Annotated in this window: 57 protein-coding genes and 1 pseudogene (2 of these 58 cut by a window edge); 39 read left to right on the top strand and 19 right to left on the bottom strand. The window is 39.1% G+C overall.

Translation table 11 applies throughout. From position 1 onward, the window contains the following. The 4 genes and pseudogenes from P4S60_RS07890 to htpX all read left to right on the top strand — a co-directional run. Positions 1 to 816, top strand: the 3' portion of a protein-coding gene (locus P4S60_RS07890) for an aminotransferase class I/II-fold pyridoxal phosphate-dependent enzyme (RefSeq protein ID WP_337115572.1). The gene continues 318 nt to the left of window position 1, outside the view; 816 of the gene's 1134 nt are visible here — the last part of the coding sequence; the start codon falls outside the window, past its left edge; the stop codon is at positions 814 to 816. After that, a complete protein-coding gene (locus P4S60_RS07885; RefSeq protein ID WP_337115571.1) occupies positions 813 to 1604 on the top strand; it encodes a methyltransferase domain-containing protein in 792 nt (263 codons plus the stop codon). The genes P4S60_RS07890 and P4S60_RS07885 overlap by 4 nt, the downstream gene beginning before the upstream one ends. 13 nt (positions 1605 to 1617) lie before the next feature. Further along, positions 1618 to 2300, top strand: a pseudogene (gene bioD / locus P4S60_RS07880) (dethiobiotin synthase). Between the two features lie 174 nt (positions 2301 to 2474). Then, positions 2475 to 3335 (top strand): protease HtpX, encoded by an 861-nt coding sequence (htpX, locus tag P4S60_RS07875; protein WP_054561446.1) that lies wholly within the window; start codon positions 2475 to 2477, stop codon positions 3333 to 3335. A 37-nt stretch (positions 3336 to 3372) separates the two neighbouring features. Here the strand turns inward: htpX and P4S60_RS07870 are convergent, their stop codons facing one another. Next, positions 3373 to 3576, bottom strand: coding sequence for a hypothetical protein (locus P4S60_RS07870; protein ID WP_235372980.1), 204 nt, complete (start codon positions 3574 to 3576; stop codon positions 3373 to 3375). A gap of 80 nt (positions 3577 to 3656) precedes the next feature. Here P4S60_RS07870 and P4S60_RS07865 point away from each other — a divergent pair, with 80 nt between their 5' ends. The 11 genes from P4S60_RS07865 to P4S60_RS07815 all read left to right on the top strand — a co-directional run bounded on the left by P4S60_RS07865 (position 3657) and on the right by P4S60_RS07815 (position 10036). After that, positions 3657 to 4136: a GNAT family N-acetyltransferase gene (locus P4S60_RS07865; RefSeq protein ID WP_337115570.1), complete on the top strand. Its 480-nt coding sequence runs from the start codon at positions 3657 to 3659 to the stop codon at positions 4134 to 4136. Between the two features lie 82 nt (positions 4137 to 4218). Continuing rightward, a complete protein-coding gene (locus tag P4S60_RS07860; protein ID WP_337115569.1) occupies positions 4219 to 4650 on the top strand; it encodes a DUF3859 domain-containing protein in 432 nt (143 codons plus the stop codon). A gap of 21 nt (positions 4651 to 4671) precedes the next feature. Next, on the top strand, positions 4672 to 5145 hold the full coding sequence (locus tag P4S60_RS07855; protein ID WP_337115568.1) for a GFA family protein: 474 nt from the start codon (positions 4672 to 4674) through the stop codon (positions 5143 to 5145). Beyond that, complete coding sequence (locus P4S60_RS07850; protein WP_337115567.1) at positions 5084 to 5395, top strand: antibiotic biosynthesis monooxygenase family protein; 312 nt, start codon at positions 5084 to 5086, stop codon at positions 5393 to 5395. The genes P4S60_RS07855 and P4S60_RS07850 overlap by 62 nt, the downstream gene beginning before the upstream one ends. 297 nt (positions 5396 to 5692) lie before the next feature. Next, positions 5693 to 6052: a group I truncated hemoglobin gene (locus P4S60_RS07845; RefSeq protein WP_337115566.1), complete on the top strand. Its 360-nt coding sequence runs from the start codon at positions 5693 to 5695 to the stop codon at positions 6050 to 6052. Further along, complete coding sequence (locus tag P4S60_RS07840; protein ID WP_337115565.1) at positions 6043 to 6927, top strand: GGDEF domain-containing protein; 885 nt, start codon at positions 6043 to 6045, stop codon at positions 6925 to 6927. The genes P4S60_RS07845 and P4S60_RS07840 overlap by 10 nt, the downstream gene beginning before the upstream one ends. Before the next feature lie 337 nt (positions 6928 to 7264). Further along, positions 7265 to 7609, top strand: a complete 345-nt coding sequence (locus tag P4S60_RS07835) for a hypothetical protein (RefSeq protein ID WP_337115563.1) — start codon at positions 7265 to 7267, stop codon at positions 7607 to 7609. 182 nt (positions 7610 to 7791) lie between these two features. Continuing rightward, complete coding sequence (locus P4S60_RS07830) at positions 7792 to 8307, top strand: hypothetical protein (RefSeq protein WP_337115561.1); 516 nt, start codon at positions 7792 to 7794, stop codon at positions 8305 to 8307. Positions 8308 to 8411: 104 nt separating this feature from the next. Beyond that, positions 8412 to 8879, top strand: coding sequence for a hypothetical protein (locus tag P4S60_RS07825; RefSeq protein WP_337115560.1), 468 nt, complete (start codon positions 8412 to 8414; stop codon positions 8877 to 8879). Positions 8880 to 8990: 111 nt separating this feature from the next. Beyond that, positions 8991 to 9419 (top strand): hypothetical protein, encoded by a 429-nt coding sequence (locus tag P4S60_RS07820; RefSeq protein ID WP_337115559.1) that lies wholly within the window; start codon positions 8991 to 8993, stop codon positions 9417 to 9419. 233 nt (positions 9420 to 9652) lie between these two features. Beyond that, positions 9653 to 10036, top strand: coding sequence for a nuclear transport factor 2 family protein (locus P4S60_RS07815; protein ID WP_337115558.1), 384 nt, complete (start codon positions 9653 to 9655; stop codon positions 10034 to 10036). A gap of 511 nt (positions 10037 to 10547) precedes the next feature. Here P4S60_RS07815 and P4S60_RS07810 read toward each other — a convergent pair. Both P4S60_RS07810 and P4S60_RS07805 read right to left on the bottom strand, forming a co-directional pair. Beyond that, on the bottom strand, positions 10548 to 11756 hold the full coding sequence (locus P4S60_RS07810; protein WP_337115557.1) for a porin: 1209 nt from the start codon (positions 11754 to 11756) through the stop codon (positions 10548 to 10550). A gap of 452 nt (positions 11757 to 12208) precedes the next feature. Next, the gene (locus tag P4S60_RS07805) at positions 12209 to 12448 is read right to left on the bottom strand and encodes a TetR/AcrR family transcriptional regulator (RefSeq protein ID WP_337115556.1); all 240 of its coding nucleotides are present in this window, start codon (positions 12446 to 12448) and stop codon (positions 12209 to 12211) included. A 206-nt stretch (positions 12449 to 12654) separates the two neighbouring features. Here P4S60_RS07805 and P4S60_RS07800 point away from each other — a divergent pair, with 206 nt between their 5' ends. From P4S60_RS07800 to P4S60_RS07770, 7 genes are all read left to right on the top strand, one after another. Then, positions 12655 to 14241, top strand: coding sequence for an ABC-F family ATPase (locus tag P4S60_RS07800; protein WP_119851795.1), 1587 nt, complete (start codon positions 12655 to 12657; stop codon positions 14239 to 14241). A 412-nt stretch (positions 14242 to 14653) separates the two neighbouring features. After that, a complete protein-coding gene (gene purE / locus P4S60_RS07795) occupies positions 14654 to 15136 on the top strand; it encodes a 5-(carboxyamino)imidazole ribonucleotide mutase (protein ID WP_054553887.1) in 483 nt (160 codons plus the stop codon). A gap of 1 nt (position 15137) precedes the next feature. Further along, positions 15138 to 16286 (top strand): 5-(carboxyamino)imidazole ribonucleotide synthase, encoded by a 1149-nt coding sequence (locus P4S60_RS07790; protein WP_337115555.1) that lies wholly within the window; start codon positions 15138 to 15140, stop codon positions 16284 to 16286. 154 nt (positions 16287 to 16440) lie between these two features. After that, complete coding sequence (locus P4S60_RS07785; RefSeq protein ID WP_054561456.1) at positions 16441 to 16671, top strand: DUF2798 domain-containing protein; 231 nt, start codon at positions 16441 to 16443, stop codon at positions 16669 to 16671. Further along, positions 16668 to 17600, top strand: coding sequence for a YeiH family protein (locus P4S60_RS07780; RefSeq protein ID WP_105174143.1), 933 nt, complete (start codon positions 16668 to 16670; stop codon positions 17598 to 17600). The genes P4S60_RS07785 and P4S60_RS07780 overlap by 4 nt, the downstream gene beginning before the upstream one ends. A 35-nt stretch (positions 17601 to 17635) precedes the next feature. Continuing rightward, complete coding sequence (locus tag P4S60_RS07775) at positions 17636 to 18760, top strand: endonuclease/exonuclease/phosphatase family protein (RefSeq protein ID WP_442961502.1); 1125 nt, start codon at positions 17636 to 17638, stop codon at positions 18758 to 18760. 105 nt (positions 18761 to 18865) lie between these two features. Then, positions 18866 to 21358, top strand: coding sequence for a prolyl oligopeptidase family serine peptidase (locus tag P4S60_RS07770; protein ID WP_337115553.1), 2493 nt, complete (start codon positions 18866 to 18868; stop codon positions 21356 to 21358). Between the two features lie 73 nt (positions 21359 to 21431). Here the strand turns inward: P4S60_RS07770 and P4S60_RS07765 are convergent, their stop codons facing one another. Both P4S60_RS07765 and rrtA read right to left on the bottom strand, forming a co-directional pair. Continuing rightward, on the bottom strand, positions 21432 to 22025 hold the full coding sequence (locus P4S60_RS07765) for a hypothetical protein (protein WP_337115552.1): 594 nt from the start codon (positions 22023 to 22025) through the stop codon (positions 21432 to 21434). A gap of 51 nt (positions 22026 to 22076) precedes the next feature. Then, on the bottom strand, positions 22077 to 22661 hold the full coding sequence (gene rrtA, locus P4S60_RS07760; RefSeq protein ID WP_337115551.1) for a rhombosortase: 585 nt from the start codon (positions 22659 to 22661) through the stop codon (positions 22077 to 22079). Positions 22662 to 22746: 85 nt separating this feature from the next. Between rrtA and ggt the strand changes: the two genes are divergently transcribed. From ggt to P4S60_RS07745, 3 genes are all read left to right on the top strand, one after another. After that, positions 22747 to 24504 carry a gamma-glutamyltransferase gene (gene ggt, locus P4S60_RS07755; protein WP_337115550.1) on the top strand — a complete coding sequence of 586 codons (1758 nt, stop codon included), beginning with the start codon at positions 22747 to 22749 and terminating at the stop codon, positions 24502 to 24504. A gap of 174 nt (positions 24505 to 24678) precedes the next feature. Then, positions 24679 to 26373, top strand: a complete 1695-nt coding sequence (locus P4S60_RS07750) for an NAD-dependent malic enzyme (RefSeq protein WP_337116840.1) — start codon at positions 24679 to 24681, stop codon at positions 26371 to 26373. A gap of 141 nt (positions 26374 to 26514) precedes the next feature. After that, positions 26515 to 27231, top strand: coding sequence for an SIMPL domain-containing protein (locus P4S60_RS07745; protein WP_337115549.1), 717 nt, complete (start codon positions 26515 to 26517; stop codon positions 27229 to 27231). 6 nt (positions 27232 to 27237) lie between these two features. On the opposite strand, the gene P4S60_RS07740 is transcribed toward P4S60_RS07745, so the two are convergent. Next, the gene (locus tag P4S60_RS07740; protein WP_337115548.1) at positions 27238 to 28590 is read right to left on the bottom strand and encodes a DUF2254 domain-containing protein; all 1353 of its coding nucleotides are present in this window, start codon (positions 28588 to 28590) and stop codon (positions 27238 to 27240) included. 119 nt (positions 28591 to 28709) lie between these two features. Here P4S60_RS07740 and P4S60_RS07735 point away from each other — a divergent pair, with 119 nt between their 5' ends. The 5 genes from P4S60_RS07735 to P4S60_RS07715 all read left to right on the top strand — a co-directional run bounded on the left by P4S60_RS07735 (position 28710) and on the right by P4S60_RS07715 (position 31807). Then, complete coding sequence (locus P4S60_RS07735; protein WP_337115547.1) at positions 28710 to 29084, top strand: MAPEG family protein; 375 nt, start codon at positions 28710 to 28712, stop codon at positions 29082 to 29084. Between the two features lies 1 nt (position 29085). Beyond that, complete coding sequence (locus P4S60_RS07730; RefSeq protein ID WP_337115546.1) at positions 29086 to 29991, top strand: substrate-binding periplasmic protein; 906 nt, start codon at positions 29086 to 29088, stop codon at positions 29989 to 29991. Then, positions 29988 to 30620, top strand: a complete 633-nt coding sequence (locus P4S60_RS07725) for a sulfotransferase (RefSeq protein ID WP_337115545.1) — start codon at positions 29988 to 29990, stop codon at positions 30618 to 30620. Before P4S60_RS07730 ends, P4S60_RS07725 begins: the two co-directional genes overlap by 4 nt. Before the next feature lie 45 nt (positions 30621 to 30665). Then, on the top strand, positions 30666 to 31238 hold the full coding sequence (locus P4S60_RS07720; RefSeq protein ID WP_063705153.1) for a tRNA-(ms[2]io[6]A)-hydroxylase: 573 nt from the start codon (positions 30666 to 30668) through the stop codon (positions 31236 to 31238). Between the two features lie 197 nt (positions 31239 to 31435). Further along, positions 31436 to 31807: a hypothetical protein gene (locus tag P4S60_RS07715; RefSeq protein WP_337115544.1), complete on the top strand. Its 372-nt coding sequence runs from the start codon at positions 31436 to 31438 to the stop codon at positions 31805 to 31807. Here P4S60_RS07715 and P4S60_RS07710 read toward each other — a convergent pair. Next, on the bottom strand, positions 31799 to 32506 hold the full coding sequence (locus P4S60_RS07710) for a metallophosphoesterase (RefSeq protein WP_337115543.1): 708 nt from the start codon (positions 32504 to 32506) through the stop codon (positions 31799 to 31801). The two genes, P4S60_RS07715 and P4S60_RS07710, sit on opposite strands and share 9 nt — an antisense overlap. A 247-nt stretch (positions 32507 to 32753) precedes the next feature. On the opposite strand from P4S60_RS07710, the gene P4S60_RS07705 reads away from it, so the two are divergent. Continuing rightward, the gene (locus P4S60_RS07705; protein ID WP_337115542.1) at positions 32754 to 34331 is read left to right on the top strand and encodes an ATP-binding cassette domain-containing protein; all 1578 of its coding nucleotides are present in this window, start codon (positions 32754 to 32756) and stop codon (positions 34329 to 34331) included. A gap of 222 nt (positions 34332 to 34553) precedes the next feature. Then, positions 34554 to 34934: a hypothetical protein gene (locus tag P4S60_RS07700; protein ID WP_337115541.1), complete on the top strand. Its 381-nt coding sequence runs from the start codon at positions 34554 to 34556 to the stop codon at positions 34932 to 34934. Between the two features lie 514 nt (positions 34935 to 35448). Here the strand turns inward: P4S60_RS07700 and P4S60_RS07695 are convergent. Further along, positions 35449 to 36168, bottom strand: coding sequence for a hypothetical protein (locus P4S60_RS07695; RefSeq protein WP_337115540.1), 720 nt, complete (start codon positions 36166 to 36168; stop codon positions 35449 to 35451). A 206-nt stretch (positions 36169 to 36374) separates the two neighbouring features. After that, on the bottom strand, positions 36375 to 37142 hold the full coding sequence (locus tag P4S60_RS07690; protein WP_337115539.1) for a DUF2971 domain-containing protein: 768 nt from the start codon (positions 37140 to 37142) through the stop codon (positions 36375 to 36377). Between the two features lie 804 nt (positions 37143 to 37946). On the opposite strand from P4S60_RS07690, the gene P4S60_RS07685 reads away from it, so the two are divergent. From P4S60_RS07685 to P4S60_RS07665, 5 genes are read left to right on the top strand one after another with little or no spacing between them, the layout of a single operon-like run. Continuing rightward, the gene (locus P4S60_RS07685; protein WP_337115538.1) at positions 37947 to 38342 is read left to right on the top strand and encodes a response regulator; all 396 of its coding nucleotides are present in this window, start codon (positions 37947 to 37949) and stop codon (positions 38340 to 38342) included. Between the two features lie 7 nt (positions 38343 to 38349). Further along, a complete protein-coding gene (locus tag P4S60_RS07680; RefSeq protein WP_337115537.1) occupies positions 38350 to 39243 on the top strand; it encodes an AAA family ATPase in 894 nt (297 codons plus the stop codon). Between the two features lie 3 nt (positions 39244 to 39246). Next, positions 39247 to 40206, top strand: coding sequence for a DUF58 domain-containing protein (locus tag P4S60_RS07675; protein ID WP_337115536.1), 960 nt, complete (start codon positions 39247 to 39249; stop codon positions 40204 to 40206). Between the two features lie 2 nt (positions 40207 to 40208). Further along, complete coding sequence (locus P4S60_RS07670) at positions 40209 to 42149, top strand: transglutaminase family protein (protein ID WP_337115535.1); 1941 nt, start codon at positions 40209 to 40211, stop codon at positions 42147 to 42149. An 8-nt stretch (positions 42150 to 42157) separates the two neighbouring features. Beyond that, a complete protein-coding gene (locus P4S60_RS07665) occupies positions 42158 to 43480 on the top strand; it encodes a Na+/H+ antiporter family protein (RefSeq protein ID WP_337115534.1) in 1323 nt (440 codons plus the stop codon). Positions 43481 to 43519: 39 nt separating this feature from the next. Here P4S60_RS07665 and P4S60_RS07660 read toward each other — a convergent pair whose 3' ends face one another. Then, positions 43520 to 45493, bottom strand: coding sequence for a response regulator (locus P4S60_RS07660; protein WP_337115533.1), 1974 nt, complete (start codon positions 45491 to 45493; stop codon positions 43520 to 43522). Positions 45494 to 45664: 171 nt separating this feature from the next. Here P4S60_RS07660 and P4S60_RS07655 point away from each other — a divergent pair, with 171 nt between their 5' ends. After that, on the top strand, positions 45665 to 46570 hold the full coding sequence (locus P4S60_RS07655; protein ID WP_337115532.1) for a gluconeogenesis factor YvcK family protein: 906 nt from the start codon (positions 45665 to 45667) through the stop codon (positions 46568 to 46570). On the opposite strand, the gene P4S60_RS07650 is transcribed toward P4S60_RS07655, so the two are convergent. After that, a complete protein-coding gene (locus P4S60_RS07650; RefSeq protein WP_105180517.1) occupies positions 46535 to 46867 on the bottom strand; it encodes an Hpt domain-containing protein in 333 nt (110 codons plus the stop codon). The two genes, P4S60_RS07655 and P4S60_RS07650, sit on opposite strands and share 36 nt — an antisense overlap. 20 nt (positions 46868 to 46887) lie before the next feature. Here P4S60_RS07650 and P4S60_RS07645 point away from each other — a divergent pair, with 20 nt between their 5' ends. After that, complete coding sequence (locus tag P4S60_RS07645; protein ID WP_063705275.1) at positions 46888 to 47922, top strand: glycosyltransferase family 4 protein; 1035 nt, start codon at positions 46888 to 46890, stop codon at positions 47920 to 47922. Here P4S60_RS07645 and P4S60_RS07640 read toward each other — a convergent pair. The 8 genes from P4S60_RS07640 to P4S60_RS07605 form a co-directional block, all read right to left on the bottom strand. Beyond that, entirely contained in the window at positions 47891 to 49357 is a 1467-nt protein-coding gene (locus tag P4S60_RS07640) for a sigma-54-dependent transcriptional regulator (protein WP_337115531.1), read from the bottom strand. The two genes, P4S60_RS07645 and P4S60_RS07640, sit on opposite strands and share 32 nt — an antisense overlap. 103 nt (positions 49358 to 49460) lie before the next feature. Then, the gene (locus P4S60_RS07635; RefSeq protein ID WP_337115530.1) at positions 49461 to 50918 is read right to left on the bottom strand and encodes a SpoIIE family protein phosphatase; all 1458 of its coding nucleotides are present in this window, start codon (positions 50916 to 50918) and stop codon (positions 49461 to 49463) included. Between the two features lie 8 nt (positions 50919 to 50926). Next, positions 50927 to 51625, bottom strand: coding sequence for an AAA family ATPase (locus P4S60_RS07630; RefSeq protein WP_105174122.1), 699 nt, complete (start codon positions 51623 to 51625; stop codon positions 50927 to 50929). Then, positions 51622 to 53688 (bottom strand): SLBB domain-containing protein, encoded by a 2067-nt coding sequence (locus P4S60_RS07625; protein ID WP_337115529.1) that lies wholly within the window; start codon positions 53686 to 53688, stop codon positions 51622 to 51624. Before P4S60_RS07625 ends, P4S60_RS07630 begins: the two co-directional genes overlap by 4 nt. 21 nt (positions 53689 to 53709) lie before the next feature. Further along, complete coding sequence (locus P4S60_RS07620) at positions 53710 to 54546, bottom strand: OmpA family protein (protein WP_337115528.1); 837 nt, start codon at positions 54544 to 54546, stop codon at positions 53710 to 53712. An 8-nt stretch (positions 54547 to 54554) separates the two neighbouring features. Continuing rightward, entirely contained in the window at positions 54555 to 54875 is a 321-nt protein-coding gene (locus P4S60_RS07615) for an STAS domain-containing protein (RefSeq protein ID WP_105180513.1), read from the bottom strand. Positions 54876 to 55055: 180 nt separating this feature from the next. Beyond that, on the bottom strand, positions 55056 to 56843 hold the full coding sequence (locus P4S60_RS07610; RefSeq protein WP_337115527.1) for a sugar transferase: 1788 nt from the start codon (positions 56841 to 56843) through the stop codon (positions 55056 to 55058). A 31-nt stretch (positions 56844 to 56874) separates the two neighbouring features. Further along, on the bottom strand, positions 56875 to 57671 hold the 3' portion of the coding sequence (locus P4S60_RS07605; RefSeq protein WP_063705291.1) for a glycosyltransferase. It continues 283 nt past the right edge of the window; only the last 797 of its 1080 coding nucleotides appear in the window; the start codon falls outside the window, past its right edge — the gene reads right to left on this strand; the stop codon is at positions 56875 to 56877.

Raw genomic sequence — 57671 nt, 5'->3', positions numbered from 1 at the left:
GTGTTAAAAGCATTATTTCAAGATAAAACCGTGGCGCAATCATCGGCAATATTTCAAGATAAGCTCAATCATGCCAGCTTAATTGATGGCGGACTTCATTCTGCCGCTGCCATGGTGCGCTTTAATCATAACGACCTTAAGCATTTAGAATCTAGGTTACAAAAGTCGAAAGCAAAGCATAAGCTCATAGTGAGCGAAGGGGTGTTTTCGATGGATGGCGATCAAGCACCCATTGAAGCACTCTGTAAACTTGCTAAACAATACAATGCGTGGCTGATGATTGACGACGCCCATGGCTTTGGCGTATTGGGCGAGCAAGGTTTAGGAAGTTGTGAGGCAATTAAACCAGATTTACTGATCATCACCTTTGGCAAGGCACTAGCAAGTAGTGGTGCTTGCCTGCTTGCATCAAAACAAATGATTGATTACATGCTGCAGTTTAATCGCGAATACATTTATTCAACGGCGATGTCACCACTGATGGCAAGTTGTACTCTAGAGCGACTCGAAAAGTTATTAAAGGCGGATAAGAGACGCGCTCAGCTTTCAGAGAATATTGCCTACTTTAGAGCGCTTGCCAAAGAGCATAACTTAGCATTAATGGAATCAACAACGGCTATTCAGCCTTTGGTATTGGGCGATGCAGAACACACGCTTGCCGTTGCTAATAAACTTAAAGATAAAGGCGTGTGGTTAACCGCTATTAGACCGCCCACGGTGCCTTTTAATACGGCACGACTTAGGGTAACCCTAAGTAGCGCACATCAAGCTGACGATATAAAAAAACTGGTTTGTTCGCTAGTGGAGTGTTTATGAGTGTTCAACTGCAAGCGCCTTTAAGCTTTCAACACAGTAATAAGCTAACAACACAAACTAAGTTCTCTAAAGCGGCTGCAAATTACGCGAGCCATGCTAATGTTCAAAAACAAGCGGCTGCGCACTTATTTAAAATGATGGCAAGTAAACATCAGCAAGGTACTTGCCTTGATTTAGGGGCTGGGCCTTTAGTTAACACGGCAATGCTTAAAACACATTTTGACACTGTATTGGCAATGGATTTAAGTCATTCCATGCTAAGCACAGAGCAAAACTCGCGCTGTTTAAAAGTGTGTGCTGATATGGATAACCTACCATTACAGCAAAATTCGCTAGATTGTGTGTTTAGTAATTTTGCAATGCAATGGTCTGCTGATTTAGAAGCGCTACTTAAAAGTCTTTTTTATTCTTTAAAAACAGGCGGTAAAGTTTATTTGAGCTGCGTGGTAGATGGATCGCTCAAAGAGATCAAACAGGCTTTCACTTGTTTGGACGAGCAAAACCATATTAATCAGTTTCATAGTGCTAGTCACATTATTGAGTATGCAAAATTAGCCGGGTTTAAACTCAATTTTGCAGCTGATAGATGTTATATAGATGCCTATAACTCTCCCTTAGAAGCACTGCGCTCGATAAAAGCAATTGGCGCTACATCATTGCAAACAAAGCAAAAACGCCAAGGGTTATTAACGAGGCAGGCACTTAATAGTGTTTGTAAGGCTTACCCTCTGGTTGATGGACATGCTAGAGTGAGCTATCAAGTTGTCCTTTTAGAACTAGAAAAATAGAATTAACTCAAAAATGAAAGAATTTTTTATCACGGGTACAGACACCGATGCCGGAAAAACCCATGTCACCAGTTTATTACTAAACTTACTAGCGCAACATAAACAGCGTGCGGTTGGGTTTAAACCTATTGCAGCAGGTGCAGAAGAAGCATTTGGGCAGCTAGTCAATGATGATGCGTTAACCTTAATGGAAAGCTCTTCAATTGGCGTTAAATACAACATTGTTAACCCCTTTACCTATGAGCCACCCATTGCACCGCATATTGCAGCTGCCCAAGTGGGCGACAGACTGACATTTGACAAGCTCGATACTGCTTATGCGAATGTAAAAGCACTCAATACCGATTTTATTCTTACAGAAGGTGCAGGGGGTGGTGTTTACCTATCAACGAAACCGATTTGCTCAGTGATTGGGTTAAATCACAAAACCTTAATGTTATTCTAGTAGTAGGCATGAAGCTTGGTTGCCTTAATCACGCACTGCTGACAGCTGCTCACTTTAAAGCGCTCGGTGTAAATTGTGTGGGTTGGATAGCAAATCATGTAGACCCAAACATGCGTGAACAAGACGCCAATTTAGAAACCTTAAAATCCGCATTACCTTTCCCGCTTTTGGCGATTAGTCCGTATACAGACGGCACCCCTAAATTAAAAATTTACAAAATCTTACTTGAAATTTTATCTATCAACCCATAATAATTGAGTTGTTACTTTTGACATACTCTGTCACAATTGGTTGCAATTAGTTCCTTGCAACCAATTGCATAAACCCTAAACTGAGTTGGTAGAACACCCAGATAATTTTATTAACTAACGATTTTTAACCATGTCGTTAGTTAATACAATTGGTATGTTTATTCTGAGGTTTTTATGAAGCGTGTATTTTTGTTTCTACTTACAAACTTAGCGGTAATGCTAGTGTTAGGTATTGTGTTGTCTATTGTGATGAGCGTACTGGGTATTAGCCATCGCAGTTTAGGCGGCATTTTAGTTATTTCGACCGTATTTGGTTTTGGTGGCTCGTTTATTTCGTTATTTATGTCGAAATGGATGGCAAAAAAATCAACCGGTGCACATGTTATTGAACAGCCTCGTTCTGAAACAGAACAATGGTTGGTTTCGACGGTAGCAGCGCAAGCGAAAAAAGCAGGTATCGCGATGCCAGAAGTGGCTATTTACGATAGCCCTGAAATGAACGCTTTTGCGACCGGCCCAAGTAAGAACAATTCGCTGGTGGCTGTGAGCACAGGTTTATTACACAACATGAATCAAGATCAAGCTGAGGCGGTATTGGCTCATGAGGTGTCACACATTGCAAATGGTGACATGGTAACGCTTACTCTTATTCAAGGTGTAGTGAATACCTTTGTTATCTTTATGGCGAAAGTATTGGCAGGTATTGTTGATAACTTCCTTAATAGTGATGAAGAAGAGGGCGGTAGTAGCTGGACTTACTTTTTGTTCGATATGATTTTCCAAATGTTATTTGGTGTTCTAGCAAGTGTGATTGTTGCTTACTATAGCCGTAAACGCGAATTCTCTGCGGATGCCGGTGCAGCTAAACTAGTCGGTGCAGATAAAATGCGTAGCGCCCTTGAGCGTTTAAAACAAAACCACCCATCACAACTAGAAGGTTCAATGATGGCATTTGGTATTGCAAGCGGTAAAGGTGTTGCTGAGTTATTCTCATCACACCCACCACTTGATGAGCGTATTAACGCATTACGTTAATCTTAAATACGAAAAAGCCAGCTGATGCTGGCTTTTTTTATTGTTGGTGTTTCTCACGCTCGAGTTGTTGTGGCAACAATACCTCAACAATTTCACGGGCCGGTAATGTATACCTTACACCATCGAACATCACAGAAGTATGTTCATCAATACTGGTGATCCCTGTTAAGGTCCAGCCTTCACCGCGCTCTTTACAATAAACTGTAGTGGTAGGTTGAATTACTTTAAATTCTTCACTCATCGAACTTAATCTAATTGCTTGAAATTGCGTTTATAGTAAGACAATAATGCCAGCTCATAAAGCAAAAAGAAGAAATTAACGTGTCTAGCCACGATGACTTAGCCTTTGACTTACGCCCAATTCGTCATAGAGATTGCCAAGCGATATGGGATATTTTAAAAGATCCCCAAGTACAATCGTTTAATGATTACAGCGCTGATATAACGAAAGGTGACGTTTACGACTTTATTCAAGGCGACATAGAGCGTTTTTATAATCAACAAGGCATTCGTTTAGTTATTGTTTTACGAAGTAGTGGGCAAGTTATTGGCAGTGTAGGCATATTTAACATAATTGACGGGCAGGGCATGTTGGGGTTTGAACTGTCATCGCAATACTTTGGCAAAGGAATAATGCAAAAGGTACTAGCTATGCTATTTGAAAAACTGACGACCTTTGTACCTGCCCCGCTAAACAGTGTGTTAGCTTTAGTTAACCCAAATAATAGCGCAAGTATTAAACTTTTAACTAAATGCGGCTTTGTACAATATGACACTCAATGGGTAAAATACGTTAGCTAATTACTATAATAGTACAATCTTGTTCTGCTAGGGTTGCTACTATAAAATAGCGCCTCATTTTTAAAAAGGAGCGCTTGCAACTATGGCAAAAACCAAACCAATTACCAGTATTGAAAGTTACGGCATTTACAGTCATTGGGATGCAAAAGAGAAAGACCTGCCTCAAATCACCGAATTTACGACAGACGTTCCTGCACAGTTAGATATTGAATTTGGCTTTATAGTTAACATTAAAAAGGCTAAAGGACAAAAAATTAAATTTTGCGTTTACCACCCAGATATCCCCGATGAAGATGGCGACATCATGCCACCATTTGAGGGCGAACAGTACGTTAAAACAAACGATTGGCAATTTTACTTAGGTGATACGATATGGGCACCTGTTGACAATAAAGTAGGTATTTGGCGAATGACTATTGAGTTAAATGGCCATATAATTGCCGATAAATCCTTTAACTTATTAAAGGAAGCCGAAGGTTCTGCCACTGAATTTTGGAAGCATCGCGGTTATTAATCTTTAAACTTGAGAGGGACTATGTATCAAGGGAGTTGTTTGTGCGGCAAAGTAAAAGTAACTGTTGCTGGTGGCATAGACTCAATTATTCATTGCCATTGCTCTTTATGTCGTAAAAACTCAGGCACAGCCTACGCAACCAATGGCTTTATTCAACGAGATGGTTTTAACCTCACAGAAGGTAAGCAGCATCTAAGCGCGTTTGAATTTAAACCCGGTAGAATTCGCTATTTTTGCAGCTGTTGTGGCTCGCCTATTTATAGTGAAAATAAAGATGACCCAAGCCGCTTACGTATTCGCTTAGGTTTATTAGATAGTGATATAAACGAGCGCCCGATTAGCCATAACTTTGTAAGTTCTAAAGCAAGCTGGGACACGTTTGACGCAGAAATCCCATGTTATGATGGTTTTGAACCAAGTAGAGGAAGTAACCATGATAGCGAATACACCAAAACCGCCTTATTACGCCGTGATTTTTACGAATACTTTATCTGAAGATACCACCGGTTATGAAGATGTGGCCAATAGAATGGTGGAACTTGCAGAGCAACAACCTGGGTATTTAGGCATGGAGTCTGTTCGCGATGGTTTGGGTATCACGGTGTCGTATTGGCAAAGCTTAGATGCAATAAAAGCCTGGAAACAAAACGTAGAGCATTTAAATGCCCAGCAGCTCGGCAGAGACAAATGGTACAGCGCCTTTACAACGCGTATTGCTAAAGTAGAGCGTGATTATTCCTTGTGATAATCTTTAAGCGCAAAAAGAACACATCATACTGTATTGGGCTTTATTTAAATCTCAGCATAACTTTGAATTTTAGTTTTTTAATTTACAGGAGAGCTGTGTAGGAGGGAGTAATAATATACTCGTGTAATAAATGAGAATAATCGAATTATTTGCTTATTCATAAATGCAAAAACTTTTATCCTTTCTATAATTGTAATATCAATGGCTTGCAAAAATTTACAGACGTATTTTCTTGCCATCTTTTTGTACAGCTAATAGCGATATCAATAACAGCCGAACTTAAAGGATATAGGTGTGGAATCTTCTTTGTTTATCAAATACGGTGGTTTTTCTAGAATTTATAACGTCATAGAAAAGTTTTATGACAATATTTTGAAGTCAGAAACCCTTAATGCACATTTTAAACATACCAACATGGAAAGGCTGATTCATCATCAAACAAGTTTTATCTCATCTTTAATGGGTGGACCTGATTACATCAGTGATGCACAGCTAGCACAAGCCCATAAAAATTTAGGTATTAATCTTAAAGATTGGCAAGAAATGATAAATATCTTGTCGCTTACATTTTCTGAACAAGGAATATCAGAAGACGACGCGAAGCAAGTCATAGCTAAGCTTGAAACAAAACGAGACTTTATCGTATGTCATTAGAACAAAACAACGCGGATTATTCTGTCTTAAATTATTTGCAGTTACCTGTCGTTGTTTTTTCGGCTAATGAACACAAGGAAGTATTTCAAAACAACTCATTTCAACTTGTTGCACAGCATTATCTAGATGCATCGAACAATCCAACTAACAGAGGCTTAGTACAATTAATTATTTCAAAATTATTAGAAAATGATACTGATAAGCTTGAAGTAGAAATTAATGATGCTTCATATCGTCATATTTTTAGGTTTACTGCAAATGCAGTCGGTGAGCAAGTCATTGTTGAAGGTGAGGATATAACCGAACTTAAGAGAAACCAGTTTTTGTTTAACAGAACAAATTCATTGTTAGAAGACTACAGTAAGCAAATGTTTGAACTTGCTCATACTGACCAATTAACAAATGTGCCAAATAGGCGAGCCTTGTTTGCAAAATTCAGTCAACTACAATCAAATCATAAAGAATTTAGTTGTACTGTTTCACTTATAGACCTTGATCACTTTAAGCGTTTTAATGATTCATTTGGCCATGATTTTGGCGACCAAGTATTAGTTACATTTGCTAAGCATGTAAAAGATAGCATTGATGATACGTGTTATTTTGCAAGACTTGGCGGTGAAGAGTTTTGCCTTATTCAAATAAACAATAAAGACACGTTTTGTTTTGCCAATACAGAAAAACTACTTCAAACAACTAAGACCATAAAGCTTATGACACCTAATAATTCAAAAATAGGCTTGTCGTTTAGCGCAGGTGTTGCTGTGTATGGTAAAGACGGCATTTCACTTGATGAGCTTTTAAATAATGCTGATAAAGCACTTTATATTGCTAAAGAGAATGGCCGTTCGCGTGTAGTAAAGTTTGAAGGTGCTTAAAGCGCTAAAATTGATTACTGTTACTTAATACATTTTAGATTCGCTAAAAGTTTAACAGCTTACTTTATTTCTAACTCCTATTTATCTCAACATATGTAACGTATAGGCTAAGTTCTAAAGTAAAGTATGATCCAACACTTGGTTTTATCTGAAATTAGAATCCTCTACTGTAAATCATTCTTTTGCCAAGCAATTAGTTAATTACTCTGGTAGGAAGAAATATTCAAAAAGTGAACTGTCATGTTTAAATAAACAGGCTATTAGTTCGTTGTAAGCATATTTTTGGATTTGGGATTATGTGTATCAACTTAGATTCATTTGAAATTTTTAATCTTGTATGGGGAGCCGTTCAAGCTTACCTGATGGAAATCATGAAAAAGGAAGTGTCAGTCATCATATTCAAGGTTTAATTGTCAAATGTATATCTGTACATTTAAGTGAATTTTATTCTAGAGGTGAAATTTATACTGGCGATTTGGTAGTTAATGAAGAAGTTGTTGCTATGATCCCACAATTTCAACCTGAAACTATTACGCATAAGTTCTCTAACCAAACTGATTATTGGGATGATGGGGGTGAAGTGAATTATCAATTTAAAGTTGAAAACGTTAATATTGAATTTAGCTGGCATTGGCTTGCTGATAAATTAATGCCAAACTATATCTGTATTGAAATTGATTAGTGTAAAATATTCTAACAAGCTAATTAATGAAGACAAATATTGGTTATCAGCGTTTCCTTTGCAAGAAACTAGAAATATATTTGATAATTAAATGCTGTTGAAAAGTAGCTAAAGTAGATGTCACTTAGGTTTTTACATGCCTTAGAATAGATTTTCGCTTCTTAAGCTTTAAAGGAGTTACTATGGGTCTGGAAAAAGGAATCCATATTAGTGAACTTAATAATTTTTTTAATCATATCTTCGAATATGATGTTTCAGTTTATGAAGCGTATTCAGATTTTGATAGTGACCTGAAACATTTTTCCTCTTTAAATGAAATAAAAGATTACGTCAGTTATAGACTTCATAAAACTGAAGACCATCACAAAGATATAAATTTATCATTACATTATAGAGATTCTTGCGGCCAAGTATTTATTGAAAAGCACGACCTCAACGCAGATAAGTGTAATGGTGCCAAATACCGATATACCAGCGATGGGTGGGGTATTATTAACTTTAACGTATTTATTGAAGGCGACTATTTTTGTTTGTTTTGCTTACACTGTCGTTGTGAAAAAGAAGCGAAGGAGTGGGAAGATACATTACCTGAATTTGGCAATCCTAGTTCTTGGGATTGGAAAAAAGTAAATTATCATATAAAGAGACTTACCAAGTCTTATAAAAATATTCATAAAAAGCTAGCAGTGCAACTCTAATTAGAATGTTTAAAAAGGGCGCAAAAGCTTGGCTTGCGTTGATTTTTTGCAAATTTCTCCTAAGCATTATTTTGCTATCAGAATGGAGTTAGGTGGTAATCAAGATGAGATCGAGTTTTATATTTTTTTCAATAATTATAAGTTTCACTGTTTCTGCCCATAAAGATTTACGGATAAAACTAGAAAAAAGTGGGCAATTAATTGGGTTACCCAAACTATACTCGCCGGCAATTTTTGAACTTGAAAGTTTCACGTTATCAATAGCTGACAATAAGTTAACTCTACCCGCGTGCATAACAAAATATTTGGTCAATAATGAGCTTTCATTTTCAAGTTCTTGGTACCATACGCGCTCGACATTGCCACCATATATTAATATCAAAACTTCAAACTACAGCCAAAATATTGAATATTCATTTATGCTTAATATGGATACAGTGGAATTAATTGATGCTTATCAATATCCATTAAATAGAACGGCTGTAGGAATTCGTTACTCTATAGAGGCAATTGAGATATCTGCAAGCTGTAAAAAAAGCATTATTGCTGGTCAGACAAGACGCAAATTTTAGTTAAAATGCAAAAATAAGGATAATCATAAGAACAGTTTTAATAATGTTAAGTACACTTTTACTATGTGCATGTTCTTCAACTCCTAACCTTTATGCTTGAGTGCAAAGATTATGAATAAATGGAAATTCCTTCGTATTGCTTTAATATCCATCGTAGCAGTCTCATCTCTATTTTCACCGCTTGAGCCTAAGGTTAACCTTACTATTAATTGGAGTGCATTAGGTGTTATTTTCGTATTTTCCTTTTTGGCTCTTTTATTTGTTGTTGGCATGCAAGTTGTTAATCCACTATCAGCAAAGGTATGGCACAAACCAGATTGGAATCGCAACCCATTCAGCTTGAAAGACCCAATTCAATTCTTCCATCTTGCTGCGTATATAATGTTTGCTCAAGGTGCTGTTGTTTTATTTCGATTGCTTTTCTCAAATATTCCATTTTATTTAGAAAGCCTAGTCCCGCTCGTTATAGGCGCTGGGGTACTAATTGGAATCATAATTGGTATGCTTCTTTTTAAGGTAAAATATGCTGAAAACACCTAACAACAGCGTGTAGACAGTCACTGTGATGCTGTTTTTTCAGCTCTAGCTATGCATTTTGTCTCATGTTAAGGGCTCTATATCCGAACTTTCATTCGGCTAGTAACTTGTTAATAGCTCTGGTAGAAATAACTTATTCAGAAAACGAACTATTATGCTTCAGTAAAATGTGTAATTAGCTCGTCCAACATTTCTTAAATACAAGCATATTAAATAGAACTGTGAAGAGGCGCTAAATGTCAGTTGTTTTAGAATTAAATAAGAGAAATGCTATTGAGTTTTACAAAACCGCTTATCTAGGAAATCCATCTCTGGCGGTTGAGAAGTATGTAGGCGAGGTATACATACAACATAACCCTTTAGTTGGTGATGGAAAAGGAGCATTCATTGCCTATTTTGAAAAAATGCATAATGAATATCCAGATAAAAAAATTAATTTTGTTCGTGCCGTAGCAGAAGGTGACCTTGTTGCGCTTCATACCCACCAAATATGGCCTGGAAATGATCAATATGTCACCATGGATTTCTTTAGGTTTGATGAAAATGGCAAGATTGTCGAGCACTGGGATTCAATCCAACAGATACCACAAGAGACTTCGAATGGTAACACAATGTATTGAATAAATAGTAAGACGGAGATGGTTAAATAATTAGATGGGGCTGAAGTTTTTTACTTTTAATTTAACTTGCTTAACCCATTACCATAGTTTTGTTTTAAAGGTGCTGGAAATAAGCAAGTGCTGTTATTAAAGTAAGCTTGGAGTTTGTATCACTAAAGGCATATATTCAAGCACTTAAGGCTTGTTTAACTTAAATGTGCTTAATGTAACTAGCATCACACCAATAGCAAACCCCATTACTAAACCACCCGATAAGTCGGAACTAAAACCTAATACATTATCCGACTCTCTGACATTTGTTAGCCAGTAAAAGAGCATGAACGAAACGCTAGAAATTGAAGAAAGTAGAATTAGTTTTATCTTGTTAGACACAATAACCTCAAATATTGACGTATTTTAATTTTATGATTGTTTAGTAATAGCAGTTGTTGATTGATATTGCGAACAATCTTGAAAGTGTGCAATTAGATTAGAAAAAAGCCCACAATAGTGGGCTTAGTATTTATCGTAACTACAAAGTGTAATTAAAACCAATGGCAATACCGTCATCTTCAGTTTGTGACATCTGTGATTCTTGCTCTGCGTCATTACTCGAAAAATCACTAAAATCCTTACGGGCTTCGATATAAAAAATGGTGTCTTCTGCCATAAAATAATGTGCACCAATTACTGCAAATTGGCGTTTAAACACATCTTTAGGGTCGGCATTAAAGTTTGGCTGAATAACATAGTCACTACCTGCATCAAAAACGTTATAAGCAACAAAAGTACAGATGTCATTATTAAAGCGATAGCTTAAAATAGACTCTAAACCAACAGCATCTTTTATTAAGCGGCCTAAGTTGTCGGTATCGTGGTTTTCGTTTTTATTGATATTCGCTGATGCATACCAACCCGGTTTATAAAAATCACCATAGGTAATGCCCATACCATAAATTAAATCGTTTACTGATTGATTTCTGCCACCGGCATACACAATATCAAACTGGCCACGGTTAACACCGGCAGTAACTTTAAAATTAGGGCTAACAGAGTAGGTGAGTGCACCGCCATAAGTGGAATTAAATTCTACTTTTTGTGCAGCATTGTTGCCTTGGTTCCAAAGTACTTCGCATGAGCTTCTTGAAATATCAACGATATCACAGGTATAAAATTCATCAGACTTTAGCTGTGCTTGAAGCGCTAAATGAAACTTACCCCAGGTATTGCGATACTGTAGTACTTTATCGCCGCGGCCTGTGCCATTCACAGCACCGTCATCTTTATTATAGGTATATACACCTGCAGCATTACCATCCCACACTAAGCTGTAGTTAGTGTTATAAACAACGTCGTACCATGCACCCCATTGTTTACCTAATGTCACTTGGCCGTAATCGTCATGTTTAAGGCCAACATAGCCTAAGCGGTTATATAAAAACTCATCTTGAATTGATTCAAAGCGATTGCTGTATACGATATCGCTGCTACCAACAGGGTTTACACCCCATTCAAGTAAAGCAAACGCTTGCCAGCCGTTTTTTAATTGGCGCTTAAAATCAAAATTAATGCGTGATGCACCGTTTACTACCTCAGTTTCGCCTTGCGTATTAATCACCCTTGCATCGATAAAGCCACCAACAGTGACACTATTGGTTTGATCGTTATAGAGCTCGATGGCATTAGCTGTAGGTATGGCAAGCATGCCTGCAACAAATAAGGCAGTGTGTGTTCTTTTCATAAAGTACCTTGATTAAATATTGTCCCTAATAGGTATAATTTAGTTAAGGAACGGAGATTATCAAAGCTAAAATAGGGTCAAAAGTGAAAAATTATCATGCAACAAACCGACTTTGAGGAAAAATTATTCACTTTGGGTTCACTATATTGAATTATCAATGAGTTACTGAGCCTAAAAAATAGACACCTTCTGGCTTAGCGTTCTAAGCATGAGTTTAGTATTTGGGGTTTCGGCGCCTAAGCCATACAGCAAGGTCATAAAATAGCAGTCGAGTAATATAGCAGCTTTAACTTTATTAAATTGTGGTTGGTCAGCAAAAACCAATGATTGAATTAGTTCCATGTGTTGTTGTTGGAATGCTTGCGAAAATAGCCGCTGACTAAAAAGCACTTTATAGAAGCGGTGATGTAAACAATAAAACTGATAAAAATATTGCGCGTAATGATTAATCTTTAAGCGAGCAGGGCGGTGAATGTCGGTTTTTTTGCGCGCTCTAACACATCATTGAATTTATCTTCGAGGCAGGCTTCTAAAATAGCCACTTTATCAGCAAAATGATTAAACAAGGTGCCAACCGCTATGTTGCTTGCTGCAGAAATTTGCCGCGTTGAAGTATCGTTAAATCCTTGCTTAGTAAAAAGGTGCCAAGCCGCCTCTAAAATACGTTGGTGAGTATCTCCATGTTTGCTCATTTTTAACCTGCTGTTTTTATTTGGTTATTTAAAAAGTGAGCGTGCTCATATAATTAAGTGAGCGCGCTCACTAAAGGTAGTCGTAAGTGTTGTTCTTGTAAAATTAGCCTGTGTATTTAATTAAACTTTCATGGCGTGCCAAGCGGCTTTAGTTTAAAATTGCACACAGTTTCATTTTTACTTTTTACCCGCTGGAGGGTACCGCTATCATTAGTACAGCTAATATCACCATGCAATTTGGTGCTAAACCTTTATTCGAAAATATCTCAGCAAAATTTGGCGACGGTAACCGTTACGGTTTAATCGGTGCGAATGGCTGTGGTAAATCAACCTTCATGAAAATCCTAAGTGGTGAACTAGAGCCATCTTCAGGTAATGTCAGTACAGATCCAAACGAGCGTATCGCAAAACTAAATCAAGACCAGTTTGCATACGAAGAGTTTTCTGTAATCGACACAGTGATCATGGGTCATAAAGAGCTGTGGGAAGTAAAAAAAGAGCGTGATCGTATTTACAGCTTACCTGAGATGAGCGAAGAAGATGGTATGCGTGTAGCAGACCTAGAAACTGAGTTTGCTGAAATGGATGGTTACTCAGCAGAAGCAAAAGCGGGTGAGTTACTAATTGGTGTAGGTATTGGCACAGAGCAACACTACGGCCCTATGTCTGAAATCGCACCGGGTTTTAAACTGCGAGTGTTACTTGCACAAGTGCTGTTTTCTGATCCAGATATCATGCTTCTGGATGAGCCTACCAATAACTTGGATATTTACACCATCAAGTGGTTAGAAGACGTGTTAAACCAGCGCGACTGTACCATGATCATCATTTCGCACGACCGTCACTTCTTAAACTCAGTATGTACACACATGGCTGATATCGATTACGGAGAGCTTCGTATTTACCCTGGTAATTACGATGAGTACATGTTTGCAGCAACGCAAGCTCGTGAGCGTCTACTAAGCGAAAATGCGAAGAAGAAAAGCCAAATTGCAGAACTTCAACAGTTCGTATCGCGCTTCTCTGCAAACGCTTCAAAAGCAAAACAAGCAACATCACGTGCTAAACAAATCGATAAAATTCAGCTTGAAGAAGTTAAAGCTTCTTCGCGTCAAAGCCCATTTATTCGCTTTGAACAAGAAAAGCAGCTATTCCGTAATGCCTTAGAGTTAACAAACTTAGCGCAAGGTTTTGACGAAATGCTTTTCAGCGGCCTTGAAGGTCTAGTCGAAGTAGGCGAGCGCATTGCAATCATCGGTGAGAACGGTGTTGGTAAAACAACATTATTAAATACCCTAGCTGGCCGCTTAGCACCTAAACAAGGTGAATTTAAATGGTCTGATAACGCTAATATTGGTTATTACGCACAAGACCATGCTGACGAGTTCGAACAAGATATGAACTTATTCCAGTGGATGGAACAATGGCAACAAGAAGGTGACGACGAGCAAGTTGTTCGTAGTTTCTTAGGTCGAATGCTGTTTTCACAAAACGACATTAAAAAGTCAGTTAAAGTGATTTCAGGTGGTGAGCAAGGCCGTATGTTGTTTGGCAAAATTATGATGCATAAACCAAACATCTTATTAATGGATGAGCCAACCAACCACATGGATATGGAATCTATCGAAGCGCTTAACTTAGCACTTGAAGCATACGAAGGTACTTTGTTGTTCGTATCTCACGATAGACAATTTGTATCATCACTTGCTAACCGTATTTGGGAAATCAAAGACGGCAAAATTATCGACTTTAAAGGTACATACACAGAGTACCTAGCAAGTAGAGAAGCATAATTAGCTAATGAGTGATTAAAAGCCATGCATGTCATGGCTTTTTTGTGCTTCTAGAGTCGCATCTTGATGTGAGTTAGGGGATATACCCAAGCCACATCAAGATACAGAATTCAGCGTTTCACAGGTGCTTAATATCAAGGCGTTACTTTGTAGAAATGGCAGTCCCTTTTAAGAAGTAACAACGATGAGAGTGAGTGCCTGTGAAGCGCCCAAAGGGTTGGTTTAAAAGCGATTTATACTGCGTTATCGATTTTAACAATAGAACCACTATTATTTGCAATCAATGCCTTGCCTAAATCGCTTTTAATTCCAACTGAAACTCGCATCTTGATGTGGTTTGGGTATATAATACCCGCCACAAAATAAGGACAAAAGTCCGCTTTTTAGAAAACAATTTAACTGAGGTGTATTTATGACTGTTGGCATTATTATGGGTTCCAAATCAGACTGGCCAACGATGGAACATGCGGCGTTAATGCTAGAAAAATTCGGCATTGAATACGAAACTAAAGTTGTTTCTGCTCACCGTACCCCTCAATTACTTGCTGACTATGCAAGCTCAGCTGCAGATCGCGGCATTAAAATTATTATCGCCGGTGCCGGTGGTGCTGCGCACTTACCAGGTATGGCTGCAGCGTTTACATCACTGCCAGTTTTAGGCGTACCAGTTAAATCTAAAACACTTAATGGTGTTGATTCATTATTATCTATCTGCCAAATGCCTAAAGGCGTTGCGGTAGGTACATTGGCTATCGGTGAAGCGGGTGCTGCAAATGCTGGCCTTTTAGCGGCACAAATTTTAGGTTGCCAACAGCCTGAAATCTTCGCAAAAGTTGAAGCTTTCCGTAAAGAACAAACAGACACTATCTTAGCTAACCCTAATCCTGCAGAGTAATATGAATATTCTAATTTTAGGTGCAGGTCAGTTAGCTCGTATGATGAGCTTAGCGGGTGCACCGCTTGATTTAAATGTTGTTGCCTACGATGTGGGTAGTGAAAAAATCATTCACCCATTAACCGGTGAAGTTCATAACAGTACATTACAACAAGCTATTGATAGAGCAGACGCAATTACAGCAGAGTTTGAACACATTCCTGATGATGTACTTACATTATGTTGTCAAAGCAATAAGTTTTATCCGGGTAAAGCGGCAATTAAAACAGGTGGCGACCGAGCACTTGAAAAAGCGTTACTGGATAAAACAAATGTTGAATGTGCGCCTTATCAATTAATTACAGAAAAAGCGCACCTTATTGCTGCTGTAGAGCGCTTAGGCAAGCCGCTTGTGATCAAAACTTGCCAAGCGGGTTACGATGGTAAAGGCCAATGGCGCTTAAAGTCTGATGATCAAATTGACCAAATCTGGTCAGAAATGGCAGATTTCATCGCATCAGGTACCGAAACTGCGCCGCATTCTATTATCGCTGAAAAGATGATCCCATTTGACCGTGAAGTATCTATCATTGGTGCACGCGACAAAGCAGGTAACACAGTTATTTATCCATTGACTGAAAACCAACACACCAATGGTGTGCTTACGCTTTCAGTTGCGGGTAAAGAAAAAGCAGCGATTCAAGAACAAGCTGAGCTGGCGTTCAACAAGCTTGCGCAAGAACTTGATTATGTAGGTGTATTAGCAATTGAGTTTTTTGATGTACAAGGTACGTTATTAGTAAACGAAATTGCGCCACGCGTTCATAACTCTGGTCACTGGACACAGCAGGGTACACATTGCTCACAGTTCGAAAACCACATGCGCGCTGTTGCAGGTTTACCATTAGGTAGTACAGAATTACTTCGTCCTACTGCTATGATCAACGTATTAGGTCAGCCTTCAATTCCACACTCAGTACTGGCAACGCAAGACGTTACAAGTCACTGGTATGGTAAAACGGCTAAACCAGGTCGTAAGATGGGTCATATCAATGTATCGGCTGATAACCTTCATCAATTAGGTGAACGTTTAGCGGCACTGGCCGAAATCTTGCCAGAGCAAGACTACCCAGGTGTAGCTGATACCAGCACCCAACTTATTTTAAACTAATCAGTTTAAATTATTAAAAGCCGAGTTTATCTCGGCTTTTTAATCTCTCTAATTTACCCGCAAACTTCGCTAATTTTGTACCTCTTGTCTCAAAGCACTTGCGTCAGGAACATCTTGCTATAGACTAATATTTTTATATTAATATTAGTTCGTTATGTTACATCCTCGATTTAGAACAGTCGTATTTGCGTTCTTTATGGCGCTGTTTATGTCTGGATTTATGTCTTTAGTGATCAGCATTTTTAACGTTGGTTTAATAGATAACATTGCAACCATTTGGCTGAAAGCATGGGCTTTTGCGTTTTGTGTGGCATTTCCTACTGTTATTTTTGTTGCACCTGTGGTGCATAAGTTGACCAACAAACTTATCAGAGCACCGTTGTGATTGCCGAACGCCCAAAGCAGTTTCTATTTATTGCGCTATTTTTAGTATCTGCTTTGCCATTTGTTGGCTCTGCTACGGCACTTGTGGTCGGTGCTTTATTTGCCATGATATTGGGTAATCCATTTGCAGCGCAGTCACAAAAAATGAGTAAATGGATGCTAAAGTTGGCGGTGATTGGTTTAGGCTTTGCTGTTGATTTTAATCAAGTAATAGAAGTAGGGCGTAGCTCTATTGTGCTTACCATAGTCAGTATTACCGCGATTATTGGCCTTGGTGAAATTTTATCTCAGTTATTTAAGTTAAATAAAAACACCGGTGTACTTATTTCATTTGGTACCGCCATTTGTGGTGGTAGCGCCATTGCAGCAATGGCGCCGGTTATAAAAGCCAAAGATCACGAAGTAGCCATATCACTCGCTGTGGTGTTTTTATTAAACGCCCTTGGCTTAGTGTTATTCCCAATGATTGGTCATTACTTTGGTCTGACTGAGCAGCAATTTGGTGTTTGGGCGGCACTTGCGATTCACGATACCAGTAGTGTAGTGGGGGCTTCCGCTGCTTATGGGGCATCAGCACTTGCTATTGCCACAACCATTAAACTAACTAGAGCGATGTGGATTATCCCTTATACAAGTATTGCGGGTGTGTTTTGGAAATCAGATGAAAAAGCAAGTATCCCTTTGTTTATATTTGGTTTTTTAGCGGCGGCACTGATTAATTCAAGCTTTCCTGAGTATCAAACACTTTGGCATGCTCTCAATGTTGGCGCTAAACAAGTGTTAGTAATGACCTTATTTTTGATTGGTAGTGGTTTATCTATTTCAGTCTTAAAACAAGCGGGCATTAAACCTTTTATCATGGCGATGATCTTATGGATCATTGTCAGCAGTATTATTTTACTACTTATAGTAGACGGATTTATTTCATGAAAAACGCTTTATTAACTTCTTCAATAGCACTGGCCATGGGCCTCTTTGCTAACAATGTATCGGCTGCTGATTTACGTGTAGCGACCTTTAACGTGAGTATGGATGCAACCAATTATGCTAAAAAAGGCGAAGCAATAGATAAAGACGCTTTAAGCAAAGCATTAGCGAGCGACCACCAGCAAATTCGCAATATTGCCGAAATTATTCAGCGCGTAAGACCAGATGTTATTTTACTTAATGAATTTGATTATATTGATGCCGACAAAGGCATTAACGTATTTCGTAAAAACTACCTGCAAGTATCGCAAAATAAGCAAGTTGCAATCGATTATCCTTATTACTTTATCGCACCTGTTAACACTGGTTTAGCCACCGAGTTCGACCTCGATAACGATGGTGTAAAGGGGCATTACAAAGGCGACGCACACGGCTTTGGCTTCTTTGAGGGGCATTATGCAATGGCCGTATTGTCGCGTTACCCAATCGATTTAGATAAAGCGCGTACATTACAAACATTCAAATACAAAGATATGCCAAATGCACAAATGCCTATAGACCCTAAAACAGGTAAAGATTGGTATTCAGCAGAAGAATGGCAAGCAATTCACCTAAGCTCTAAATCATTTTGGGATTTACCAATTGATGTAAAAGGTAAAACGGTTCATTTGCTTGCTTCGCACCCAACGCCGCCAGTATTTGATGGTGACGAAGACCGCAACGGTAAGCGTAACCACGATGAAGTACGCTTAATTGCGGATTACATCAACAATGCTAACTACATTTACGATGATAAAGGTCAAAAAGGTGGCTTAAAAGCGAAAAGCCGTTTTGTTATTGTTGGTGACTTAAATGCTGCGCCAGAAGGGGGTAAGGCACGCCCGAATACCACTGACCAAATTTTAAAAAATCCATTAGTGAATACCTCTTTTACGCCAACAAGCAAAGGTGCAAAAGAGTCGTATAAAGAAGATTACGCTAAAAACTATACCGCTTATTGGCAGGCTCGTGCTGATTACGTTTTACCATCAAATTATGGTATTGAGATAAACGATGGTGGAGTTTTTTGGCCACAGAAAAATTCTGAACTGTTCCGTTTAATTAAAGATCGTAACGCATCATCTGATCACCGTATGGTATGGCTTGATATCAGCTTAAAATAAGCTGTAATTAAACGGAAAAGTTTGGCTGTTTATCCTATAAAAATTGCTATTTCATCAGTGCTTCTGCTTAAATAGGGCGAATTATAATAACCCGTAAGAAGCACTATGAAATTCAAAACCACTGCTAATAAAACGTTAGTGGCTCTCGCAGTCGCATCTAGCTTCATGCTAGCAGGTTGTCAATCAACCGCCTCAACGCCTTCTGAAGAACAAGTTACTAATGTAGCCCCAGTTGTTGTTACTCCTGCTGATACAGGTTCAGCTGAAATCACGTTAGAGCAAGCAATGGCTCACCCTGATTGGTTAGGCCGTCAGCCTGAGCGTGCTTTCTGGAACGGTGATTCTAACAGCATCGTTTATGCACAAAAGCAACAAGGCAATGAGTTACGCGATTTATACGTTCAAGCGGTAAATAGCCAATCTGCATCACAATTAGCGTTAAACAAACTACACACTGTAGGCGCTAAAAATGCCGTTTACTCAGCAGATAAAAAACAACAGGCTTATGCATTTGAAGGTAATATCTTCGTTAAGAACTTAAGCACTGGGCAAATTACACAAATCACTCACGACAGCGCACAGCAATCAAAACCACAGTTTTTAACTGATGGTAGCCTTGCATTTCGCCAAGGTAATGCATTTTACAAAGTTGATTTAGCAACGGGTCGTCAAGTTGAATTAGTAAACTTACACCTAGACGATGCACCTAAAGGTGTACAAGAGCCAGACACTTACATCGCAAAAGAGCAGCACAAACTAATTGATTACATTGCGCTGACTCACAAAAACAAAAAAGATCGTGAAGAGCGTAAAGCACAAATCAACGAGCAAAACGATAGCATTGCTAATGCACAGTTTTATTTAGGTAAAGGTAAGCGTTTAGCTGATGTACAGCTTTCACCAAATGGCCAAGCACTTGTTGCAGTAACTACAGAAAGCCGTTCATGGCGTGATGAAGGCGATATCATGCCTAATTACATTGCTGATGACGCGCGCGTAAAAGCAGAAAAAGTACGCCGTCGTGTTGCTGATGAAAAACCAATCAGCTCAGACGTTGTTTACATCGATCTTAAATCAGGCGAGCAAACAACGCTTGCATTCGATACCTTACCAGGTTTTGACGAAGACGTACTTGCAGCAGTTAAGAAAGAAAACTACGCTCGTGATGGCAAAACTTACAAGTCTGAAAAAGCACCACGTGCCATCAACTTAATGATGGATTGGGGCTGGGACCAAAGTGCAATCCAATGGAACACAGATGGTTCAAAAGTGGCACTTATGCTTGAAGCATGGGACAACAAAGACCGTTGGTTAGCCACTGTTGATACACAAAACAACAAACTTGTTTCGCAGCACCGCTTACACGACGATGCATGGGTTAACTATGCATACAACGATTTTGGTTGGTTGAACAACTCAGACACGCTTTACTACTTATCTGAAGAGTCTGGTTACAGCCACATTTATAAAAAGCCTTTAAACGGTAAAGCAACGCAGCTAACTAAAGGCCAATTTGTTGTTTCTAACTTAACGTTAACGGCTGATAACTCAGCGATTTACTACAAAGCCAACGTTGAGCACCCAGGTCTTTACGAAATTTATCGTGTAAACCCTGCAAACGGTGAATCTGAGCAAGTAACAAACCTTGATGGTATGACTGATTACCAGTTAAGCCCAGATGAAAGCAAACTATTGCTAACCCACTCAAAAATTATGTCGCCGCCTGAGCTTTATGTTGCTGACGCAAAAGCAAACACCCAAGCAACTCAGTTAACGCATACTGTATCTGATGAGTTCTTAGCGAAGAAGCTAATCGCACCTAAGATTGTTGCTGTGCCTTCAAGCCACACTGATCAGCCAATTTACGCAAAAGTATATTATCCAGCTGACTATAAAGAAGGCGAAACAGGTAAAAACCGTAAAGCGGTTATCTTTAACCACGGTGCAGGTTACCTACAAAACTCACACATGGGTTGGTCTGGTTACTTCCGTGAGTTTATGTTCCACTCTCTACTTGCTTCAGAAGGCTACGTAGTAATGGACATGGACTACCGTGCATCGAAAGGTTACGGCCGTGATTGGCGTACAGCTATTTATCGTCAAATGGGTACACCTGAGATCCAAGATTTAGCAGACGGCGTAAGCTGGATGGCAGACAACGCAAACGTAGATACACAAGCTGTAGGCACTTATGGTGGCTCTTACGGTGGTTTCATGACGTTTATGGCGCTATTCACACAACCTGATTTATTCAAAGCAGGTGCTGCACTTCGTCCGGTAACTGATTGGGCTCACTACAATGGCCCTTATACGTCTAACATCTTAAACCACCCAGATGTTGACCCAATTGCTTATGAAAAGAGCTCACCAATTTACTTTGCTGAAGGTCTTAAGAGCCATTTATTAATTAACGCGCCTATGGTTGATGACAATGTATTCTTCCAAGACTCAGTACGCTTAGTACAGCGCTTAATTGAGCTAGAAAAAGAGAACTTTGAAACAGCTATCTTCCCAGTTGAACCACATGGTTTTGTACAACCATCAAGCTGGTTAGATGAATACCGTCGTATTCATAAGCTATTTAAAGAAACGCTTTAATCAATAGCGTAAATGAAAAACAGCCACTTTAAGTGGCTGTTTTTGTTTGTAATAAAAATTATCTATAAAGGGGTTATTTGCAGTAAAATTCACTCACATCGAGTACAGTCTTACCTTCCTTTGAGTCGTTTTCAAAAATTAAACTATCACCCTCTAAACTCATTTTATAGTCTCTCATCCATGATAGATTGGCTATTAACTCCAATTCATAGCGATTAAACGAATCAGGGCACTTTAAATACACATAATGGTGAGCAGTTCCAAAAGCTCCAGGGTCTGATGTGTAGACATAAAAGGTGCGATATTCAAATGCTTGTTCTTGGTGAACGTAATCAGTATTTGAGTTAAACATGATGTTGAATAATATAAGTAAACCAATGCCAAAGAACATTAAGCATGAATACAAAATACTAAGAATAAGGGTCAAATGAGCAATAATTTTATTCTTAAACGATTCTTTAACGATACTGTATTTTGCTAACAACAGACAAAACCCAATACAAAGTGAGCAAAATACTATGGTGTAATAAATATTATCAAGGCTTGCCATAAACGTTGGTGAAACAAATTTTAAGTTTACCAATTGACCAAATAGCCCAGCCAATAGAGGCCCGTAAAGACAGAATAGTATAATGCGAAGGTAAATATGTCCTTTATTTTCATTCATTTAAATTTCCTTTTTCGAGTTAAAAAGAGAAGTTGTAAAAAGTGAGTAAGGTTACTCGCGATTTTTTATTATTTTAATGAAGATAGGCAAAGCGAGTAGCGTGCCGCCAATTGCGCCGATAAAGTGGGCGTCAATGGCAACATTGGAGGCGATTAACTGACTCACCGATTCACTCGGGCCTGCTATTTGCTCCCAAATCACTTTAGCCCAAGTGCCAGCAAACAATAACCAGCCTGAAAACATGCCTGCTTGTACATCTTTAACTGCACCCCAAATGATCACACCGTGCAGTAGGGCACTTAACCCGGTGTAAATTTGGATATCTGGGCAAAATAGCCACACACCTAACCCACACCACAGTGCAAGAATGGCAATATTAAACGCATAGCGAGCAGGGCTTGTATGCTCAGCGTGAAGTGCCCAAATTAATAAAATTCCGGCACAATTTAAACCTAAATGGGGCCAATTAGCGTGTACGAATTGACTGGTGAAAATACGCCAAAACTCACCATTTGCAACTAACTCACGGTTAAATTCAAGATATTCATTTAAGTTGAATAGTGCAAACAAAGAACTTAGTAGTACTAAACACAAAGGAGGCAGAATATATTCTAGTTTCAGGGGCAGGTTTATCATGTTATTTTTGTTGTATCTGAGATTGTCGCCTATTGTGCACGTTTAATTTTAAGATGCCAAATACACTACGGGATTAAGTTTATTTATGTTATTCAAAACCAAAGCGCTATTAGCTCTATCCACCTCATTAATTTATTCAACCGCTATTTTCGCGACTCCTGCAAAAGTTGAAACCCGCGAACCTGAAGCCGCAACGGGCTTTGCTCATAAACAGGTTGTTGAAGGCGATAAATACATGGTTGCTGCAGCAAACCCTTATGCAGTAAAAGCGGGTCAAAAAATGCTTGAGCTAGGTGGCTCAGCGGTTGACGCTGCCATTGCAACCCAATTAGTACTGACACTGGTAGAGCCGCAATCGTCGGGGATCGGTGGGGGTACATTTATGATGTACTTCGACAACAAAACAAAAAGCCTAACCAGCTTTGATGGCCGCGAAACAGCACCAAGCCATGCTGACGAAACGTTGTTTTTAGATAAACACGGTAAAGCAGTGAAATGGATCGAAGCTGTAGTGGGTGGTCGCTCAGTTGGTGTACCGGGTATTTTAGATGCCTTTGCCACTGCCCATAAGCGTTACGGTAAGTTAGAGTGGCAAACTTTGTTTGGCCCTGCTATTGAATTAGCTGAGCAAGGCTTTGTTGTATCGCCGCGTTTACATCAATTACTGGTTAAAGAATTAAACCCTGGGGTTACTAAGCTGCCTGTTATTCGTGATTACTTCTTTCCAGATGGCAAAGCACTAGCTGTTGGTACTGTGAAAAAGAACCCTGAACTTGCCGCGCTTTATAAAGATATTGCGAAACAAGGCATTGATGCTTTCTATAAAGGTGATAACGCCAAAGAGCTTGTGCATGCAGTACAAAACTCAGCAGTTGCACCGGGTACTTTATCGGTTGACGACTTAGCTAATTATAAAAGCAAAGAGCGCGCACCTGTGTGCGTTGATTATCGCCAATACGAAGTGTGCTCAATGGCACCACCAAGTAGTGGTGGTGTAGCTGTGTTACAGATTTTAGCCTTACTTGAACACAAAGACATGGCTAAACTTAAACCAAACTCAGTACAGGCGCTGCATTACTTTACACAAGCATCGCGTTTAGCATTTGCTGATCGTAACGTGTATATGGGCGACCCTGACTTTATGCCTATCCCAACTCAAGGTTTATTAGATAAAAACTACCTTGCAGGTCGTGCAAAGCTTATTTCTGAAAAAGATGCTCACGCAGAAGCTGGCACACCACCAAACTCACTTGCTTACGCACAAGATGATGCTTACGAGCTTCCTTCAACAACGCATGTTTCGATTGTTGATAGCCAAGGTAATGCGGTGTCTATGACAAGCTCTATCGAAATGGCGTTTGGCTCAACCGTAATGGTGAACGGGTATATTTTGAACAATCAACTAACAGACTTTGCTTTATCGCCAACCAAAGATGGTAAACCATTGGCTAATCGTGTTGAAGCAGGTAAACGCCCGCGTAGTTCAATGTCGCCAGTTATGGTGTTTAACAAAGATGGCAGCTTACGCTTAGTGGTTGGTTCACCGGGTGGTAGCCGTATTATTGATTACGTTGCTCAAGTGGTTGTCGGTGTACTTGATTGGAATCTTGATGCACAAACAGCTATTAACTTGCCACGTATTACTAATCGTAATAATTATACAAGCCTTGAAAAGGGCACTGAACTTGCGAAGGCAGAAGCTGATTTTGTTAACCGCGGACACACAGTTCGTATCCTAGATTTAAACTCTGGTTTACATGCTGTTGAAGTTAAAGACGGTAAACTATACGGTGCTGCCGATCCGCGCCGTGAAGGCATCGCTTTAAGTGATAAAAGCCACTAAAAACAAGCTCAGCAGCCTTAAAGCTGCTGAGTTTTCATGTATACTACCTGCTATGCTATTTAGAGCATAAAATTCATTTTCTTCAATGGTCTGACAAGGTGAATTGTCATTGCAATTTCACCTTCAAGAGTAATAATGTCAGGTCATAATTATGACGCATCAAAGCTTGGAAATATGACTACAAATACCGATCCGAATTATCTTTATATTCCTTACTCAGGCCCAGGTCTGATCGAAACGCCACTATTAAATAAAGGCAGTGCATTTTCACAAAAAGAAAGGGAAAGTTTCAACTTAGCCGGTTTACTGCCACCGCGTTATGAAACGATTGAAGAGCAAGTTGAGCGTTGTTACCAACAGTATTCGAGCTTTAATGATAATTTAAACAAGCACATTTACCTTCGTGCAATTCAAGATAACAACGAAACACTTTACTACCGTTTAGTGCGTGATCATCTTGAAGAAATGATGCCAATTATCTATACACCGACAGTAGGTGATGCCTGTGAAAAATTCTCAGACATTTACCGCAGTGCCCGTGGTCTATTTATTTCTTACGAAGATCGTTTCCAAATTGATGATATTTTACGTAACGCGACTAAAGGCAAAGTAAAAGTTATCGTTGTAACAGACGGTGAGCGTATTCTTGGTTTAGGTGACCAAGGTATTGGTGGTATGGGTATTCCAATCGGTAAATTGTCACTTTACACAGCATGTGGTGGTATTAGCCCTGCTTATACATTACCAGTGATGATTGATGTTGGTACTAACAACGAAAAACTACTTAACGACCCTATGTACATGGGTGCGCGTCATAAGCGTATTTCACAAGAAGAGTACGACGAATTCTTAGATCTATTCATTAAAGCGGTGAAACGTCGTTGGCCAAGTGTGTTACTTCAGTTCGAAGACTTTGCACAACCAAATGCCATGCCATTATTAAAACGCTACCGCGATGAAATCTGTAGCTTTAACGATGACATACAAGGTACTGCCGCGGTAACTGTAGGTTCATTATTGGCTGCATGTCGCGTTAAAGGTGCTAAGCTTTCTGAGCAAAAAGTGGTGTTTGTAGGTGCAGGCTCTGCAGGTTGTGGTATTGCTGAGCAAATTATCAGTACTATGGTTGCTGAAGGCATTAGCGATGAGCAAGCGCGTTCTCAAATCTTCATGGTTGACCGTTTTGGTCTACTTACTGAAGGTATGGAAGGCTTACGTGACTTCCAACAAGCACTTTGCCAATCTAAAGATGGTTTAAGCGAGTGGACATACAGCGGTGAGTACGCATCGTTATTAGATGTAATGCACTGTGCACAACCAGACATCCTAATTGGTGTATCTGGCCAACCTGGTTTATTCACAGAACAAGTTATTCGTGCAATGCACGCATCTTGCCCACAACCGATTATCTTCCCGTTAAGTAATCCGTCTAAGCAAGTTGAAGCACTTCCTTCAGATGTAATCGAATGGACAGACGGTCAAGCAATTGTTGCCTCTGGTAGCCCATTTGATCCGGTTGAGTATAACGGCCAAAGGTTCCCAATCCCACAATGTAACAACAGCTACATTTTTCCGGGTATTGGTTTAGGCGTAATTGCCGCTAAAGCAACACGTATCACAGATGCAATGCTTATTGTATCAAGTGAAACACTGGCTGAGTCTTCACCTAGAGCTAACACAGGTAAGGGCAGCTTATTACCAGCACTGACTGAAATCCAAGCGTTAAGCAAACGTATCGCGTTTGCAGTAGCGAAAAAAGCGATGGAAGAAGGTGTGGCATTAGAGCTTAGCGATGAAGCGCTATGGGCAGCCATTGAGAAAAACTACTGGCTTCCAGAATACCGTAACTACAAGCGTCGTAGTATCTAATCTAAGCTATAACACGCTGAGTAATTGAAAAAACAGGCTTTAAAAGCCTGTTTTTTTATATCTGAATAATAGGGTCTTGTTCAGATTCAATTAACCCTTTAAGGTGATAATGAACGGAGTTTTTAATTAAGGAACAGTATTATGCGTAAGTTAGTTTTTACCGCTTTGGCCGCCGCGCTAAGTTTTAATGTGTTAGCAGAAGCAACACCTGATGCGCCGCATATTTATATTCAAGGTACCGCGACTGTTAAAGCAATCCCAGATAACGTCAAACTGACGGTAGGTATTGTTGAAGTAGATAAAGATTTAATTGCCGCTAAAAACAAAGCCGATGCAACCATGGCAAAAGCGATTAAACTTGCAAAAAACCAAGGCGTAGAAGAAAAGGGCATTTATGCCTCTAATATCTCAATTCAACGCCAAACAGAATACAACCGTGAAACAGGTAAGCAAGACTTTGTAGGTTATAGAGTTACGCGTAGTCTGTCGGTTACGTTAACGGATATTAAAAAATACCCAATTATGCTTCAGCAACTAGTAAATTCGGGTATCAATGAAGTCAATCAAACGCAATTTGTATCAAGCCGCTATGAAGAGCTACAAAAGCAAGCGCAAAAGCTAGCTATTAAAGACGCGCGTGCTGCTGCTAAAGAGTTTGCTAATGATTATGGGGTTGAACTTAAAGGCCTTTATACGGCTTCAAGCAGCCCACTCGATACAGGTAGCCAACCTTATATGCGTGCCAGCAAAATGGTTATGGCCGAAGCTGCACCAGATAACTATGTACCTGATGCATACAACGGTGGTGAGCTTACTATTACCGCAAGCAGCTATGCGGTATATCTAATCGAAAACTAAGTTAAATTATTGATTGCGGGTAAACTTTGCCAGCAATTTTTCACCTTGTTGCTCTGAAATACGAGCAATCGCTTTTAGCATATTAGTAATTTGCTCACGGTCGTACTCATTACTAATATGCGTATCTATATCTTCAATAATCGCCCCTAAGTAAACAAACAAACTGTTTGTCGCTTTTTCGTTATCAGATGCTCTAAACAAGATGTTTTTAAAGGCCTCTAACACATTTACCATTACATAGGCGTCATTTTTCGCATAGTTACGAATTGGCGTGAAGTTATCATGCAGAAGCTCATCGAATGATGTTTCGTGTATAAACAAGTGCGGTTGATTGTTCTCGCATCGTTTAAGTGAATAGTTCACATCGTAAATATCTAATCGCAAGATCAACAAGATACTCAACATATCAATGGCTTTTACCGCAGTACCAGGATCGTTAATACCTGGGCTCATGGCTTTAACTGCGATTTCTGAAATTTGCGTCATACCGTAGCGATAATGATCTCTTATGTATTCTTCAATATAAAAGATAAAGCAGCCAAGTAGTTGCTCTACAAGCTCTGGTTTATCCGTTAAATCAGTATCACATTTTAAAAACGGGTAACCTTTAACCGTAAAGAAACCTTGTTTAACCGAAATAAAAATCTTTATGCCATGCTCTTGGCATAGCGCGCACAATTTATCGGTGTGAGTTCCCTTAAAGTAGCCTTCGGTTTTACTTTTTACGCTATGCCAGTTATCAAACTCAGGAAAATGTTCAACGGGGTTTTCTTGTTGCATATTTAAAATGCATTTAAGCTCGCCTTTGGTATTTTTAAACAAGTCATTGAGTACATTATCGACCTGAATTGCTTTTGAAATTGAGTGAATAAAATACACAAAAAAGCCCAGCGAAATTAAACCAAACACCAATGAAAAGAAGATACCGAGCGATGGAATACCCATGTCGCCATCACCAATGGTGCGTATGTTTATCAGCATTAATATGGTGTAGATAATACTGCCAAGATAAAACCCCAGTACTAATTGGTGCGATTTACGGGTAATTAGCCCTGGCAACACACGCGGTGAAAGGCTGGCACTGGCGCTATTAAGCACCACCATAACCATAGAAAAACTAAAAACGGTTAATGAGATAATGCTGCCTGCAAGGGTGCTGAGGATGGTTCGGGCATTCTCTTCGCTATCGACCAATAACACGCCAATCAGCTTTTTAAATTCCATTGATAATGATGAATACTCGACCGCTGTGGTAATTAATCCAAATACTAAAAACACCACAGAGAGCATTGATGGGTAAAATCCGATACTACTGATCATTTCGCGGTAGTTATCGGCGATTTTTCTTGGCGTAAACATGCACTTCCTTAAGAACTGTTAGACATTAAATATCATACTGAGCTAACCTAACTACTTACTTAACAGCCTAGCAATAAACAGTGCTAAGCGTCTAACTTTAAATAAAAATTGGAAAAACTGTGATTGTTTCAACGTTTGCTGCCATTTTGGCGATTTTATACATTCAACTTAGCTTTCGTGTCATTAAACTGCGTAAAGCAAAGCGTATCTCACTTGGCGATGGCGGTGATGCTAGCCTACAAGCGGCTATTCGAACCCATGCAAATTTTATTGAATATGTGCCATTTTCGCTGATTCTGCTATTTTTATTAGAGTACCAAGGTCTTTCAAGCCATTTTTGCTATGTTTTAGGATCAATGCTCCTGGCTGGCCGTTTTTGTCATAGTTATGCACTCGCTGATAATCTGATGAAATTACGTGTATTAGGGATGATGCTAACTTTCTTAACAATTTTGATTAGTGCAGTGATGTTATTAGTTACACAGGTGTTCTAATATGCAAAAAGTTGTTTTCACACTATCTCTTCTGCTTTTATCAAGTACCAGTATGGCTAATGTGAAAACAATCAATGCTAAAAAAAGCATTAACGTTCCTCCTGAAACTCTTAGGGTGATTTACCCTAAGACGATGCCAAACCTTGATGAAGAAACACTTTATCCGCTCATACTCCTTCGTACCGCTCTTGAAAGAAGTGGTTATAAATTTACTCTCGATCCAGCATCTGAGCTGTTAGGTCAAAACCGAGTTCTTAAAGAAATAGAGACAGGGTCAGGCATAAACGTAAACTGGAGTATGACTAATATTGATCGTGAAAATAGGTTGTTACCACTTAGAACCCCCATTTTCAAAGGGCTTTTTGGGTGGCGGTTAATGTTCACAACACAGAAACAATTACCTTATCTTAGCCAAGTAAAAACCTTCGAAGATTTAAATAATATTATTTTTATACAAGGTGAGGACTGGCCAGATACCTTTATTTTAAGGGATAACGATTTGACCGTCGCTACCGCACAAGATTTTGAGTCACTGTTTGTTATGCTTGATAAAGGTAGAGGGCAATTATTTCCACGTTCTTTGCTTGAAATAGAGAGTGAAAAAAATTTTTATGAGAAAAAAATTGACCTAGTTGTATTACCGCAACTAATGCTGAAATATCAAAGCCCAATTTATTTCTTTTTTAATAAAGATAATCCTGAAATTGCAAAAGCAGTGAATGAGGGTTTAAAAGTTATGCGTAAAAGTGGTGAGTTTGACGAGCTATTTTTTAAATATAATGGTGATTTCATTAAAAATGCCCACCTTCATGACAAAATTATTATAGAATTAAAGAATAACCAATTACCTAAGTTAACTCCTGTAGATGATAAGTCTCTGTGGTTATCACTTGAACAGGTGCCATGAGCTCTAAAATTTTTATAATCGGTTTGCCACGAACCGGCACAACCAGTATCTGTAATAGCTTTTTACAACTCGGATATAAAACCGCCCACACAGCTTATACCCAACAAGCAATTACAACCGCAGATGTTATTTCCGATACCCCGGTATTTAGTGAGTACGCCTTACTTGATAAACATTTTGCAAATAGCCGTTTTATCAACCTTGAGCGCGATTTAACTAAATGGTTGCCATCTATTCGGCAGTTATTAGCACGTATGCACACTAATTTAATGCGCCCAGATGGTGGCTTTAATATCCATTTAAAACGCTGTTATCTTGATGTATTTGGCCATTACAGCTTGGCAGAGTTAGAATCTGATGAATACCTAACAGCATGTTATCAGCGTCATCAACAGCAAGTGGCAAATTACTTTAAAGGGCGTGAGCAGCAGTTATTAACACTGAATGTAGCAGACTCAAACAGCCCGCAATTACTTCAGCAGTTTTTAAACACTCAGCAGCCAATTAACTTTAAACAGCTCAATATGGGCGGTAAGGTCACAGCGTGGAATGACATAAAGCATCCAGATAAAGTGTCATCGACCCGAAGTGGTAAAATTGATAAATCTCTTGGTTATAATCACACGTAAAATACGGTAAAATCGCCGCCATTATAAGTTAAGTTGTTCCTTATTATGTTTGAATTGAAATACCACACGCCATTTGAATGGACAGAAGGTGTCTTAGCTGACTTCGATACCTTTTTACAAGATCATGCTGCAGCAGAGAAAAAAGCCTCTGGTATGGCTATGTCTATGCTTTCTCATTACCCAGACCGTCGTAAGCTTGTTAGAGCCATGACAGACCTAGCACTGGAAGAAATGATCCACTTTAAGCAAGTTTTAAAGCTATTAATGGAACGTGATGTATCACTTGGTAATGACCAAAAAGATCCTTACATCAAACAAATTCGTGCGGTATTTAGAAATGGTCGTGATGAATTTTTAATGGACCGCTTATTAGTGGCAGGCGTTATTGAAGCACGCGGACACGAGCGTTTCTCGCTTGTCGCAGAAGCCTTACCAGCGGGTAAAGAAAAAGAGTTTTATGTCGCGATTGCAAAATCAGAAGAAAAACATAAAAACTTATTCGTTGAACTTGCCTACGAGTACTTTGATAAGCAAGAGGTTGATGCACGCCTCGAAGAAATCCTTATCGCAGAAGCCGAAATTTGTAAAAATATTCCGTTTACAGCAGCGCTTCACTAGCTGTAGTGCTTGTGTATTAGGTCTTTTGGCTTAATACACAAATTAAAGGTTCCGCTCTAAAGCAGTAAATTAGGGACTAAAAACAATAATTAAGTATCTTGAGAATAGTTTCGACAACCCTAATTGATTAAATAAACAGCATACATTCATCTTTCTCTCCTATAGTTAATTTAGTACCTAACTGTGAGGAATAGAGCATGAAATGGATGATGACTCTTACGACGTTGTCGTTAATAGGGATTGTAATTACTGGTAATTCAATTTACACCGAAGTGAAACTTTTCCGCTCCAACGATAAACCTACCGAAATAACTGCCAGTATGTATCGCTCGCTTATTTGGCATAGTGATATTTATAAAGACGATCAGTTTTTAAATACCGCGCAAAGCTATTTTAGCGATGGCAAAATTGATACGCGTGAATACAGTAAACTAACGAGTTTAGCGAGTAAAAGTGCTGGCCCAATTATCTACATTCAAGAGACCGATGAGCAACTGTGGCATGCAAGGTTAACATACAAAAAATACCTTGAAGAGAAAACGGTCGAACGACTGGCAAGCTTACAATGATGAAAACTGCTTGATCAGCGTGTTAAGCTCAACAATGGTGGGCTTGCCGCTGAGATAATTGGTATCAAGATGGTAGCTATTGCCAAGCCAATAGGGCTGTTTTGTTGTGTTATGGCCATGCACCGAAAAATCGATACTTGGATTTATTAACGGCTTTTTTGCTTTGGTTAAGCTTCTATCCCAAAGTAAAGCGCCAATCGCTTGTTGTAAATCTTGAGTAGGATTTTGCCAATCCCAATCAGCACAGGTGGTATGCGATAAACCAATTTTTAATGTGCCGTATTCAACATAGTAAGAAAGCGGGCATCTAAGTAGCTGCTTACAGGCAAACGCGAGCTCTTCATCGGTTGCTTGGGTGTGCCAACGGCCACCATTTTCAACCCATAAACGGTAGTAACCTTTATCCTTTGCAAGTAATGATTCAAGTAGCATGTGCTCGTGGTTACCAAGACACATATTTACACCAAGCTCTTTAAAACGTGCGAGTAACGCAATGCTGTTATCACCTCGGTCAATCACATCACCCAGTGAAAACAAGATATCTTCGCTTGGGTTAAAATTAACAGAGCAGAGTGCCTGTTCAAATTTAGCTAAATCTGCATCTAAATCGCCAATAACAAATACACGTTTGCTTTGTTCAAGTTGCATCTTAACTTGAATTGGGTTTTGTGAGGCAAGTGGGCTTTTAACTAAATTCAAAATATATTCCTATAAGCTGCTTAATAGCTTAAGACTATCATAACTCATTGCCATTTGAGCACTGGGTGGTTATTATCTAGCCTCACTTATTAGGAGTTACCGCCAACATGAACAACTAAACCTGTTATCCAATTTCATTTTTATCTTTTTGGACCAACAGGGTTAGTAGGCGTTGCTCACTATCACTATTTATTATATTACTTCTCGTGTGATCAAACGCTTATGCCCCTGTAATACAGGAGGCACTATGCCACAACTTCAAGCTTTTAATTTATGTTACCAACATGGCAATGGCGATGTTGTATTTAACGACCTTTCATTTTCACTCACAGCTAAAGTCACCGCGTTAGTCGGCAGGAACGGCTGCGGTAAATCTATATTAGCGTCAGTACTTGCTAAGCAAAAAGAGCCTAGCTCTGGTACGGTTATTTGTAATTCAGCCTTTGGCTTTTATAAGCAAATGAACGATGTAAATCAGGATGAAAAGCTAACAATTGCAGAGGCTATTGGGCTAGAGCCTGTGTTTAAAGCCCTTGATGCTATAAACCAAGGGCAAGTTACAGAACAAAACTTAATGTTGGTTGAGGGTAATTGGGACTTAGAAGATCGCTTTAATGCAGAACTTGTAAGGCTTGGCGTAAACAACAAAACCCGTTACTCATTAAGCAAACATTTAAGTGGCGGTCAGCTTAGCCAATTAAAACTTTGGACACTATTTACCTGCATAAAGCCCGACATTTTAATACTGGATGAGCCATCAAACCACTTAGATGCAAAAGGCAAAAGCTGGCTTATAAAGCAAATACACAACTTTAAAGGGCAACTATTACTAATAAATCACGATCAAGAATTATTAGAACAAGCCAATGAAGTTTGGGAGCTAACAACTCTTGGCTTAACACAATATGGTATGCATTTCTCTGAATACCAAATACAAAAACAGCAGCAAGTTGCTGCCCTTGAAAATAAATTAAACCACATTGTTAAACAGCAAAGTAAGCTCAAGGCAGCAGAGCAACTACAAAAGCAAAAAGCACAACAACGTGCAGGTCAGGGCGCAGACCTCAGAAAATCAGGCAGCCAGCCTAAAGTGCTGATGGATGCTAAAAAAGATAAAGCCAGCGCTAATTTATCATCACAAAGTAAAAATAGCGCGAAGCGAGAGGGTATGCTGACTCGTAATAAACATGAGCTTTCTAGCAAGCTTGAAAAAACTAAAGCGCAGCAATTTTATTTAGCGCAATCAGATGAAGCTAAGCACCAAAAAGTACTTAGCCTTGAGGATGTTGTATTAGCACACGGAACACAAAAGCCACTTAATTTTCAAGTATTCAGTGATGATAAAATTCATTTAGCGGGCGCAAATGGCACTGGTAAATCAACCTTACTTAAAACTCTGACATACGACATACCAGTAAAAGCAGGGCAGTTACATTGCAATCAAGCACTCTATTATTTAGACCAACATTTTACATTAATAAACAACGAGCTAACCCTGCTTGAAAACGTGCTGACTTACTGTAAAAACCTAGATGAGAGCACCGCACGAACTCTACTTGCCAGTATTGGCTTTAGAAAAGACGCTGTTTTTAAACACGCCGCAGTTTTAAGTGGTGGCGAGAAAATGAAGCTCGCCATGTGTATCGTCAGTAATATTGAAAGCACCGCATTTTTGTTACTCGATGAGCCCGATAATCATCTCGACCTAGAATCAAAACAGCTCTTGGCCCAGTCAGTACAGGGTTTTAAAGGCGGGTTTATACTTGTAAGCCATGATAAATACTTCGTAGAAAGTATCGACTGGACTAGGCAAATTGGTTTATAAAATAGCCATTTATAAATAAGCGTGCTAGGGTGGTTGTAGGTACATTATACCAATCCGCAATAATACTTAATCATTTTGAGGGATTAAACCTGTCGCTATCTGCGTTAAAAATTTTTGATTTAGAACAACTAAATAACGAAATTTTTGCCTTGCTATCAACAAGGTTTTATTGCCTCAAAATAGACTACTTAATTAAGCGAATTGGTATTACAAGGAATGACTATGAATTTTACAGCCGCTTACCGCATTTTTACTGCTTTATTCATGCTGATAGTAATCGTTGGTTTAGGCATGACACTCAATGATTTTACCTCGGTGGTCTACGTGTTCGTGCCGTTATTACTAATGCTGGGTACGTCTTTTATCCCATTTTTTAAACAGCGAAAACTGCGTTTAATACTGTTTGCAGCCCCAATTGTTATTCTTTACTGCTTTGGTTTTTACCCTTGGCTTACAAATTACCAAGAAGTCGCCGTTTCATCATCCACCTCAACCCTCGATTTCATCATTATCCCAGTTTGGGCCACTCTCTACGGCGCGGGTTTTGTAGTGCTGCATGAAATAGCGCTCGGTGTTGTTAAGGTTTTTAATTGGGGAAGTTGAAAGGATTTTTAGCCTTGGTCTGTAAGATACAAATGAATAAGTTTCCCTATATTTTTCAAAAAGTTAAAGATAAATGTCAAAAAACTTTTTTAAACTACTTTTTATCTAATCAGATAAATTAACTGAACATTACCAAGAGATTTATCAAGGCTAACTGACTTGTTCACTTAGAGCAGGTACTTTTTTATTACAGAAATCCTAGATGAAATTGTATAAGTTACCTGGGTAAGTAAAGCCCCGCCAAATTGGGGCGAGCTATGTCGTAAGGTTCGTAAGTATGGCGCTAGGCTTTGCGCCATAACACAACGGCCACAGGAATCAGATAAAACCATACTTAACTAGGTTGAGTTTACCTGGTGCGGCGCACTTAAAACATCAGCCAGTTATAACTATATGGCTAAAGAAATGGATTTATCAGTGCAGGAACTTAAATCTATTGTGAACATTGATCGCAAACAAATCCAGTATTGGATACGCAAAGGAACTGAAGTTGCTAAGAAACAGACGATTATTTTTAAATAATCGTCTGTATTACTGATTCGATATTTTGCTTTAGTACTAGGAGAGATAATAAAAAGCCAATGAGATAAAAGAGTAATATTAGCACCCTTAACATAGGCTTTTGAACATCGAATATTTTTGATGTGAATTCAAAAATTGCTTTATATCGCTCAGTATTCAGAACGTATAATATATTAGTTTGAGTTTCAAATACGCTTGCCTCTGTTAATTCAACTTCATTTGTTTCTCTATTTTTTAGGTGTGCTAAATATGCTCTAGCTACATGTTTTGGTTCAATTCTTAATTTTTGTTTATCTAAATGTTCACTGAAAAAACTGTGAGTTTTATAGTCCCTAGCTTTTCTATCTAATAATAATGCCTTTAGATAGGTACCCAATTGAATAATTGTTTTACCGTCTTCTCTAAACTCGTGAACATTTTTATACTTTTTTATAACTTCAGGACAGAACACTGTATACAGAAATTGAGCCATTGAAAATGTTAACGCAGAAAAGAAAAACAGCTGCCAACTAAAAGGAAGAGCAACATTAAAATTTATAACAACATTACCTATTGTTATTGGAATTGAATCAGATACCTCATTCAAAGCTTTAGCTAAGATTGGAACAATAATTATCCATATATATGAAATTTTAACTAATTTAATATCAGCCATACCTTTAATAAATGACCAATGTGGGATGTAATTCATCCACTTACCGTGAAACATCATTCTCTACTCCTTTTTTATCATTTTAGCTATAAGTAAAGCTCAAACACAACATTTTGTTTTTTAATACTCTTCAGGCTCCAATCCCGTGCAACTACATTTGGAGCCGCACATATGTTTACTAAAAATCGTTTGATCACCGTTGGGGTAGGGAATGGCAATCATTTAAAGGGTTTTACCCTGAAAGCCTATTACCAGAGCGGCTTTATTCATTTGATTTCTTCGAATACTAACCCGAACTTTGATGTGGATAGTTTTGACTGGAAAACTTTAGGAGTAAATTTACTTTCATTAGCTATTTTCATTACTGTATCTTTGTCTTCATCTGATATACACGCACCTAAAGTTACACTTTTAATTGCTCCTTTATCGAGGTTTAGATAATTTGTTCCAGAAACAAAAAGAGGGTTGTTCTCTCGTAATGAAATCCTAAACTCCTCTTCATAGCTCCATTCTTTAGACTTCGTTAAAATTGGAACTACTGAATCTAGTTCTGATGGAAATGGATAAATTACCGAAGGGTAAGTCTCTGTATACTTAACTTTTCTAGCACCGTTCATCGGAGCGTATGAAGAAACAAACTCAATGCATACTCCCTGATGTGACTTAGCGTAATGTGACCAAAATAATAAATTTTCTCGGTTTGGCGAAAAACAACAAATTCGATTATCACGAAATACTTTTAAAATGGCATGATTTATAAGGTTGTTCGCAGCCTCATGATCTCCAAGTAAATCAGTTGCAGTTTTAGATGCTGCGGCTGAATTAAATTTAATATTGTTTCTTCGAGCACTTTTTCTTTCTTGAGTTAATAAATGCTTTCTGAGAGCTGGGGCACTATTTTTAGACATAGAGAAATGAGGTTTACACTCAAATGGGTCATTGAACATCGAAGGAGCAGATAAGAACAACAAACCATCTATTAATAAGCATTCTAAATAACTAGCATCTTTTGTAACGTCTGAAACAACTGGCATGAACCTGTATAATGACTTATACCCACGTTTAATAGCGAGCGGATGGTCTATTTCAAATCAATTTTTCTCATTATCATGCGTAACTAATTTACTAAATAACTATGATGCCGCACAAATAAATATGCGGCAAATACTATGTAGTTTTTTATCTCCATACTTTAAAACAATATCTTTTAAAGCAAGCTGACCACTCATTTTGATTAAGTCATTACCAATAACTTTAAATGTTTCACTGGCTTCAACTAAATCATAAAGGTGTTCAATTTGAGCTTGTAGGGCATCTACATGGCTTTCGTTATAACGAACAGCTTGTTGTAGAAATAAATTATCGTTAATGAACTTAAAGCCATAATGGTTACAGGCAGTGAAAAAATGTTTTTATATTTTTGGGATGCCATACAAGAAACACTTTTAAAATCTAGGTTTGTAAAAACTTACCGTTGTGGACTTATTGTAATGAAGTAAGGCGTGTTGAAAATTTACAAAGTAAAAAAAGCTAGAAAACCGTGAAAACCCAAATTAAGCAAAAAAGGGGCTAAAAAACCTTAAAATCTAACGACTAATGAATCTGCTTATAAAGATAAATACACTATTTAACATAATATAAATTATAGGTAGTAACGTATTTATACATAACTATGACCACTCTTCGTATATGTTAAGTCCAATACTAGACGGTATCGGACATTAGGGTGGTGTTTTATCATATTATTCATTTTATTAGTGCTTGTTTCTTGAGCTTAGTTATCGCATGACTTATATTAAAACTATCAACTTAAGATGTAACGATAAGATGTAAACGATATGGAATTTGTGAAGCCGTTAGAACCTATTCTGATAATCGATGATATGCAAGATATCCGCGACTATCTAAATCAAATTTTAACTGGTCTTGGTTTTGACGATATTTTAGAAAGTCGAGATTTTGAATCAGCTAAAACCGTTATTGAAGAAAAGTCGCCTAACGTTATCTTTCTTGATATTGAACTACCTAACACTGACGGTACAGAAATACTTGAGTACTTAAATGACCGCTATCCTCATACTCATGTAGTTATGTGCTCTGGTCATAATAGTCTTGAGAATGTACAAAACACTTGGGAATTAGGTGCTAAAGGTTTTATCGCCAAACCATTCAACGCAAAAAAAGTCGACTCTGTTATGAAACGCCTAGAATTGATGGAAACCATAACAAATTAAGTAGTTTATGAATTCGACAATCCAACTCATTATCAATGACCTATCAACGGTTATTTTTGGTAAGCAACAACAAATCAAACTCGCCTTAACGTGTTTATTTAGTGAAGGCCATCTGTTAATTGAAGATTTACCAGGCATGGGAAAAACCACTTTATCTCATGCACTTGCCGCGGTTCTTGGCTTGTCGTATCAACGCATTCAATTCACTAGTGATTTATTACCTTCTGATATTCTTGGTACTAATATCTTTGATGCTAAAGAACATAGCTTTACTTTTCATCAAGGCCCTGTATTTAGCCAAGTTGTATTAGGAGATGAAATTAATCGTGCCGGTCCTAAAACACAAAGTGCACTTTTAGAAGCAATGGAAGAAAAACAAGTGACGGTAGATTCGGTTAAACACGCCCTACCATCACCATTTTTTGTGATTGCTACGCAAAATCCAGTGCATCAATCAGGTACTTATCCGTTACCTGAATCGCAATTAGACCGCTTTTTTATGCGCATTAGTTTAGGCTTTCCTGATAAACACGCTGAGAAAAACCTCATTTTAGGCCTAAACAATCGTAATTATGACGACTTGCCTGTTCGCATTAATCCTGATCAACTTGCTGTTATTCAAAAAGACATTAATAAAGTAACGATAAGCAACTCGGTGGTTGATTATATTCTTGAGCTCGTTGCGTTTACTCGCCAAGATAACCATTTTGTAAACCCATTATCACCAAGAGCCAGTATTGCGCTTGCCCGCGCTGCAAAGTCATGGGCGTATATTGAAGGTCGTGATTTTGTAATGCCTGAAGATGTACAAGCGGTTTTTCCTAGTGTGACTGATCACAGACTTGGCTTAAACGCTGGTGACAGTGGCTATGCACTTAAACATGTGCCTGTAAGCTTGTAAAACATGTACAAGCGCCCTGCTTTTGTTAATCAATTTCGTCAGTCAGTTTTTAATAAGTTATTAAAAAACAAGCATAAAACCAACGAAATTGAGCTTCAACATAAAACGATTTATGTATTACCTTCAAAACTCGGTGGGCAATTTTTACTAATTGCCTTGCTTAACTTTGTGATGGGCATTAACTATCAAAACAACCTGATTTTAGCTATGGCGTATTTAATGGTGGTTGTTTTAGTGTTTGCAATACTCACTGGCTATAAAAATGTGAGAGGTTTGTCGGTTAAATACCAATCAGTTAATGAAAGTTATGCGCCAAAAGCCCCTATTGCGCGTTTTCAAATTAACGCACAATCACACTGTGAACTTATTAAACTGGTTAATGAAAACCTTGAATCAGAAACTGTGTCACTGCAAAGCAAAGAGAAAAAGACCGTTGAAATTGAACTTAAATGCAGTGAACGTGGTGTTTATGGCTTTGATAGAGTTAAAATTATTAGCCATTTTCCTTTTGGTTTAGTGTCTGTGTGGAGTTACATAGAACCAACCGAAACGGTGTATGTTTATCCGCAGCCTATCGCCTCAGAAAAGCTTGATACACAGCTCCATGACAATGACGAACACGACGGCGTTAACGCACAAGTTAAAGCGGGTAATGATGACTTTCATCAACTTACCCCTTTTGTGCAAGGTACAGCTCTTAATAAAGTATCGTGGAAACACTACGCTAAAACTCAGCAACTATTAACGAAAGAATTTACCAGTGATGCATCACAGGAATTAACGCTTAATTTCAATATGTTGAGTGGCAATAATGAGCACCGATTAAGCCAGTTATGTTTTTTGGTGAACCAATTAACCGACCAATACATGGCGTTTTCGTTAACCTTACCCAATAAACATATTGCAAAAGGCCAAGGGATCAACCACCAAAAAGCCTGCTTGCAGGCATTAGCGGAGTTTTAAGTATGAATACGCCGCTTATAAATACCGTTTTATCACTGCTGTTTATTGTTATTAGTGGATTTTTGTTTACTGAAGTAGCGACCCCATTTTTAGCCATATTGGCTGGCCTTAGTTTTTTAAACCTGTTTTTAGGTAAGTTTTATAAAAAACTAAATGGACTGATAGCGAATATTTTGGCTGCAGTTTGCTTAGTTGCCTTATTTGTTTTGGTTGCTGTGAGCGATACGGTCAAATTATTTGTCTCGATGATGCTGCTTGCTAGCAGCTTTAAATTGCTACAGGCGAAAACCGTTAAACAGTATCAAACTGTGTGTTTACTGGTGTTTTTTAACCTTTCAACCGTGTATTTGTTCCATCAAGGGTTGTTCGAAACCTTAGTGGTGAGTGTACTTTATGTTGTTAACTTTGCAGTACTTGGCTACTTAACTAGCCCGCTAAGCTTTAAGGCCGCTAACAAACAAAGCTTTAAAACCATATTATTAGCCCTACCCATTGCCGCTTTTTTGATTTTATTTTTACCCAAGCTCCCCGCATTTTGGCAGCTACCGGGGCCAAAGCTAGCTAAAACCGGTTTATCAGAGCAAGTTAACCCATTTTCGATTGCGAAATTAGCTGAGTCAGATGACTTGGTTTTTCGGGTAGAACAACAGTCAGGACAAGCCCTACAAGCACCCTATTACTGGCGCAGCCTTATTCATGATGAGTTTAATGGCAGTGAATGGTTAATATCGGACATTTTAAAATCGCAACAATTTAACCCAATTCGCCGTACAATTACTCAAAGTAATAGCGTTAATTATCAGGTTATTGCAGAGCCCTCATCTTCTAATTGGCTTTTTGCACTTGGCTTTGCACAAAGTGCTAATTCAGATGTGTTCTCTACCTACAATGGTTTGTTAAAACGTAAAGGTAACTTAAACAAAAACATTAAATACGCGGTAACCAGTAGTGAGGCTATTCTGAGCCTTACCGACTTTGAAAAACGCATTTACACCCGCTTGCCGAAAACTACCAATCCACAAACAACGGCACTGGCAAACCAGCTGGCTGCTGATCATGAAAGTGCGCAAGGTTATTTTAACGCACTACTTGATTACTTTAATCAGCAGCAGTTTGCTTACACATTAACACCTACGCCAATGTATGGTGATAATACGCTAGACCAGTTTGTATTTGATACCAAACGTGGCTTTTGCGGCCACTATGCCAGCACCGCTGCATTTATGTTTCGTGTTGCTGGTTACCCTGCCCGTGTTGTGTCGGGTTATTTAGGCGGTGAACAAACTAAAGCCGCTACGCTCAATATCTATCAATACGATGCTCATGCATGGGTTGAAGTGTTCTTCGATGAAAAGTGGCACATATTTGATGCTACCGCTGTTGTTGCCCCTGAGCGTTTAAATGGTTCGCTATCGCAACTGGGTGATTTAAATGAAAGCTTTAACGACAATCTTAATTTTGGTTTAAAACGTTGGAGTCATTTTAAAGCAATAAACTGGCTTCGAATTCACCTTGAAGAGCTCGATTATAAATGGACTAACTGGGTGCTTACGTTTGACCAAGCATCTCAGCAAAGTTTATTTGATTCACTGTTTGGTAATAAATCGGCATGGCTAACGCCATTAATAGTGTTAGGTACGTTATTACTAAGCTTTACTGGCTATTTCTTTTATAACAAACGCCCAGTTCGAAGTAGAGAGCCACTGGTAGATGACATCACTAAGCTCTATCAGTGGGCTAAAAAACAAGGTATTGAGCCTCTTGAAACCAACACACCACTGCAAAATATTGCACTTATCAAACAGAAAAAGCCTACGGCGGCAGTTTATTTAAGTGAATTTGAGCAAATAATCATCGAAGTACGTTATCAACAGCAATCATATACTCAAAATCGCAAAAACCAGGTGCGAGTTCTGTTAAACTCTCTCAAAACAGCCAAATAGAGAACAATATGAATGCAGTAATTGTCGGCGTTATGTTGATGCTGATCCTGACACTTTGTCGTATTAATGTCATTGTGGCGATGACCGTGAGCGCGATTGTTGCGGGTTTAACCGCAGGCCTTGGTTTATCACAAACCGTTAATGCATTTAATGATGGCTTATCGGGCGGTGCAGAAATAGCACTGAGCTATGCGATGTTAGGTGCGTTTGCGGTGGCTATTTCTAAGTCGGGCTTAACGCGTATATTAGCGTCTAAATTGCTTAAACAGGTTAACGACAACAGCCACCAAGGCGAAACAACCTTAAGTTATTTCATATTAAGTATCATTTTACTGTGTGCGATTTCGTCACAAAATTTGATACCCGTACATATTGCGTTTATCCCTATTCTTATTCCGCCCCTTCTTGTGGTGTTTAATAAGTTACGTCTCGATAGACGTGCCATTGCGTGTATCTTAACTTTTGGCTTAGCCACCTCATATATGGTGCTGCCTTATGGTTTTGGTGGCATTTACTTGTACTCTATCTTACATAAAAACCTCACTGAAAATGGTTTAGAGATTGTAAACACACAGGTACCAATGGCGATGATCATTCCTGCTTTAGGCATGGTGTTTGGTCTATTGGTTGCTGTTTTTATCAGTTATAGAAAACGCCGTAGTTATGAGCCGCATAGCCTGACAGAGCAGCAACAAGACGTGGTCATTGAACAACCTAAGAAAGTTCTAGCAGTGGGTATTACTGCCGTGCTTTGCTCTTTAGTAGCGCAAAATATTAGTGGCTCTATGATCCTTGGTGGCCTTGTTGGGGTGGCTATATTTACTTTATTTGGTGTTGTAAAACTTGAGCAAAATGGCGATGTATTTAGTAAAGGCATCGCTATGATGGCGATGATTGGCTTTATTATGATTTCGGCGCAAGGCTTTGCTTCAGTGATGAAAGCAACGGGAGATGTCGCTTCATTAGTTAGCTCTGCCGCAGGGTTGATTGAAGGAAACAAGCCCCTCGCCGTCGCGTTAATTTTACTCGTTGGGCTATTGATCACCATGGGCATTGGTAGCTCGTTTTCGACAGTGCCAATTATAGCCACCTTGTTTGTACCACTTTGTATGGAGCTTAACTTTTCGGTAATGGCTACAGCTGCACTGGTTGGCACTGCGGGTGCGTTAGGTGATGCAGGCTCCCCTGCCTCTGACTCAACACTTGGCCCAACATCTGGTCTAAATGCTGATGGTCAACACGACCATATTTGGGATTCTGTGGTACCTACATTCATCCATTTTAATATTCCGCTACTTATTGCAGGCTGGATTGCAGCAATGGTGTTGTAAAGCAGAGTTACTTATTTAAAAGCCCCATTTGGGGCTTTTTTATTGGCTAAACAAAATACGTAATGCACGATTTAAATCATGAAAGCGAATGGGTTTTGTCAGTACTTTGTTCATACCTGCGTCTAGGCAAGTCGCTTTATCTTGATGTGAAGCATTCGCTGTTAAGGCCACAATTGGCAGACTCATTTGCAACTCATTGCGAATGTATTTGGTTGCGGTGATGCCGTCCATCACCGGCATCATCATGTCCATCAGAACTAAATCAAAGTTTTGTTGTTGCACTTTATCAATGGCTTGTTGGCCATTATCTGCAAGGGTGACATGGTGATTGAGCTTTTCTAAAAATGCTTTAATTAATACTTGGTTAGTTTTGTTATCTTCGGTGACAAGAATAGACATGGGTTCAAGTGTTTGCTCATGCTCAATGGCTTGCTGATCATCGGCAACAACAGAATATGGAATATAAATGGTAAATTTAGTGCCAATATTGATAGCACTTGCCACTCTTATTTCGCCTTTCATTAAATCGACTAGACTTTTGGTAATGCTAAGTCCAAGCCCAATTCCCTCTACTTGTCGATTAACACCATAATCATGCTGTTTAAAAGCATCATAAATGGTCTCTATTTGCGATTGTGAAATCCCCTGCCCAGTATCAGCGACTTCAAATAATAAATGGGTATCATTAAAATCAGCTCTGAAATTGACCGTGCCTACTTTGGTAAATTTAAAGGCGTTATCTAAAATATTAAATAGGATTTGCCCAACCCGAACGCCATCAATGTTTATTTTATTTGGCAAGCCATCTTTTATTTCAGTTGAAAACATCACTTTAGAGCCCTGTGTTGTTTCTTGAAATTGAGCGGTGATGTTTTTAACGAGCGCATTTATATCTGTTGCTTTAACATCAAGCTCCATCGAGCCACTTTCAATTTTCGAAAAATCCAACACATCACTGATCAAATCCAGTAATAAGTCAGAGCTTGAATTTGCATAATCTAGCCAGCGCGTTTGTTTATCGTTAAGTTCCGAGTCTGCTAATAGTTCGAGCATACCGACTATCGCATTCATCGGCGTTCTAATTTCATGAGACATCACCGTTAAAAACTGTGACTTTGCAAGGTTTGCTTCTTCGGCTTTTTCTTTGGCTAATTGCAGTGCTTGCTCACGGTCTTTATTGACGGTGATATCTTTGGCTATACCTAAATAGCCACGAAAATTACCATTTGCATCAAATTGTGGCTTGCCACTGAACGACACCCAAGCAGGCGGTGAACAATTTACTTCAAATTCAAAATCTAGAAACTCAGCTTGTTCAGCAAGTAAATGTTTAAAGTGAGACCACTTTTTTAATTGCTTTTGCTCTTGCGCGGTGATGATAGCATCAAAGTTTTTATGTAAAAAATGGCGTTTATACAAATTACTGTGGCTGGCTGTGGTTAATACATTAATAAACTGCTCTTCTTTGTTGGTGCGCCAAAACCATTCACTGGCAAAATCTCGGAACAACTCAGACAGCTCCCCAAGGCGGGTTAACAATGAGGTAGAATGAAACTTTTGGCGATTAAGCCGCGTTTGATTTGAGAGTTGTAAAGCCGCTTGTTGCAGCAAGATCATGATGCCTGTTTCTGATTTATCACTAAATTTCGCTTGCTCTGTGATATCAAAAAACACCATGCACTGGGTTGTGTGATCTGAAATATCAATTCTAAAAATCAAGGCATTATGCAGTTCAGTATTATTACAAAAAAGCATGTTATCTTCAGAAAACAGCCAAGGTGAAGATGCTTGCTGTAACTTGGTTTTTAATAACCCTTCGTCAAACTCAAGATACTTAAGCGTGCGCATCTCAAGTGTCATTTTTAACTCTTCAATATTAATCAAACAAAATTCTTTAAATGAAAAATACGGTAACAGCACTTTTTCAAGTTGCGCTTTCAGTGCCCGGCTATCATTGATGCCGTGAAACTGCCTAAGCTCAAGTTGTAATTGTTCTAAGTTGAACTGTGCCATTGCCATTCCTAATTAATATTGCATCGCATAATGCAAATATAGAAAACAGATTTCAGTTTAGCCATTAATTCTTGAAATTAAATTATTAAATTTCATTGTGTTATATAAATTCAAAGACTTGGTACGCGCTATGCTTTTTAGTCAGTAATAGAGTTCAATGAGGTATCAGTCATGAAAATAGTATGCATAGGCGGCGGGCATGGTTTATCCCATATGTTAAGCGCAATCAGACCTCACTGCGCAGAATTAACAGCAATTGTAGCCACGACAGACAACGGGGGCAGTACGGGTAAATTGCGCGAAAGCCAAGATGTGGTTGCACTGGGTGATATTAGGCGTTGTTGTTTGCAACTAGCCGACGATGATTCTTTGGTTCATCAAGTATTTCACCATCGTTTTGAAGGTGGTGAGCTCGATGGCCACAGCCTTGGCAACCTTGCCTTATTAAGTCTGACCCAACAAACCAACTCTGCAACTCAAGCAGTTGCTTGGTTTAATGCCATGCTAGGTAACTCAGAAACAATACTCCCTATGTCTGATGAACCAGCTGATTTATTAGCGGTAATGCCATCGGGTGTAAAAGTTTTTGGTGAATGTGAAATTGATTCACTAGATGTACTGCCTGACTATGTCACCCTCTCGCAAGATGTCAATGCGGCCCCTGGGGTGGTTCAAGCAATTCATAATGCAGACATGCTGATAATTGGTCCAGGTAGCTTAATAACCAGTGTGATGCCAGCCATGTTAGTTGAAGACATTGCAAAAGCGGTGCAAGAAACATCGGCGTGTCGCGTGTTTATTGAAAATATTGCTAAAGAAGCCAGCGTGATTAAATCGCTCGATATGAAACCGGTTGATTGGCTAGAAGGCATGCTCGGATACAGCTTTTGTGATTTAAGTATTTCACTGGATGCATTGAGTGAAATTGTCTCTCATTTTAATGATGTTGTTAAATCACCCAATCAACAGCACGACATTGAGCAATTAAGTAATGTGTTTGCTGAAATTTTAAAAATGCCATTAATTTTAGAAACTGAGCGACTAGTTAATTCCGATCAAGCTTTGCGCATGGGTTAAGGTTTGCGCAAATTGGTCTTGCAGTAATGCAATAAGGCTTTGTAATTCATCATCGTATTGTGATGTTTTCGCTTTTTGCTCGATTTGCTCAGCAAGGCCGCCTACGGCTAATGCACCGTAGCTGCGACTACTGCTTTTTAGGCTATGGGCATTTATTTCGATTTCTGATTGTTTCGTTGCATCAGCAAGATCAGCAACGATTTGGCGGGACTCAGTGATATAAACCTGTAAAAGCTGTTTTGCTAGGTCGTCACCAACATCCTGTTGTAATTGAGCATAGGTCGCTGTATCTATCATGGTCTCACCTTGGAGTGAATATGAAATATAGTGTTATTTTATTTGTAGATTCAAGCTTAATTGGTGGCATCGAAAGCCATTTGATTGCCATGAGTAAGCTATTAGAACGATATAATATTATGAGCTCGGTACTATTTTATCAAGATCATAATAATCGTGAGTTTTATCATCGCTTAGAAAAAGCGAATATCACTTACGGTTTTGCTGGCGGAAATTTAAAAAGCTTGAACGAAATACTAAAAATGTTTCCTCGTTCAGCGTTACTACACACCCATGGGTACAAGGCAAGTATCATGGGGAAGTTGGTGTGTCGCTGGCAAAACCGCCCTTGTATTTCTACCTATCACGCAGGTGAAGCAGGTGTCGGCAAAGTGTATTTTTACAATAAGCTTGATAAGCTTCTGAGCTACTTTTCTTTAAACTTTGCCGTGTCGAACTCGTTGACCAAAGAGCTCTACAATGCGGAGTTACTTGAAAACTTCATCTCAGTGAAAAAACCTACAAAACTAAGAATACTACGTAGCAAACAGGAGATTAATATTGGCTTTGTGGGTCGTTTATCTCATGAAAAAGGGCCTGATATTTTCATTGAAGCGGCTAAACATTCTGCATCAACAAACTTGAACTTTCATATGTTTGGCGATGGGCCTATGGTGAATGAACTTGATTTATCAGCGGTCAATTATCATGGTCAATGTGAACAACAACAAATATGGCAACAACTCGATGTATTGGTGATCTGCTCTCGCGCAGAAGGACTTCCAATGGTGGCATTAGAAGCAATGTCGCATGGGGTGTTAGTGATTGCTGCAGCGGTTGGGCAATTGCCGCATATTATCAATCATTTATCTAATGGATTAATGATGGGCGAAAGCTCGGCTCAGGCACTCCAAAAACAGCTTAAAAACGTTGAAATGCTGAGCACTGAGCAAAAACAATACATGCTTAACAATGCACAAAAATTAATTCAGCAACGCTTTTCAGGTGAACAACAATTTAAACAGCTAGATCGCGTTTATAACACTAGCTTACTTGCATCTCTTCCCAACTTTTGATTTTACGATAAATCGTGGAAGGGCTCACATCTAATAAAGCTGCTGCTTTAGGTATGTTGTTATCACAGGCGTCAATTGCTTGTTCAATGTAGCGTTTTTCGACTATCCAAAGTGGTTCTATGTCTGCTTGAGAAAAACCAACTTGTGAAGACACATAGGATGTATTGTTCACACTTGTAGCGAGTTCATTGGTCGAAGATGCGACACTTTGCGTAACAGCTTCTAACTGATTAGACGCAGTAACAGGTGTAGCCGCATGGCTTTGGTTTTGTGCATTTGGCAATGCGGGGATCATATTTGCTTCAATAAACGCTTCATCGTGTAACACAAGGATATTACGGATCGTGTTTTCTAATTGGCGAACATTACCAGGCCAGCCATAACTCAAAAATAAGTTCCTTACTCCTTCAGACATGCCTTTATATGAGCGCCCTTCTTCTTTACTTATTTTTTTGAATAATGCGTCCGCAATTTCAATAACATCTTTACCACGTTGTTTTAATGGCGGTAACGCGATTGGAATAACATGTAAACGGTAATACAAGTCTTCACGAAAACGCCCTTCTTGCACTTCAAGTAATGGGTCTCGATTAGTCGCACACACAAAGCGTACATCTACTTTGACTTCTTTTTCGCTTCCCACTTGTTGGTAACAACCAGTTTGAATAAAGCGCAGTAGCTTACTTTGTAAGTTGATGTCCATTTCACATAGTTCATCTAAAAACAAAGTCCCGCCGTCAGCTTGGCCTGCGGCCCCTTCACGATTAGCAATAGCACCAGTAAACGCCCCTTTTAAGTGGCCGAATATTTCACTTTCGATTAAATCTTTTGGGATGGCTGCACAGTTAAGGGCTACAAACGGTTTGTTAGCGCGCGGTGACGCTAAATGTACCGCACGGGCGCACAGCTCTTTACCCGTTCCACTTTCACCGGTAATAAACACAGTGGCTTTACTCGCCGATGCTGACTTTATGATTTGGTAAACCGATTGCATTTCGGATGAACTGCCGATCAGGTCGTAATATTTACCGTTTTCGTAGGTTGTTTGATAGCTTTTAACTGTTTGTTTTAAATCTTTGAGCTTTAATGCGTTGTTTACTGTGATGCGAAAACGATCTGCTTCGATCGGTTTTTCTAAAAAGTCACTGGCACCTAGTTTAATCGCTTTAATGGCCATTTCTTTGGTTGCATGCCCTGTTAGAACAATCACTTGTGGTGCCGTATCTGAATCTAAAGACGATAAAATATCAAGCCCATTCATATCAGGCAGCATAACATCTAAAATCACTAAGTCAGGTTCAAACTCGTTTAGTGCGCACATAGCTTGCTCACCATTGTAGGCAATGCGAGTTTCAACCCCTGTTGGGATCAAATATGATTGGTACATCAGCGCAAGCGATTCTGTATCTTCAACAATGAGTATTTTAGGTGGCATTACTGACTTCCTTTATTATCGTTTTATGCTGAGATAAAGTGATTATTTAACAGATCCTTACTAGTAGCTTAGTGTGTATTCAGTGGGTTTGTAAACTCAAACTTTAGTGTTTATTGATCACAATTAATGAGGCATCGTCTATTTCAGCCGATAGTTTTACTTGGCTTGCTTGCCAAAGAGCATAGGCAAACTCCTCACTGTGTAAGTTATCATGCGTTAATTTAGCAATGATTTGGTCAACCTCACTCATCTTCTGATTATCAAGCCAGCCATCGGTAAATAATAAAATCTGCGCAACATCACTTAAGTCATAGCGGTAATGCTGGTATTGATGGTCGTCAGAAAGGCCTAACAAAGGATCAGTTCCGCTAAGTTGAAGCAGCTTTCCTTGTGTTGTTATCACGCAAGGGGCTGGGTGACCTGCGTTAAACCAATGAAGTGTATTATTTTCGATAAAGCCAATTAATAATGTTACTAGGCTGTTTTTACAAAGCCGTTGTTCATAAAGTGCCTGATTCAGTGTCTTTAAAACATCGGTTAATGGAATTGGTGTCGCTAAACAGCCACTTAAAAAACCTTTTATAGCAAAACTTTCTTTGAGGGCTGTTATACCGTGTCCCATCATATCGCCGATTATAATGGGTGTTTGCTGCTGGTGGGGGTACATACAAAAATCCCCGCCATTTTGACTGATGATTGAGCCAAAATTATACGCATTAAACTCGCCTATTTTTTGTTTGGTTTGCATACGTTCTTCATTGATTAAATACTTTAGTGCTGAAAAACGATGCACAATCCGCTCAATACTTTGCAGTAAACGTGTTTTGCTAACTGGTTTTACTAAATAATCATCAACCCCCAATAGGTTTATGCGCTTTATTAGCTCTTCACTGTCATCACCTGTAAGCATCACTACAGATAAATTTGTTTTAAGATTAGATTGATTTAGCTTTTTAAGTAATGGCTCACTGGTACCATTTTTGAGTTTATGATCAAGCAGCAAAATTGTAGCGCCAGAGGTAAGAATTTCTTGCCAGCCTGACTCACTGTCTTCACAGCAAATCACCTGAAAATGTTCAGACAAATAGGCATTAAGCAAGGCAAGCTGGGCTTTATCATCGTCAATGTAGATGAGTGTGGGTCGTTTATCTATATTGGTTAAACAAAATGAAAATATGTTTTGCTGATCGACAGTTTTATAGCTGGCATTAGGAAAGTAGTGCTTTATAAGCGCCACCCCCATGCCCCCTTCAACTAACTCGCCACTGTCTATTTGCCACTGATTAGGTTGTTGATTAAATAAGTCATAGCTTGGCATGCTGTCTTTAAATTCAATCAATAGTTGTTTGTCTGCAAGTTTATGCATAGAAAACTGCACAAACCTAGCCGTTTCATCACTATGGCGTAACAGATTAGTGAGGTATTCGGTAGCGACTAACCCTGCTGCATCAATATCTTGATTTTTAACACTGATCGCCGTTAAAACATGCTTTAAAATATGGCGAATTTCGCTGACCGTAGGCCAATCTAAATTAAAAGTCTTTTGATATAAGCAGTCCATTCAGAGTCTCAGTGGGGTAAAAATAACCAACGCTGTTTAATAACTTTGTTTAATAGATACTCTGTTAGTTTAGGCCATTTTGGCTGAAATGCTTTAAGAGTTCTGACGATACGGCTACCTAAAGGTGCAAATTGATGCTGGGCAACAACTATTTTTATCTTAGTTACACCAGCATGTTCTAAATTCGCCATTCCATGACACAAGGCTTCTTCATCGTTATAGCCAAGCGATACAGTTAAAAATGTGAGATCAGTACATAGACTTAGCGCATGCAGTGGCACATTACCGCGATTACATTTTAACGCCGGGCTCATATCTAAAAAAATATAGTCGTACTCTTGTTTTATCCGTTCAATGGCGTCATTCAGCACATTTTTACTTTTAACTGATTCAAGCTCTCTTAAGTGTTGCATAGTCAGTAAATCAACTTGCTCAGTATTAATGATATTCAGCTGACATGAGATATCACTAAAGCACCATGATTCAACTGTGTCTGGTTGTTCAAATTTAAACGGATTGAGCGGGTTTAAATCGATGATTAAAACTTTGGCCGCCTGTAAACTTAAACGTTTAGCTACACTGGCACATAGCGATGTAGAGCCTTCATTCCCCGTTAATGAGATAAAGCAGATACAACGTGCTTTAGTGTTATCTATCTCGTTACACACGGCTTCAAGTTCTTGGTATTGCGCTGGTATTAGTTTCATAAGCCCACCACTAAAGCAACAACAGTAATAAAATCTAAGAAGTTTGATTTAAACTGACTCATTAAATCTTGTCCTTTATCTGGTACATAAAGGGTATCGCCAGCGCGTAACACAGGGATATACGCAGAGTTAGGGTTTTTAACGAATTCTTCTAAATCAAACACACGAGACTGCTCTTTACAGCATGAGTGATTGACCACCACAATTTTGTCGATAAGCGCTGAGCTCGATGGACCGCCCGCTTCTGCAAGTACATCAAGTACCGTCATGGTGTCATCAAAGCTGTAACGACCTGGCTTTTCAACCGCCCCCATAATACGAACTACTTGCTCTTTCGGTGTACGTAGCCAGTCTTTATCTTTTTCTGGAATGTAGATGGTATCGCCCGGTAACACATGCGGGAATAAGGTTTCATCACCGGTTTCAAAATACAGTGCAAGGTTTAACTTGCTAACTCTTGCGGTGTTATCATTGCGATGTGTAATACGAATATTACGTAAATCAGCGTTATCTGTAGGGCCATCAGCGGCGGCTAAAATGTCGATAAAGTGCATATTCGTGTTAAATGCATAACGACCTGGTGAGCCCACCTGCCCCATAATATAAATTGATTTGCTTGATTCTTGACGGATCCATTGTGATTTATTGTCTGCAGGGTCAACCGGTAACTCTTCAACAATAATGGTGTCGCCAGCCAATAAATTAGGTAAAGCATATTTGCCTGAATCATTAATCGTGTATTGCTCTAAATCAAAACGTTTAGTGATTTCGCCGTTTCTAACAATTTTAATGTCATTGATATTTGCCCCTTTGGTTGGACCGCCGGCATGGGCCAGTAAGTCTGTAAAGTCCATTTCAGGGCTCCACTCATAACGACCCGGCGATAAAATGGCGCCGATAATTTTAATGGCACGCTTAGGAGGAACTTTTAACCAGCTTTTTTCATTTTGATCAGTTTTTTCTGGTACAAAAATCACATCGCCTGGGTTTAGATTCGGCACTTTTACAGCAATGAGCCCTTCACTGTAGCCTTGCAGGTCAAACAGGATGCTTTCGCCGGCTGGCGTTAAGATTTTTATTTGACGCGTTTCGGCAAAGCGAGTTGGCCCACCTGCATTGGCAAGTATGTCTAAGAAGCTGGTGTTATCTGCTGCTTCATAAGCGCCAGGCTTTTGTACTTCACCCATGATATAGACAGTTCTTGATGTGGTATTTACATCATCAACCATAATTGGCACATAGATGGTTGAGCCTGCTTTAAGCTGTGGCATGGTATCGTTATTGGGTTTATCTAAATAAGCTTTTAAATCAAATACAACCGGTGTCTTATCGACAATAACGCGAATTTTCGTCACATCTGCATAGCGTGTTACCCCTTCGGCACGCATCAGAGCATCAAGTACACTCATGTTTTCTTTAAATGAAAAGCTGCCCGGATTGTGTACTTCGCCAAGCAATGTGATAGCACTGTTATCACTTGCGTCACCGGATGCACTTAACGTTTGTGCATCAAAGTCGATTTGCACGTTTCCTAATAATGGTGACACAGGGACAAATACCGTGTCTGCACTTTGAAGCGCGGGAAGCAAATCAATGTTGCCTGAGTCTAGGTAGGCTTTATAGTTAAACTCAATCATCTCGCCGGCACGGCGAATTTGTAAACGGTCAAGCTGAGCGCCTGGTTTTAATCCACCTGCTCGCGCAATTACCATTTGAATATTGCCATCTTTAGGGATGCTCACTTGCGATGGATCGTTCACATAGCCCATTACATTAATGAAAATATCACGAGAGTGAATTTCAACGTAAAAGTCATCCATCGCCACATACATTTCACTTAATGCTGTGCGTAGTTGGCTTTGCACATCATCAAGCTGTAAGCCTGCTACTTTAAAACGACCTAGCTCAGGTAAGGTAATTGTGCCTTCTTTATCAACTTCAAACGGTTCGCTAAATTCAGCTTCACCGGGTAAATATAAGTAAAGTTTATTACCTACTTCTATTTCTTCGGCGAAAGTCGGTAAGGCGAAAATCAGTAAGCAAAGTAAGATTAACTGTTTCATGTTATTGCTCCTTAGGACCATTTAGGATTTTGGTCCAGCTGGATAATGCATGGCTTTGTTTCGTGCTTTTTCTTCATTCATGTCGATAATAATCGCTTCAACACGTCTATCAGAATGGCGTTTTGATCGTGAGTCAGGTTCATCACTGTATGGCGTTAAACTACCCTGCGTTAAGGTGGTGATGGTTGCTGGATTCACCCCATAAATGCCAAGCCAGTGTTTCACTGTTTCTGCCCGTTTAAGTGCTAACTCGTAGTTATTTTGTTGCTGACCACTTATATCTGCATGACCAACAAGCAGTAAGTCCACTGCATCAACTTGCTTAATTAAGTCAGCCGCTTGCGCTAAACGTGTTAAGTATTTCGGAGTAACCTGAAAATCGTTTAGCGAAAACTGATTATCACTGTTTAAAAGCTCGCTGATTTGATCTTTTAACGACGCCGTCATGGTTGTCTCAGATTGTGTTCCTCCTGCACATTGGCTCATTGCGTTGACGGTCTCAAAGTGCTTAGCAAGCTGATTTAAGCCATGATAATGAATCAATAAGTCATGCTCAGCATCAGACCACATTTGCGCAGCTATAAGGCGTCTAATACGGTTTTCGTAAATTTGCGCTTTAAGTAATTGGGCAGGCATACACTGCTTAATACCTTGTGCTTTTAATAGATCTAACTTTAAAACATGATGTTGAAATTCACTCAATACGACCGTTTCTTGCGTGTCGTAAATCATCTCGTGTTGCTCATCAGTTAGCGGGTAATTTTGATATTTTTCAGCCCAGCCTCCTTGCCCTTCATCAGGCCAAGAAGCACATCCACCAAGCGTGAGCAAAATGACTGTAAATAGTATGTGCTTCATAAATCACCTCACGCGATATCAGCTTGTTCGATAAATGGAATCGTTTTATCAACCCTTAATAGGCTCATTAACTTATGCGGTTGCCCAGACACATTAAGCAGTGATAGTTTTTGCCCTTTTTTCTCGATACGTTTATATAAAAACACCATGGCACCGATGCCAGATGAATCAATGAACGTCGTCGAGGTAAAATCAAGAACCACACTTTGTTGTTTGCCGTGTGCAACTTCTTCAAATTGGTCTTTAAAGCCATCAACGGCAAGACCAGAGAAATCAGTTGGTAGTGAAATTAGTTTGGTTTCGTTTGAGAATGTAGTGTTGTTAGCCATGATCTGCACCTTTGTATAATGGGTTAGTCATAGTAACTAGTACAACTAGAATGCCAGTTTATAAAGCATTGATATTTAATAGTTAAATGTTGAGGCGATGCATAATGCAATTAACTTTTTACTGTTAATTTGCATTATGCAACGTGATTTGCTTAATTGATATTGCAAAAAGCTAGTTAGTTATTGGCCTTTTCCGGTAAAAACGACCTGTAATGTTTTAAGCACAATTGAAAACTCTAGTTTTGCCCAAGCTCGTGGTGACGACATACTGAGTGAGTAAGCGTAATCCCAGCCAATTTTACTGCGTGCATCATCAATCGTTTCGTCATAGCCATTCATCACCTGCGCAAGGCCAGAAATACCTGGTTTAACGCCATAAGTACGCTGGCAAAAGTAAGGGATATCTTTTTCAAGTTTACCGTAGAATTCGGGGCGCTCAGGGCGTGGCCCAATTAATGACATCTCACCTTTAAGTACGTTAATTAACTGTGGGAGCTCATCAATCCGGGTTTTACGCATGAAACGCCCGACCGCTGTTATTCTTGGGTCATCTTTACTGGCCCACACAGCGCCTGAACGTGACTCCGCATCAACTACCATAGAGCGAAACTTATAAACATAAAATAGCTCAACAAAATCATCAGAGCTTTCACCTACCCTAAGTTGCTTAAAGATGATTGGCCCTTTTGAGGTTAGCTTTATTGCCAATGCGGCGATTAAACACACAGGCCAAACAAGACTTAGCGCAAATAAGGCACCTGTAATATCTAAGCTTCGCTTAATGATTTTAATAACCGATTTTGTTGGTTTTTTACTTGCCGTTTTCACCCGTTGCCATGGGTTATTAAAATAACCTTGCTCGTAACGGATGATCCCCCAAAGTGCTAAAAAGTAGCTATTTAAGATGTAATTCACTTTATCGACGATAGGAATATGTTTTTTAATCTCGAATAGCGTTTTAATCGCTTGCACGGTATGAAGTGATAAAATTGCTGCTGCGATAAGTTCAGACCACAACGACTGCGACACGAGGGATTCTAAAAAGACACAGACATAAATACCCGCTAAAATAACTGGCATCACTCCACGTAGGACTTTATGCGAAAAGAAATTTAGACACGTCCAGCCTAAGCGTGGATTAAGTAATAAAAGCAGTGCTTTAATCTGCTGCCAGTTACCAGCGCCAACACGTACTCTGCGTTTATAATCTTCGCTTTGTTCGTCGCATTCACGTTCGTAAATGACCACCTCTTCATCAACAATGGCTTTACCCCCTTTGCTTAACGCTTTCATTGATAACACGAAGTCGTCGTTGATGGTGTTTTTCTCTAATTCACACGCGTATTCAGCGCGCATGGCGAACATCGCACCGGGTACGCCAATCACGGCACCAAGGTTTGACTCTGATTTTTTAACCTTATTTTGATACTGCCAATAAGCTTTTTGCGCATCAGGGGCATTTTCATCTAAGGTGTAAATACCGGTCGAAATAGCGACCTTAGGATCACTAAACTGTTGAGCTACTTTGTCTAATGCATCTATGCTGAGTAATGCACTGACATCGGTGAAAAGCAAAATGTCGTTATGGTATTTGGCTACGCCCATTAAGGTGTTTAATCCTTGAACTTTACCTTGGTTTTCATCACGAAAATGAAAGAAACACTTTACACCTTGTTTATGTAAAACCTGTTGAGCTTTAAGGGCTTGTTGATAACTTTTATCGGTGCAGCCATCAAAATATACATGAATAGTGTAATGGTTCGTGTCATAAACCAGTGATGCTAAGTTATGTAGCTTTTCTGCTATGTGGGCTTGTTCATTATAAGCGCACATCAAGATAGCAATGTTAGGGAGTGTTTTTTCATCGTATTGTGCAGGTTTAACCGGTTTTACTTTTTGTGCTAACGCACTTAAGTAATAACGGATAACCAATGTGATGATACAGCGCAACACACAGTAAAATGACAAATAAGGTCGTTAAAATAGTCATGATTGGCTCCTACACTGCTAAAGCAGAATATAAACTATCGTATTTACTGCTCATGGTTCTTGCATCAGCAACAGCAATAGCGTGATGACGAATACATAAACCATGCGGTAGTTTGCTTGCTCTTAAAATTGCTGGGGCAAGCTGGCTAAATTCTTTAGGAGAGACAAGCTCTCCTTCGTTAGCAGTGAGCACTTCATTAATTCCGCCAACATCGGATGCAACTACGGGAATACCACAAGCCATGGCTTCAATAATTGACAGTGGTAAGCCTTCACGTTGTGAGTACAAACACATAACATCGATACTTGAATAAAATGCGCGCATATCGTGAACATTACCAAGAAAATGAACACGCTCGTTTAGCCCTAAATTACGCACTAAATTCATTAACCCCACTTTCTGGTCGCCATCTCCTGCAAATACCATATGATAGTTTTGAGGTAAGTAATGCAAAGCGTGAATAAGATCTTTGTGCCCTTTGCCATCTATTAAGCGTGCCGCACAGCCAACCAGTTTTATCTTTTTTGGTAAGTTAAGCTGATCTCTTGCCGTGTCTTGCGAGATTGCTATAAAGCTATCGCAATCAATGCCATTTAAAATGGTTCGTTCTGGGATAATGGCTGTTTTGGCTCTAAATTCATCGGCAACTATTCGCGCATCTGCGACCCAATAAATGTTCGTCATCGAATCAAGTAACTTTGTAAATGTGCATTGCTTAACATTGTTCAAATACCAAGCGTCATGAATGGTTGATATGTGGCGAACTGAATCACCCGACAATGCGCACGCTAAGCCCGCATAAATAA

The organism is Pseudoalteromonas sp. Hal040 (assembly GCF_037162425.1).
Lineage (GTDB): Bacteria > Pseudomonadota > Gammaproteobacteria > Enterobacterales > Alteromonadaceae > Pseudoalteromonas > Pseudoalteromonas gelatinilytica.
The sequence above is the reverse complement of the archived record's forward strand: the minus strand, read 5'-3'. Positions and strand labels throughout refer to the sequence as shown.

Bases quoted from the DNA above. Each gene is read 5' to 3' on its own strand.
- rrtA (WP_337115551.1), bottom strand. From the start codon at position 22,661: ATGATAAACCTGCCCCTGAAACTAGAATATATTCTGCCTCCTTTGTGT.
- P4S60_RS07790 (WP_337115555.1), top strand. From the start codon at position 15,138: ATGAATATTCTAATTTTAGGTGCAGGTCAGTTAGCTCGTATGATGAGC.
- purE (WP_054553887.1), top strand. From the start codon at position 14,654: ATGACTGTTGGCATTATTATGGGTTCCAAATCAGACTGGCCAACGATG.
- P4S60_RS07705 (WP_337115542.1), top strand. From the start codon at position 32,754: ATGCCACAACTTCAAGCTTTTAATTTATGTTACCAACATGGCAATGGC.
- P4S60_RS07660 (WP_337115533.1), bottom strand. From the start codon at position 45,493: ATGGCACAGTTCAACTTAGAACAATTACAACTTGAGCTTAGGCAGTTT.
- P4S60_RS07850 (WP_337115567.1), top strand. From the start codon at position 5,084: ATGATAGCGAATACACCAAAACCGCCTTATTACGCCGTGATTTTTACG.
- P4S60_RS07770 (WP_337115553.1), top strand. From the start codon at position 18,866: ATGAAATTCAAAACCACTGCTAATAAAACGTTAGTGGCTCTCGCAGTC.
- P4S60_RS07825 (WP_337115560.1), top strand. From the start codon at position 8,412: ATGAGATCGAGTTTTATATTTTTTTCAATAATTATAAGTTTCACTGTT.
- P4S60_RS07695 (WP_337115540.1), bottom strand. From the start codon at position 36,168: ATGATGTTTCACGGTAAGTGGATGAATTACATCCCACATTGGTCATTT.
- P4S60_RS07870 (WP_235372980.1), bottom strand. From the start codon at position 3,576: ATGAGTGAAGAATTTAAAGTAATTCAACCTACCACTACAGTTTATTGT.
- P4S60_RS07810 (WP_337115557.1), bottom strand. From the start codon at position 11,756: ATGAAAAGAACACACACTGCCTTATTTGTTGCAGGCATGCTTGCCATA.
- P4S60_RS07785 (WP_054561456.1), top strand. From the start codon at position 16,441: ATGTTACATCCTCGATTTAGAACAGTCGTATTTGCGTTCTTTATGGCG.
- P4S60_RS07675 (WP_337115536.1), top strand. From the start codon at position 39,247: ATGTACAAGCGCCCTGCTTTTGTTAATCAATTTCGTCAGTCAGTTTTT.
- P4S60_RS07740 (WP_337115548.1), bottom strand. From the start codon at position 28,590: ATGTTTACGCCAAGAAAAATCGCCGATAACTACCGCGAAATGATCAGT.
- ggt (WP_337115550.1), top strand. From the start codon at position 22,747: ATGTTATTCAAAACCAAAGCGCTATTAGCTCTATCCACCTCATTAATT.
- P4S60_RS07645 (WP_063705275.1), top strand. From the start codon at position 46,888: ATGAAATATAGTGTTATTTTATTTGTAGATTCAAGCTTAATTGGTGGC.
- P4S60_RS07615 (WP_105180513.1), bottom strand. From the start codon at position 54,875: ATGGCTAACAACACTACATTCTCAAACGAAACCAAACTAATTTCACTA.
- htpX (WP_054561446.1), top strand. From the start codon at position 2,475: ATGAAGCGTGTATTTTTGTTTCTACTTACAAACTTAGCGGTAATGCTA.
- P4S60_RS07655 (WP_337115532.1), top strand. From the start codon at position 45,665: ATGAAAATAGTATGCATAGGCGGCGGGCATGGTTTATCCCATATGTTA.
- P4S60_RS07620 (WP_337115528.1), bottom strand. From the start codon at position 54,546: ATGAAGCACATACTATTTACAGTCATTTTGCTCACGCTTGGTGGATGT.
- P4S60_RS07725 (WP_337115545.1), top strand. From the start codon at position 29,988: ATGAGCTCTAAAATTTTTATAATCGGTTTGCCACGAACCGGCACAACC.
- P4S60_RS07885 (WP_337115571.1), top strand. From the start codon at position 813: ATGAGTGTTCAACTGCAAGCGCCTTTAAGCTTTCAACACAGTAATAAG.
- P4S60_RS07730 (WP_337115546.1), top strand. From the start codon at position 29,086: ATGCAAAAAGTTGTTTTCACACTATCTCTTCTGCTTTTATCAAGTACC.
- P4S60_RS07640 (WP_337115531.1), bottom strand. From the start codon at position 49,357: ATGCCACCTAAAATACTCATTGTTGAAGATACAGAATCGCTTGCGCTG.
- P4S60_RS07630 (WP_105174122.1), bottom strand. From the start codon at position 51,625: ATGAAACTAATACCAGCGCAATACCAAGAACTTGAAGCCGTGTGTAAC.
- P4S60_RS07815 (WP_337115558.1), top strand. From the start codon at position 9,653: ATGTCAGTTGTTTTAGAATTAAATAAGAGAAATGCTATTGAGTTTTAC.
- P4S60_RS07855 (WP_337115568.1), top strand. From the start codon at position 4,672: ATGTATCAAGGGAGTTGTTTGTGCGGCAAAGTAAAAGTAACTGTTGCT.
- P4S60_RS07650 (WP_105180517.1), bottom strand. From the start codon at position 46,867: ATGATAGATACAGCGACCTATGCTCAATTACAACAGGATGTTGGTGAC.
- P4S60_RS07665 (WP_337115534.1), top strand. From the start codon at position 42,158: ATGAATGCAGTAATTGTCGGCGTTATGTTGATGCTGATCCTGACACTT.
- P4S60_RS07775 (WP_442961502.1), top strand. From the start codon at position 17,636: ATGGGCCTCTTTGCTAACAATGTATCGGCTGCTGATTTACGTGTAGCG.
- P4S60_RS07715 (WP_337115544.1), top strand. From the start codon at position 31,436: ATGAAATGGATGATGACTCTTACGACGTTGTCGTTAATAGGGATTGTA.
- P4S60_RS07635 (WP_337115530.1), bottom strand. From the start codon at position 50,918: ATGGACTGCTTATATCAAAAGACTTTTAATTTAGATTGGCCTACGGTC.
- P4S60_RS07835 (WP_337115563.1), top strand. From the start codon at position 7,265: ATGGGGAGCCGTTCAAGCTTACCTGATGGAAATCATGAAAAAGGAAGT.
- P4S60_RS07690 (WP_337115539.1), bottom strand. From the start codon at position 37,142: ATGCCAGTTGTTTCAGACGTTACAAAAGATGCTAGTTATTTAGAATGC.
- P4S60_RS07745 (WP_337115549.1), top strand. From the start codon at position 26,515: ATGCGTAAGTTAGTTTTTACCGCTTTGGCCGCCGCGCTAAGTTTTAAT.
- P4S60_RS07840 (WP_337115565.1), top strand. From the start codon at position 6,043: ATGTCATTAGAACAAAACAACGCGGATTATTCTGTCTTAAATTATTTG.
- P4S60_RS07700 (WP_337115541.1), top strand. From the start codon at position 34,554: ATGAATTTTACAGCCGCTTACCGCATTTTTACTGCTTTATTCATGCTG.
- P4S60_RS07685 (WP_337115538.1), top strand. From the start codon at position 37,947: ATGGAATTTGTGAAGCCGTTAGAACCTATTCTGATAATCGATGATATG.
- P4S60_RS07720 (WP_063705153.1), top strand. From the start codon at position 30,666: ATGTTTGAATTGAAATACCACACGCCATTTGAATGGACAGAAGGTGTC.
- P4S60_RS07830 (WP_337115561.1), top strand. From the start codon at position 7,792: ATGGGTCTGGAAAAAGGAATCCATATTAGTGAACTTAATAATTTTTTT.
- P4S60_RS07765 (WP_337115552.1), bottom strand. From the start codon at position 22,025: ATGAATGAAAATAAAGGACATATTTACCTTCGCATTATACTATTCTGT.
- P4S60_RS07670 (WP_337115535.1), top strand. From the start codon at position 40,209: ATGAATACGCCGCTTATAAATACCGTTTTATCACTGCTGTTTATTGTT.
- P4S60_RS07860 (WP_337115569.1), top strand. From the start codon at position 4,219: ATGGCAAAAACCAAACCAATTACCAGTATTGAAAGTTACGGCATTTAC.
- P4S60_RS07625 (WP_337115529.1), bottom strand. From the start codon at position 53,688: ATGAAACAGTTAATCTTACTTTGCTTACTGATTTTCGCCTTACCGACT.
- P4S60_RS07680 (WP_337115537.1), top strand. From the start codon at position 38,350: ATGAATTCGACAATCCAACTCATTATCAATGACCTATCAACGGTTATT.
- P4S60_RS07805 (WP_337115556.1), bottom strand. From the start codon at position 12,448: ATGAGCAAACATGGAGATACTCACCAACGTATTTTAGAGGCGGCTTGG.
- P4S60_RS07820 (WP_337115559.1), top strand. From the start codon at position 8,991: ATGAATAAATGGAAATTCCTTCGTATTGCTTTAATATCCATCGTAGCA.
- P4S60_RS07750 (WP_337116840.1), top strand. From the start codon at position 24,679: ATGACTACAAATACCGATCCGAATTATCTTTATATTCCTTACTCAGGC.